We start from the raw sequence: 56,451 nt of genomic DNA, 5'->3' as shown, positions 1-56,451 counted from the left end.
AGCATGTGGCGGCGCCCACTACTGGGCGCGTCGCTTCATGGCTATGGGACACCAGGTCCAGATGATTGCTCCGAAGTTCGTGAAGCCGTTTGTCAAATCTCTGAAGAACGACTGCAATGACGCCGAGGCAATCGTCGAAGCGGCCTCTCGTCCGACGATGCGTTACGTGGCAATCAATGGCATCGAACAGCAAGACGTTCAATGCATGCACCGGATCCGAAGCTTGCCGATGCGAGATCGCATCGCGCAGATCAATCAGATTCGTGGCCTGCTTGCCGAATACGGCATCGTCATTGCTCAAAGTTCGCTGCAAATACAGCGGCACCTCCCCGAGATCGTCGCGGACACGACCACAGAGTTGACGGAACTCACCAAGGGAACGCTGTGCGACATGTACGGGCGACTCAAGCAACTCGATGAACAGATCGCGCGATATGACAACAAGATTCGCCAGATACGGCAAAGAGGGGTGGGGCCATGTATGAGTCTGCAACCAACCCTCTGTCGAGCCTGACCTTGCGTTCACCTGGAAAGACCAGGCGCGTTCATATGAGAACCAAAAAAGGCCGGCAAATACCACGCCGGCCTCTGCATCAGGAACAGCCCCCAACCTTTAAACTTGCCCCCGCGCCCCCCGATCCCGCTCGTCCTGCTCCAACTGCATTTCGCGCCAGAGGATTTTTCCCGTCGACGTCTTTGGCAAGCTATCGACAAACTCCACCGTGCGCGGCACCTTGTACGCAGACATGCACCCTCGGGCCCAGTCGACCAGTGCCTGTGGCTGGACCGTGCCGCGCGAAGCCGGGCGGAGCACCACGAGCGCCTTTACCGTTTCGCCGCGATGCGGGTCGAAGGCGGAGATCACGCACGCTTCCTGCACGGCTGGGTGCCCGTATAGGATCGATTCGATCTCGGCGGGCCACACCTTCAGGCCCGATACATTAATCATGCGCTTGAGCCGATCCGTAATATAGAAGTAGCCGTCCTCATCATGGTAGCCGAGGTCGCCGCTGCGTAGGAACCGCTTGCCGTCGAGCTCGATGAAGGCCGCGGCCGTCGCTTCCGGCTTGTTCCAGTAGCCGCCAAACATGGTCGGCCCATGCATGACGATCTCGCCTGGCTCGTTGGTCGCTAACTCGACGCCCGTTTCGGGATTAATCACGCGGGCATCGCAGTTGATCACGGGAACGCCGGCACACTGTCGCCTTGGGGCCTGCGGCGGATTGCTGTGCGACATGCCGCAAAACTCCGTGAGGCCGTAGCTTTCCAGAAATGGAATGCCGAGCCGCGATTGCATCCTGCGCGCCAGCGCCTCCGGCATGGCTGACGCGCCGCCGTAGATGCGCGTCAGCGAGGAAAGGTCACGCTGGTCGATATCGGGCCGTGCGAATAACTCCGCGAGCATCGTAGGCACGGCCGCCCATGAGCGCAGCCGCAGCCTTGCGATTAATTCCAGCGCGGCGTTGGCATCCCAGCGCGCCAGCATTGCGAGGGTGCGGCCCAGCCGCACCGCCTGGTTCATCGCGCGCATGCCAGCCAGGTGGCTGACTGGCAGCGTCAGCAACTCGTCCTCATCGGCGCGGTCCGATTGCCAGTGCTCACGATGCGCGAGCGTGTAGGCGAAGTTGGCATGGCTGAGCATCGCACCCTTGGGCTTGCCCGTTGTGCCGGACGTGTAGCCGATCACTGCGAGGTCGCGGCCCCGGGCGCGCACGGGCAGCGGCGCGATGCCAGCGGCCAACGCCCGCGAGAAATCATGCATGCGCGGATGCATCGCACCTTGCCGCGGTTCGGTGACGAAGCCGGGGATGGCGAGATAGGGCACGTCCTCGGGCCTGCCGGCGAACTCACCCGCCAGGCCCACTACACAGCCGTCGAGCACATCCTGTTCGAGCAGGCCGGTAACGGGGTCTATCAGGTCCTGGGTCGCGATCACTACGCGCGCGCCGCTGTCGCGCGCGTAGTACTCCATTTCCTCCCGCGTACTCATGGGATTCATGGCAACGACCACGGCATCGCAGCGCATGACGGCATAGAAGGCAATCATGTACTGAGGGCAGTTCTGCATCAATAGCAGTACGCGGTCCCCTTGCCGAACCGACAGTCGATGCTGAAGATAGCCGGCCAAGGCCATCGCGGCGGCATGCAGATCGTGGAACGTCATTCGACGGCCGTAGAACACGACGGCCGGCTTGTCAGGGACGCGCGTTGCAGACTCCTCGAGGTGGCAGAACAGGTTGCAGTCCGCCACCTCCAGCGAGCGGGGTACGCCGGCGGGCCAGTGCGCGAAATGTCGTGTTAGTTGCGGCATGGGGACGATTGCTGAATGAATGCTTGGATCGGAAGTCAGACCACGGCGACGACGGCCTCGCCCACGATCTTCTGCTCGCCCTTCTGGTTCACGCACTGCATCTCCACGCGCAGCCTTGCTTCGCCAGCGTGTTCGAAGCACTCCGTGACGCGGCCGGTGCAGCGTGGCTCGTCATAGAGGTGCGTGATGCCCGTGAAGCGCATCTTCAGGCCGCGCAGCCGCGCGGGGCCGGCCCAGTCGGTAACCAGACGGCCCAGGTAGGCGGCAGAAAGCATCCCGTGTGCGAACACGTCGCCAAGGCCATTTTTCTTAGCGTAGTCCGAATCGATATGGAGCGGATGATGGTCGCCCGAGGCGCCGGCGTAGACCGCCAGTGTGCGGCGGCTGACCGCCGGCAGTTGCAGGTCCGGAATACTGTCACCGACCTTCAGGCCGGCGAGGTTGCGTTGCGTCATGATGGAATCTCCTTCAGACTCTGCGTTGTACGAGCACGGTACGCGAGTCCGCCACGTGGGCGCCGTGCTGGTTGGTAATGCGCGTTTCCTTGACCAGGAATTCGAGCGCGCCATCCTTCTTGTCATAGACATCGACGATCTTTGGCTCGTAGGTCAGCGTGTCCCCGACATGCACCGGGGCGTGGTAGTCGTACTGCTGCTCCGCATGGAGCACGCGCGATGGCTCGATCTTCGCCATCGCGAGCAGGTCGAAGGTCTTGAACAGCCAGCCTTCGAGGCACGACAGGAAGGTGGGCGGCACGCGCAGCGAAGGCAAGCCGGCGGCCTGAGCGGCGGTCACGTTGCTGTACTCCGGATTGGTTTCGCCGATCGCGTTCGCGTACCAGCGCACCGGCCACTCTTCCACGTTGACTTGGCGCTGGCCAAAGCTGTGGCCGATCAGGTTTTTGTCGAGCATTTTGTTCTCCGTGGGTCTGGTTGCGCCATCAGGCGCGGCCGGGGATGACACCGTCGAGGTTGGCGCTCGGCGCGGCGCGCGAGACCAGTTCGTGCATGCGCTCGCCCAGTTCGGCCACTTCCCAGCGCCCGGCCTTCTCGATGCGGGGGCCGGCATGCCAGCCTTCGGCCACTGTGATGCGTCCGCCACGGCTGCCGAACACGCGGCCCGTGACGCCTTCGGACTGCTCGCTGCCAAGCCAGACGATCAGCGGGGCCACATTGGCCGGGTCGAAAGCGTCGAAGCCTTCCACGGCGTCGATCGACACGCTGAGCCGCCCGCTCTTGAGCAGGTGCTCGGTATGGCGCGTGGCGCCACTCGGGTAAATTGTGTTGACCGTCACGCCGTAACGGCTCAGTTCTTCGGCGGCGATATTCGACATGGCGGCGATGCCAGCCTTGGCCGCGCCGTAGCAGGTCTGGCCGATGTTGCCGAACAGGCCCGCCGACGACGACGTATTGATCACGCGCGCCTGGCGCTGGCGGCCGGCCTTGGATTCGTCGCGCCAGTAGGTGCTGGCATGGCGCATCGGCACGAACGTGCCGCGCAGGTGGACGCGCATCACGGCGTCCCAGTCTTCCACCGGCATGTTCACGAGCATGCGGTCGCGCAGGATGGCGGCGTTGTTGACCACCACGTCGAGGCCCCCGAACGTGTCGATCGCGCTCTGGATCATGCTGCCGGCGCCGTCCCAGTCAGCCACGTCGGCATTGTTGGCGATGGCCTCTCCGCCCATGGCGCGGATCTCGTCCACCACATCCTGTGCCGGACCGGCAACCACGCTGGAACCGTCGGCAGAGGCGCCGAGATCGTTCACGACAACCTTCGCGCCGTGGCGGGCGAATTCCAGCGCATATTCGCGGCCCAGGCCGCGACCGGCGCCGGTGATGACAACGACGCGGTCCTTGCAGAGTTGTTGCATAGCTCTTCCTTTCATTGGTTGACACAAGATTGGGTTGTGCGGTTGCGCACGCCGCCGGCACCGGGCCGCGGCATACGCAGTGCCTCATTATTTGCAGCGGCAAGACAGGGCGCACTAGCCGGATGGAGCAGTCGATTGGCGTGCCGGGAGCGGCATCGCCTGGCGCGCTACTCGGCGAGGATGCCCGCCATTGAGATCACGCGCTGCCACTGTGCCTGGTCGCTAACCAGTGCGCTGGCGAATGCCTTCGGGCCCAGCGGATAGGCGCTGGTGCCTCGTTGTGCGAAATGCGCTTTGGCTTCCGGCGTGTTGACGAACGCGAGCGCCGCCTCCGCGAGCTTGTCCACCACGGCGGCGGGCGTACCCGCGGGGGCGGCAAGTCCAACCCAACCAATGACCGTTGCTTCCGGCATGCCCGCCTCGGCCAGCGTAGGCACGTCGGCGATTACCGGGACACGGGCAGTATTGGAGACCGCCAGCGCGCGCAGCTTTCCTGACTGGATCAGCGGCACGGCCGCCGAAATCTCGAGCACGGTGTAGTCCACCACGCCACCGATGAGATCGGGCAGCAACGTGCTCATGGCCTTGTAGGGCACATCGACAGCCTTGGCTTTCCCGGCATCGTTAATGGCCGCCAGCATCGCACGGTAGCCTGAACTGCTGGTGCCGTAGTTCAACTTGCCGGGCTGGGCGCGCGCAGCGGCCATCARCTGCCCAAGCGTGCGGTACGGCGAGGTGGCCGGGACGACTACAGTGACAGGAAGCGAACTCAGGCGCGCAACAGGAACGAAGTCGCGCGTGGGACTGTAAGGGAGTTGCTTGAACAGGAATGGGTTGGCCGACATGGCGCTCGACAGTGCCAGCAGCAGCGTGTAGCCGTTGGGGGCTGCCTTGGCCACAGAGTCGGTGGCGATGATCGAATTGCCGCCTGGGCGGTTCTCCACATAGAATGGCTTGCCGAGCTTCTCGGTCAGGTGCTTCGCCAGCAACCGCGAGAAATCGTCGACGCCCGTGCCGGGGCTCGTGGGCGATACGATCTTTACCGGCCGTTCGGGATAGCCCTGTGCCAGGGCGCTACCGCCCGCAGGAATCAGCGTGATGGYGACGCCGGTCGCCAGCCAGGCGAGGGCGCGTCGGGCTCTGTCGATATTCGTCATGGGCGTTGTCTCCGTGTCGTTGTTATGGTAGCGACGTGCCGCGGAAGCTCCGGGAACGTCGCGTGCTGTCTTGCTGTTTTCGCGCGCTCAGAAGCCGCCGCGTCCGCCGCCACAGATGATGGTCTGGCCATTGACGTAGTTCGATTCGGGGATGCAGAGCATGTATACCGCGCCGGCCGCTTCCTCGGCGGTGCCGAACCGGCCAAGCGGGGTGTCGCGCCCGGCTGCCGCGATGCGGTCCGGATGCACCCCCACCTTGATCTCGCGACCTTCCACCTGCACGGTCTTGTCCTCGGTGGTCGACTGGGTCAGGCGCGTTTCGATGGCGCCGAACGCCACGCAGTTCACATTGACCTTCATGCGGCCCCATTCCTTGGCCAGCGTCTTGGTCATGCCGATCACGCCCGCCTTGGCAGCAGAGTAGTTGACCTGGCCCGCATTGCCCTGCGTGCCCGAGACCGACGAAATGTTGACGACCTTGCGGAACACTTCGCGCCCAGCGTCTGCCTCGGCCTTGCTGGCCTCCCGGAAATAGGGCTGTGCCGCGCGCAGCAACATGAACGGCGCCTTGAGGTGGCAATCGACGATCGCATCCCACTGCTCGTCGCTCATCTTCTGAATCACGTTGTCCCAGGTATAGCCTGCGTTGTTGACGATGATGTCTACCGCGCCGAATGTGTCGAGTGCCAGCTTGACGATGTTCGAACCAAAGTCCGGTGCCACCACGCTGCCCGCGAACGCAACAGCCGTGCCGCCCGTCTTCACGATCTCGGCCACCACCTCGTCGGCCGGTGCCTGGTCGAGATCGTTGACGATCACCCTGGCACCTTCGCTCGCAAACTTCAGCGCTACCGCGCGGCCAATGCCCCGGCCCGATCCCGTGACGATGGCAACCTTGCCTTCCAGCTTCCTGCTCATGAACACTCTCCGTAGTGTGGGGTCCGCGTATCGCGTGGCTTAATGATTGCAAGCGCGACGCGCTGAGGCACTACCCGGATTGGCGAGTGGTGGGCAACGGGAACGGTGTAGGACGGGCCAAAAGGTAAGCGAGGCCCGGCAGGGCAGCGTCGCCAAGACTCTGGGTGCCTAATGCATCTCGCGGAGCCGATTGCGCTGCTGGTGCGGCGCGGTGCCTTTTCAGTGACGATTGGCGCGAATGAGGTTCGAGACCTCGCCATAGCCGAGCGGCTTGCCCGTTTGCGTGATCGACAGGCCGCTCGCCAGTCTCCATGGACGGGCTCGCTGCTGTGCTCTCTCCGACCACCGGCCGGCCCACAGGCATGGGTGGAGGTTCGGCATGGCGGATCGCCGGCCCTCGCTAACGCAGAGGCGCTCGATACGAGCCGTAACTGATTGACAACGGGTGCCGCGAGCGCTGACGCTCGCGGCCAATTTCTCCCCTCGACGCTCAACACCCCGGAGAGGAGGCCACTCATCACTCAGGGTCCACCCCGATCACCGCATCCACAGCGTAGACGCCCTGGCCGTGCGGCATGGCCAGCACCGGGTTCAGGTCGATCGACTGCAGGCGCGGGCCCGCGGCAACGGCGAATGCGGACAACTGCGACAGCGCCTGGGCCAGCGCGGCAATGTCCGCCACGGGCCGTCCGCGCGCACCGAGCAGCAGTGGTGCGCCCTTGATCGAGCGGATCATCTGTTCGGCCACGTCCGGGCCGAACGGGCAGCGGCGGAGCACCACGTCCTTGAGCACCTCGACGAACACACCACCGAGCCCGAACATGGCGATCGGGCCGAACACCGGGTCGCGGTTGATACCCATGATGCACTCCACTCCGCCGTTCATCTGCTTGGCCACGAGCACACCCTCGATGCGTGCGTCGGGCATGGCCTTGGCGGCTCGGTCCAGCAGCAGCGCAAAGCCTTCACGCACCGCGCCTTCGTTGGCCACGTTCAGCAGCACGCCGCCAATCTCGGACTTATGAATAATGTCGGGCGACAGGATCTTTAGCACGACCGGGAATCCGATCTCGCGCGCGGCCGCCACAGCAACCTCCATGTCGGCACAAGCGCGTTCAGGCGCGCTCGGGATGCCGGCTTTCGCCAGCAGCGCCTTGGCCTCCGCTTCGGTCGGCGCCTGCCGCGGCAGCGTGACATTGGTCACCCGGGGCACCGGTGCCAACGTGTTTCCTGCGAATGCCTCACCGAAGCGGCCCATCGCGGCGATGGCGGTCACGGCCCGACTCGGATCGCCGAACACCGTGAAGCCGGCTTCCTCGAAGCGAGCGAGGATGGTCGGATCGCCACGGGCCACCAGCACGTAGAGCCGATCCGGATAGCGCTTGCGCACGTCGCCCAGTTGCTGCAGCAGTGAATCGGCCACGCCCGGTACGGCCGCCGCGTAGCTGAAGAACGCCAGCAGCGTGGCGTAGCCCCCTTCAGCCATCATCGACTCCGTGAACGGCGTGACCAGCGTGGTGTCGTTGATGAACTGGGCAGTCACGTCCACCGGATTGCGTGCGGCGCAGATCGGCAGCAGTTTGCGCATGCGGGCTTGTGCGGCGGCTGGCATCTCGGGCATCGGGATGCCGAGTTCCTCGGCGGCATCCGAGACGATCACGCCGGCGCCGCCGCTGACGGTCACCACGCCCAGCGAGTTGTTGGCCGGGAAGATGCGGCGCCCCGCCAGGCGCAGGATGTCGAGCATTTCCTCGGTGGTACGCACCCGCACCACGCCCAGCTCGTCGAGGACGGCGCTAATCACGGCGTCATCACCGGCAATCGATGCGGTATGCGAACGTGCAGCGGCCCCGCCCACTTCGCTGCGGCCCACTTTCATCATCACCACGGGCTTGCGCGCGGCATGCGCTGCGCGGAATGCCTCTATCAGGCCCGGGCCGTCGCTGATGCCCTCGGCGTAGACGGCAATCACGTCGGTGTTGGGGTCCGCGGCGAACAGGCGCACGATATCGGCCACGTTCAGGTCCGCCTCGTTGCCGGTCATGACCACGCTGGACGGGAATACACCCGCTTCCATGGCCGACGTGACCAAATGGCTACCATAGGCGCCGGACTGGCTGACGATGCCCACGCGGCCGGGCCGTGACCCGGTCGCCGATGCAAAGCCCGAGAAGCTGCCAACGAATCCGTTGTGCATGTTGACCATGCCCAGCGTGTTGGGCCCGAGCAGCCGCATGCCGGCCCGGCGCGCGATGGCAACCATCTCAGCCTGCGTGGCCGCGCCTTCATCGTTGACCTCGGCAAAGCCTGCCGTAAACATGATGGCCGCCTTCGTGCCGCGGTCGGCCAGTGCCTGGACCGCTGTGACCGCATGCTCGCCGGGCACGGCGATGATCGCCACGTCCGGGACTTCGGGAAGCGCGGCCACCGACGGATAGGCCGGCAGGCCCTGCACCGTAGCGCGGTTCGGGTTGACCGGCAGGATGCGGCCAGCGAAGCCCTTGGCAAGCATCGAGGCTATTGGCCTGCCGCCAATGCGGATCGGATCGTCGGAAGCGCCGATCACGGCGACCGAATTCGGGTGAAGCAGGCAATCTGGAATGGACAGGGTGGTCATGGCTGCGTTGTGTGCGTGTATCTGCGAGGGCGGTTGGAGGCGGACATCAGAGCGGCTTGAACGTCGGCATGGGGGGGCCGTTGTCGGTGGGCGTGAAGGTCACCTGCACCTTCTGGCCAATGCGCACGGTATCGAGGTCGCAATCGACGATGCGCGTCATCATCGTCACGCCTTCCTCGAGCGTGACATAAGCCATGCAGAACGGGGTGGGGCCCGCACGGCGCGTGACGCTGTACGAATAGATCGTACCCCGGCCGGACGCCGCCTTCCAATAGGTTTCGCCCATGCAGAACGGGCACAGCGTGCGCGGATACCAATGCGGTTTTTCGCAGCGCTCGCAGTGGCGCACTAGCAGGCGGCCTTCGCCGGCAGCCGCCCAGAATTCGGCGTTCTCCGGCGATTGTTCGGGCGACGTCAGAACTTGGGGAGTGTATGGAGTGCTCATATGGATTGCGCGGATGCATTGTGTGAGGTGGACTACTCGCGTTCGAGGATCAGCGTGGCGCTGCCGTGGCGGGAGCCAAGCAGGCCGCCGGTTCCTTGGGCCAGGGCTAGGTCGCAGTTCTTGACCTGCACGGCCGGGTGCGCTTCACCGCGTAACTGGCGCACGGCCTCGATTACCTTGGTAATGCCGCCCCGATTGGCCGGGTGGTTGTTGCACAGACCGCCCCCGTCAGTGTTGAACGGCAGCTTGCCAACGCCGGAGATCAGGTTGCCGTCCATGACGAATCTGCCGCCTTCGCCTTTTTTGCAGAAGCCGAGGTCTTCGAGCTGCATCAGTACGGTGATCGTGAAGCTGTCATAGATCGATGCGTACTTGATGTCCCCGGGTGCCACGCCCGCTTCGGCGAATGCCGCGGCGCCCGAAACCTTGGCCGCCGACCACGTCAGGTCCACATGGCCGCCTAGCTGGCCCTTCACATGCTCGCCCGCGCCCAGCACCTTGATCCTCGGCCGGTTCAGCTTGGCCGCGATCTCCGGGCGGGCGACGATGAGTGCGCCGCCGCCGTCGGACACCACGCAGCAGTCGAGCTTGCGCAGCGGGTCTGAGATCATCGGCGAGTTCAGCACGTCTTCCACGGTCACCACGTCGCGCAGCATGGCGTGGGGGTTGTGTTGCGCATGGTGCGACGCGGCCACCTTGATCCAGGCCAGTTGCTCGGGCGTGGTGCCATATTCATGCATATGGCGCATGGCGACCATGCCATACGAATTGACGGTGGCCGGGCTGTATGGCAACTCGAAGGGCGAGTCGGGAATGTTGGCGCCCCAGGCGCGCGGTTTGGTGCCGCTCGAACCCTCGGAGCGTGGGCGGCCGGCCAGCGTGATCAGCGCCACGTTGCACTTGCCCATGGCGATAGCCTGCGTGGCGTGCGACACATGCACCAGGTACGACGAGCCGCCGGTCTCTGTGGCGTCGACGTGGCGCAGCTTCAGGCCGAGGTAGTCGACCATGTTCAGCACGCCGAGTCCGGGTGCATCGCCGGCGCAGAAGTAGCCATCAACGTCGGCCAGCGTCAGTCCGGCGTCTTCGAGCGCGCCGCGCGCGCTTTCGGCGTGAAGCTGGGCCACTGACTTGTCCGGTGCCTTGCGGGTCGGATGTTCATAGGCACCGACGATATATGCCTTGCCTTTGATGCTCATGTTTGATTCCTTCAATCGAAACGTTGGCGGGGGATGAAACGTTTTGCGGACGAGAGCGGGCCCGGCCCGCACGGCCATGCTCGCGCTGTCACGGGGCAGGCGAAGCGCTTTTCAGGCGGGCGCGCAGTCCTGGGTTGGGGTGTCGGCGTCGCGCACGCGGCGGTGCGGCGGCCAGATGACCTTCACGGCGGCGCTTTCCGCGCGATAGGTGTGGCACGACTCGATCAGCGCCGGCTTAGGCATGAAGCCGACTTCATCGCCAGGCATGCGACCATTGCGCCGGGCACGGTCGAGCGCGAAGCGGCTCTGCACGGCCGTGGTGGCCATCGGGCCAAGCAGGTCGGTCATGTGCGTGCAGCCTTTCACGCCGCCCACGCGCTCCTTGACCATGCGCCGGAAGCCCGCGCGCAGCGCCAGGCCGCGCAGCGCATCGTAGGCCGGTTCCACTTCGGGGCAGCTGCCGGCCGGACCGCTCAGCATGCGGGCGGTGATGTCTTGGATCACGAGGTCCATGTCCACCGTCACCGAGACGTGCATATGGTGGATGGCGCCGCCGGGCGGCACCTGCTTGAACAGCAGGTGCGTGCCGTCGGGCGAGACGTCTTTCAACTCTGCTTCGATGTCGATCACGCCGTCGTCGCGCAGGTAGGCGGTGCAGGTGATCTGCCGCCTATGCAGGGGCTTGCGGGTGGGAAGGGTCATGTGGCTGTATCTCCTGTGCCGGTGTAGTCAATGAGGCGCCCACCGGTGAATGTCTTCGCTTGTCGCTTCTGGCTCTCAGTCAGGCCGGGGCCAGGCGCCCGGCCGCCGTTGCCGCCCCGACTGCATACGTCGGTAGGCGGCCCAGAACAGCACGCGCATCGGAAACCCGAGCCCCCCGTCATCGCCTGCCGGGCGTGTTCGGCAGCCAGTTCAACGTGGACGCCAAGGTCCGCCGCCGACGCGTAGCAGATGATTCGCGCGCGCCGATCGGCACCCTGCATGCGGTCGTCGATCAGATCCCGCAGCGCGTCGGCATAGGTGATTCCGCGCGTGCAGCGCCGGGCGGCTACCTGTAGTTGGCGGCTGACTTGCCGCACCTCGTGGAGCAGGTCCATCAGTGCTTGGGCGGGGGGAGGACGTGGGGCATGGATGGGTGCGGTTCAGCAGCGGATACGAGAAAACGGCACGACCTTTACCGAGTTGACCCCGTGTTTTGTTCCATAGACATCACTATGCGAGCCGGCGCTCGCCATTCTGGCTAGGTTGGCTCCCCATGAATCCTTGGTAGTCTGCCCCGGCAGCAAGAGTACCTGCGCCAAAGGCTTCGACGAATATTAGGCTCGTACGGCCCGCCGTAGCAACGGGACATACGGGGGGCGGGGCCAGATGGTACTTCTGACGGGCCGCCAGCAATAAGGAGGAACACCACGTATGCGTTTCGCTTGCCACATCGTGCTGACCGACACCGAGCGTGCAGAACTCGAGGCGCTCGCTGCGGTAGGTTCGGGAAACGCGCGGCTCGCCCAGCGCGCGCGCATGATTCTGCTGGCTGCCGCAGGATGGCAGAACAAGGACATCGCGGCCGAGGTCGGCGTAGGGCGCATACAAGTGGCGCGCTGGCGCGACCGCTATGCCGTGTCGCGGCTGGCCGGGATCGAACGGGATCTGCCTCGCGGTGCGCCGCCGGTGCGGATGGACGTCGCTCGTCTCGTGGCGCTGGCACGCGATGCCGAGCCCGGAACACTGAGCGCGCGCCAGTTTGCCGCCGAACTGGGCGTTAGCTCGGCCTGCGTGTCGCGCCACTGGCGTGCCAGCGGCCTGCCGGCCCGCCCGGATCGAACCGCCGCTGCCGCGTTACCGTCCGGCACGGCCGATAAACTGCACGCCGCCGAGATCGTCGGCCTCTACCTCGCGGCGCCCGAGCATGCGGTGGCCGTGGCGATGGAGGCGGGCGCTCCCGCCGGAAAACCGACATTTGCCGTAGCCAACCAGCGCAACAGCGCAGCTTTCCGCCGCACGATGGGGGTGTCGTTCCTGACCACGCTGAAGATGCTCGACGCCGCTACCGCGCCTGATTCCGATGCCGGACGCGTCGGCGGCTGGCTGGCCTTCCTGCGCCGGCTGGCGCCGCACGCGCCGCCTGGCCGCCAGTTGCTGATTCTGGCTGACAACCCTCTCTCGCACGAGCATCCCAAGGTACAGGAGGTGCTGGCCGGCCATCGCTGGACCGTGCGCTTCGTGGCGGGCCACGCCGCTTGGCTGCGTGGCGTCCAGGCGTTGCTGCGAGAATCGTCCGGCGGATTGCCGGGAAGCGTCGCGCAGGTGCTTGCGGCGGTAGGACAGCATGAAGCGCGGCGGCCGTTCGACTGGGTGCGCGGGGCTGACGCGGCCCTCCATTGCGAAGTGGATGTGGTCGGCCTGGTAGAGCCGGTCGATGCCGCCGACCTGGCGCCGGCAGGGCACGCATGGCCTATGATCGACCGCGGGCGTGCCCAAGCGCCGATACAGCCATCGCCGCCGCCGCGCGCCACCGCACAGCCAGTCCTTTCGCTGGTATTGCATCCAGCAGTGCCGCGGGTCCGCCCGCGCACGGTGGAAGCCGTGGCCAGCGCAAAGCTGCTGCCGCCGCGTCATGTGCGCAAGCTGCTGCCGCGCGAGCGATTGATGAGCCGGCTGCTGGACGCGCGCCGGCAGCGCTGCGTGGTGATCCAAGGCCAGGCCGGCGCGGGCAAGACAAGCGCGTTGATGGTTTGGCGCAAGGGGCTGATCTCACTGGGCTTCGACGTGAGCTGGCTGGCGCTGGGCGTGGAAGACAACGCGCCCGCACGATTCTTCGAATGCCTGCTGGCCAGCCTGGCCGAGGCGGATCCCGCCATCGCGCGCAACGCGGAAGCTCTGACCGGCACCGGCCAGGACGACAACGCGATCGAACACTGGGTCATTACGCTGGTGCAGACGCTAGACCAGCGCGAGCGCGAGTTGGTTTTGATGATCGATGATCTGCACCACCTCACTGACACACGCATCTTTCGTGCGCTCCAGCGTCTGCTCGACTACGCGCCGCCAAAGCTCCATCTTGCGTTCAGCTCGCGCAGCGCGCTGCCCCTAGCGCTCGAGGCATTGCGCGCTCAACGGCTGCTGACCGAGATCGACATGCACGACCTGCGCTTTACGCCGGAGGAGTCGGCACGCTTTCTGCATGACCAGGTCGGTGCGGTGTCGACGCGCGACGCCGCGGCTCTTCACGCGCTGACCGATGGCTGGGTGGCGGGGCTGCAGCTCTTCGCCGTGGAATTGCGGAAACGGCACGGCGGTGACTATCCGTTCGCACGTGCAAGAGACCCGCACATGTTCGCCGCGTATTTCGAGCGTGAGGTGCTGGGCCTGATGGCATCGGATGACCTCGCCATGCTCACGCGCATGGCCGTCTGCCCTCATTTCCGCGCCAACCTGTGCGCGGAAATGCCGGGCGAGACCGATACCCCGTCGCGCATCGCCGCGCGGCTGGCCCGGCTCGAATCCGACAACCAATTCATCACCCAGGTGGGCAGCGGCGACAGCGAGGCGTGGTATCGGATCCATCCGCTGCTGCGAGAAACGCTGCTGGCGAGGCTGGAGCCCGCGGATAACGGCAGGATTGGCGATCCGGACATTGCCTGCGTCACCACGGAGGCGCGCGCGCTGCATGCCGCCGCCTGGCGCTGGTTCGACCGACGCGGCCAGCTCGGCGACGCCGTCTACCACGCCGTGCGCGCGGGCGAGGCGGCTGCCGCCGCGGCAATGGTGGAATCAAGCGGGCACGACCTGCTCAAGCGCGGCGACCTGACGCAGCTGCTGGCGCTGATGCGCCGGCTGCCCGATGACCAGGTGCAGAGCCGCTTTGGCCTGCTGGCGCTGGTGGCGTTCCTGCGGCTCTACATGCGCGACGTGGACGGGCTGGAACAGAGCCTGGAGCGGCTCGCAGTGCTGTGCGACCGCACCGACACCGTTCACCCCTACGTCGTCTGCCTGCTTCGCGCCGGCCGCGCGGTGCAGCTGGATGATATCGACACGATCATCGGCATACTGCCCGAACTCTGGGCGATCCCGCCCCAGGCAGACGATCTCTGGTGGACCTGCCGCAGCAACGTGCTGTCGTGGTACTTCCTGCTGCGCGGAGAATACAAAGAGGCGCGCCGCCTACAAAGCGATACCGAGCGACGCAGCAATGTGCCGCGCAGCAGCATGTTTGGCCGCTATATCACCGCGATGAGCCTGGCGWTGGAGGGCGAGATCCAGCACGCGGCCAAGAGTGCCCGCGTGGTGCTGCGCGAGGCCGAGCGCCGCGGCCCCGCTTTCCTCGGACTGACATGCATGGCCGCCGGTTTGCTGGCCGACATCCTTTATGAACTCAACGACTATGACAGCGCATGCGAGTTGCTAGAGCCGCGCATCGCAATGCTCGAGCGCGTGTCGCTGCCCGATGTGGTACTGCGAGCGTTCACAGTTCTGTCCAGGGCGTACTGGCTCGCCGGGCGGCGGGCGCAGGCCACCGCGTGCCTGGATCGGCTCGAAGCCTACGCCGTGCGCTATCGGATCGACCGCCTGCTGGCGGAGGCGTTGCTGCTGCGTTTGAGCCGGCATCTTCAGCTCGGTGAGACCGAACGTGCCAATGCGGTGCTCCAGCGCGTGCAGCAGCTTGCGCAGCGTTACGCCGGCCAGCCCGGCACGGTAGCCGCCCATGTCGCCCGTATCGCTGCACAGGCCGGGATCGAGATGTTGCTTCATACGCACGACTATGCGAACGCGGCGGCACGCCTCGAAGCTCGGCTCATACTGGAAAGCGAAGCACGGCCCGCCCGGTCCGCCACACTGTGGCTGCAGACGGCGCTGGCACGCCATGCAGCAGGCAATAGCGCAGGTGCGCGCGCTGCATTTGTGCGGGCGCTTCGGACGGGGCACGGTTCGGGGCTGATCCGCACGCTGCTCGACGCGACGGCCGGTGCTGCACCATCGTTCGCGGCACTCATCGGTGAGGGGCTCGACGACCCCGTGCTTGCTTTCTACGCGCGCCGTTTGCCGACGGCTGCCATAACGGCCGCGCCTGCGCCGCCAGGTACCTCGGCGCAGGCGGGGGCCATCGCCATGCTGAGCGAGCGCGAGCGCGAGGTTCTCGGGCTGCTGGCGCAGGCCATGTCGAACAAGAAGATCGCGAGTGTGCTCAACGTGTCGCCCGAAACGGTGAAATGGCATCTCAAAAACATCTACGTGAAGCTCGGTGTCAACGGCCGGGGTAAGGCTGCAGCGCGGCTGCGCGACCTGGCGCCGTCGCAACCGGGCAGCGCGCTGGCGGTTTGACGTGCGCAACTGCGGCCAGGCCACGTCATGCACGGGAGTGGGGATGGCGCACGTCCCCAGCACTGGATAGTCCCGCTGCAGTTCCCCTTAAGTCCGTTCAAATTTCGCCCTAGCAAATTTCATCATAAGTTCCGCCACCGCCTTCCACCCACGTCGGGGAGTACTCCCCGGCCGGCGGCGCCGCGATGATGGTCGCGCCGATATGCTCCTCCCGCTGCGCGGGGGTGCCGAAATGGTTGATTAAGGGGCCCACGAGCTTCTGCGCGAAATTGTCCTGCGAGGGAGTGCCAGCCAGCGCGCATTCCTCGTCGAACACCAGGCGCTGCTGCACGGTCCAGCCCGGCCCCCCGTGCTCGGACGCCCAGGACGGCGCACCCCAGCCTTGTCTATTGAGGGTGCTCTGCCACGCGACTAGCGTGTCGCGCGGAGAACGTATGCCGTGGTTGCGGCTTGGCGTGTCGGCGGGCAGGTGATCGCGCAGGAACGTGCGTACCTGCTGGCGGAACTGCGTGAGGTTGGGGTCGGCTCGAAAGTCCATTTGCGTTGCTCTCCATCAACCGGCGGCACCGCGAACGCGGCTTGCCGACATGCTGCACCTTAAAGCAAGGCGGCATGAGGTTGCGCCCCCCGCCTTTGGTGGCGATAAGTGTCGCCAGGTGCGCGCCGCTGTGGCGATACATTCGTCGCGCTCCATAAGTCCCTTCGGGTTGCATTGCATCCCCTCACGTCGGGTGGGACCGTTGGGCTGCGCGTGCGTGGAGACTGTCTGCCCAGCACGTGCAGGACGTTTCCCATCCACCGAAGGATCCTCAATGCCAACCTTGCAATATCCGCTGCGCCATTCCGTACTGACCGTCCTCGACGGGATCGCGGAGTTCACGCACCAGCGCCCCGGGGCGCGCAACGCGCTGTCGCTGGAGATGCGGCAGGACTATGCCGACATGCTCGATATCGTTGAAAACGAGTGCAGCATTCGTGCGCTGATCCTTACCGGTTCGGGCGGCAGCTTTTGCGCTGGCGGCGACCTGAAGTCCGTCGCGGCGCTGATTGACGACCCCGACCCTGCGGCACGCGCCCCCGAGGTGACGCGCCACCGCGTGGCCGCTACCCATGCTTGGTTACGGCGGCTGCACCAGCTTGGCGTGCCGGTCATTGCCGCCGTCGATGGCCCTGCGGCAGGCGCTGGCTGCTCGCTGGTGCTGGCAGCCGATTTCGTGCTCGCCTCGGAGCGGGCGTCGTTCTCGATGGCGTTCGTGAAAGTCGGACTGATACCGGACATGGGTGCGCTCTACGCGCTGCCACGCATCGTCGGGATGAGCAAGGCAAAGGAACTGATGCTGACCGGTCGCCGCGTGGACGCCCAGGAGGCCCGGCAACTTGGCATCGTGCACGACATCTACACCGCCGATGCGCTGCCCGAAGCCGCGCGCCGGTTTGCGGCGCGCTTCCTCAACGGCCCTCGTGAAGCCATGGCGCTGACCAAGCGCGCTGCAAACGCGACGTTCGAGACGCCTTACGACACGATGTTCGAGATCGAGGCACAGGCCCAGGCGCTAGCCGCCGCGGCGCCGCACTACGGGGAAGCGGTGCGCGGCTTCCTGCGCGGTGAAGCGCCGAAGTATGACTGGGATCGTGAAGTCCGGCGTAACCCGGCGTGACTGGATTTTTTCAATCCGCGCATGCGTGGAGGACGCTAGCGCGGCGCATCAGGTCGCCCCAACCACTGGGGCGACGCCACCAAGCAAAGGGAGAAGGGGAGAAAATGAAGAAATCACAACTCGCGCGCGCGTCGTTGGCGGCGCTGGGCACCATGGCTGCTGGTGTCGTCCATGCGCAGACCAACGTCACGCTGTATGGCGTGATCGACGGCAGTATCGAATACGTCAACCGCGTGGGCACCGCACCCGCGAACCTGGCCACGACGGGCACGGCCACCGCGCCGGTGGGCAAGCGTTTCGACATGCCGCGCGCGGGCGGCCTGTCAGCGTCGCGCTGGGGCCTGCGTGGGACGGAAGACCTGGGGCAGGGGTGGTCGGCGCTGTTCAACCTGGAGTCGGGGTTCGACTGGGACTCAGGCAACCTGACCACCGCGCCGTTGTTCAACCGGACGGCCATCGTGGGGCTAGGCAACAAGGATCATGGCCGGCTTACGTTCGGCCGTCAGTACACGTCGATGACCGACGCGCTGATTGTCTTCGCGCCATTGCGCTTTGCGGCCAGCTATGAACCGGGGGTATGGTGGCTGGGCCTGAACTACCGCCAGTCGAACATGGCCAAGTACAGCGGCAAGTTCGGCGGCGTGCAAGTGGGAGCGCACTATTCGTTCGGCACGGCATCATCGTTGCAGGCAGCCGGAACGGGGCAGCCCCTGGGCCCGGGAGAAGCGCCCGGCAATATCAAGGACAACAGCGCATGGGGCGCGGCGGTCTCGTACGAGGGCGGTGGCTTTGCCGTGGGCGTGGGGTACGACCAGTGGAATCCCGCGCCGGCCGCGACGCCTGGCAACACGGGCCGCGAGCGCAAGACCGGCGTGGCCGCGAGCTACACGACGGGCCGGCTCAAGATCAGCGGCGGCTACCGCTATCGCGATAGCCAGTTCAGCAACGACGCCACGCTGATCCGCGACGACTTCTGGTTCGCCGGCGTCAACTATAACGTGACTGCGGCATTGGGCGCGCAGCTCGGCTACTACTACTCGAACATCAAGCAGTACCGTCCGACGCCAGCGGGGGTGGCGACCAATCCTGCCAATCCGCAGCAGGTTTCGCTCGTGCTCGACTACTCGCTCAGCAAGCGGACCGACGTGTACCTCGCCAGCAGCTACGTCCATAACGGCAGCCTGATCAACGACGGCCCCTTCACCGGCTACCTGTTCAACTATCCGCAAGCACCGGGACAGAAGAACATGGTCGGTGTGACCGCGGGCGTGCGGCATATCTTCTGATTGCAGGTCCGGTAGGACGATAGGAGCGCCGCCGACCCGAAACGGGTGGGCGGCGCTGTTGCCTCGTCACTCCGGCTGGATGCCAGTCAGCGCGATCATACGCTTCCACATCTGCTGGTCCGCGACGATGGTCTTGCGCAGCGCCGCGCCGTCGGCGGGATAGGCTGCGCTGCCGCGTGCGTGGTAGTGCGCCACCGCCTCAGGCGTACCGATGAACTCCAGCGCCAGCCTGGCCAGCTTGTCGACGATCGGCTGCGGCGTGCCGGCTGGCGCGAAGAGGCCGGTCCAGGTATTCAACGGTTGCCGCTCAAGGCCCAGTTCGGCCAGCGTCGGTACGTCCTTTAGCGGCGATAGGCGGGATGGGCCGGTGACGGCCAGCGCACGGAGCTTGCCGCTCTGCACGTGCGGAATGATGGCGGACGCCTCGACCGCCGCGTAGTCCACCACGCCGGCCATCACGTCCGTCATCAACGCGTTCGAGGCCTTGTAAGGCACGCTTGCCGCGTCGATCTTCGCGGCTTCATTGAAGGCATAGGCGATGACGCGATAGCCGTTGCTCGAGGTGGCGCAGTTTAGCTTGCCGGGATTCGCCTGCGCGCTCGCCACGAGTTCCTTCACCGAGCGATAGGGCGAGTTGCCCGGAACGATGATGGCGATCGGCAGCACCGACAGCCGCGCCACGGGCACAAAGTCCTTCATCGGGTCATAGGGCAGCTTGCGGAACAGGTATGGGTTGGCCGCCATGGCGCCGGAGCCCGCGAGCAGTACGGTGTAGCCATCCGGGGCAGCCTTCGCCACCAAGTCGGTTGCCACGACCATGTTGCCGCCAGGCCGGTTCTCGACTACGAAGCTCCGCCCGAGCTTGTCCGTGAGGTACTTAGCCAGCAGGCGCGTGTAGTCGTCGACGCCGGTGCCTGCGCTGCTGACCGAGACGATCCTGACGGGCCGCTCGGGATACTCGCCGGCATGGACCGGTGTTGCGATGGCGAATCCCGCCAGCCAGGGGCACAGCAGCCTCATCATGCGGGGCTTGAAACTGGGCATAAGTGGTCTCCTTTTATTGAATCGGTGCCGCCGTACAACGCGGGCCGCGTGCATCGGCATGGCGCACGTCCGGCATGATTGCCCCGCACGCGGGCAGGCGATACACCCCGACAAGGGTGGGTTGGACGGCGCATATCCAGCAGATGAAACGGTGCGTGGCAGGTAGTACCGCTTCACACCACCGACAGACCGATACCCCGATACAGCCCGTGTATGGCGCGACATATCAAAAGTATTTTTTCGCCTTCCCGCTGTTCTGTACGATGGCCGCATACGAACGGAGGAGACATCATGAAGGACGTGACGCCATCGCACCTGCGGAGCCGGCCATGAGCGGCCCATTGCAGGGCATCCGGATCGTCGACATGACGACGGTTCTGATGGGACCTTACGCCACGCAGATCCTTGGCGACCTGGGCGCGGATGTGATCAAGGTAGAACCGCCCGCGGGCGATACCGTGCGCGACGTCGGGCCCCGGCGAAACGACGGTATGGCGGGGATTTTCCTGCACGCGAACCGCAGCAAGCGCAGCATCGTGCTGGACCTGAAGCAGCCAGCCGGGCGCGAGGCGCTATTGCGGCTCGCGGCCGATGCCGACGTGCTGATCTACAACGTGCGCCCCCAGGCCATGGCACGGCTGAACCTCGGCTATGAAGACATCGCGAAGATCAATCCGCGCATCCTCTACGTGGGCGTCTACGGCTACGGACAGGGCGGCCCCTACGCGGCCAAATCGGCCTACGACGACCTGATCCAGGGCGCAGTCGCCATCCCGTCGCTGGCCAAGGCCGCTGGCGCCGATTTGCCGCGCTACGCGCCCAGTGCGATGGCAGATCGCATCGTCGGCCTGGCCGCTGCCAACGCGGTCAGTGCCGGCCTGCTGTATCGCGAGCGCACCGGCGAGGGCCAGCGCGTAGACGTGCCGATGTTCGAGACCATGGCGCAGTTCGTACTAGGTGACCACATGGGTGGCATGACGTTCGAGCCGCCGATCGGCCCGAGCGGCTATGCCCGCATCCTGGACCACAATCGGCGCCCGCTCAGCACCAAGGACGGCTACCTGTGCGTGCTGTTTTACAACGACAAGCAATGGCGCCAGTTCTTCGCGCTGGTCGGACAGCCGGACCTGATGGACAGCGACCCGCGCTTCGCCACGATCGGCGAGCGCACCAAGCATATCGATGCGCTGTACCGCATGGTGGCGGAGGTGATGCCTACCCGCACGACCGCGGAATGGATCGCAGTACTCGAAGCCGCCGACATGCCAGTGATGCAACTGCACACGATCGACTCGCTGCTGGCCGACCCGCATCTCGATGCGGTAGGCTTCTTCGAAGTGGTTGAACACCCGACCGAAGGTGCCATCCACTCGATGGCTGTGCCAAGCACGTGGTCGAAGTCATCGCCCGAGATCACGCGCCAGGCGCCGCGCCTCGGCGAGCACAGCGCCGAGGTGCTGGCCGAAGCAGGCTACAGCACCAAAGACATCAGCAAGCTGGCTGCGTCCGGCGCTACCGTGCTGGCGCCATCGCGCCAGTAACGACAATCCGCTACCAGGAGCATTCCCTTGACCACGAGCCTCGAGTCATTGCCACTCGTCGCCCTCCCTCCCGAGGATGAGGCGCTGCGCGGCCCGATCCGCGCTTTCCTGCAACAGGCGCTGGCCGATACGCCCACGCACGTGCGTGCCCGCACATGGATGGGCTATGACGCGGAATTCAGCCGCGCGCTTGCCGAGCGGCGCTGGCTTGGCCTGTCGCTGCCGAAGGAGTATGGCGGCGCGGGTCGCAGCGCCTTTGCGCGCTTCGTGCTGGTGGAGGAACTGATCGCCGCCGGTGCGCCCGTGTCGGCCCACTGGTTCGCGGAACGCCAGACCGCGCCGCTGATCCTGAAGTTCGGGACGCCGGCGCAGCGCGAGTATTTCGTGCCCCGCATGGTGCGCGGCGAGATGTTCATGTGCATCGGCATGAGCGAGCCGGACACGGGATCGGATCTGTCGAGCGTGCGAACGCGCGCGGTGCGCACCGAGACCGGCTGGCGGCTCAACGGCCGCAAGATCTGGACGACCAACGCACACCGCACCCACTACATGTGCGCACTGGTGCGTACGTCAGGCCAGCATGGCGACCGCCACAAGGGTCTGTCGCAGGTGCTGATCGACCTGAGCCTGCCCGGTATCAGCTATCGCCCGATCGAGGACATGGCCGGCGACGCGCACTTCTGCGAAGTGGTATTCGAGGATGTGGACCTGCCCGCCGATGCGGTGGTCGGCGAGGAAGGATCGGGCTGGAAGCAGGTGACCGCCGAACTAGCCTTCGAACGCAGCGGCCCGGAGCGCATCCTGACCAGCCAGCTCGTGGCCGAAACGTGGCTGGCGGAGGTGCGGGCCTGCGGGCTGCCGGTGCCCGATGCCGTCAAGGCGATCGCCGGACGCATTGCCGGGCGGCTTGCCGTGCTGCGCGCCATGTCGCTCGCCGTGGCCGACCTGCTCGACAAGGGCGGGAACCCCGAGACTGACGCGGCTTACGTGAAGGATCTCGGCACCGAGTTCGAGCAGACCGTGCCGGCCTGGATCGCCGAGGCCATGGAAGGGATGCCCGAATTCGACCCGTCGGAGCCGCTGCAGCGCGCGCTGGCCTACGTCACGCAGCTGTCCCCAAGCTTCTCCCTGCGGGGCGGCACGCGGCAGATCATGCGCGGCATCATTGCCCGCGCGCTCGGACTTCGTTGACGCAATATAGACACACGCCATGACTGATTCCCTTCTGGAAGGCTTCGAGCGCGCGCTCGCCAACCTGTGCGCCGACGACGCGGTGCGCCGCAGCGAGTCCAGCGCAGACGGTGCCGCTGCGCGTCAGTGGTCCGCCATTGACGCCCTCGGTTACACCGACGCACTGGTTCCCGCCGAACTCGATGGCGCGGGCTTGTCGCTGGCCGACGCGTTCCCGCTGTTCCTCGCCGCCGGCCGTTCTGGCCTGAGCCATCCGTTCGCCGAGACCGCCATCGCGCGTGCCATGCTCGCAAAGGCGGGCCGCAGGAGCGAGGGCGAGTGCATCGCCATCGCACCGTGCTCGGGCGCGACGCAGATCACGTGCCGCAATGTGCCGGGCGCGGCGTTGGCTGAACTCGTGCTGACAGTGTGGCGCGGAGAATGGTTGCTGCTGCCAGTGGTGGCCGCCACCCATGTGCCCGGCATTTATCGGCCGCATGCGTCGGCTTCGCTGCAATGGCAGTCGGCCGATGCCGCGATATTCCGCTTCAGCGATGGCGAGCCCGACATCCTGGCGCTTTGCAACGCGGCCCACGCCGCAGGCATGGCCGGTGCGATGCAGCGCGTGCTGGCGATGAGCGTCACGTATGTTAACGACCGCCAGCAGTTCGGCCGGGCCATCGGCCAGTTCCAGGCCGTGCAGCAGGAACTGAGCGTGATGGCCGAACAGGCCAGCTCGGCCGTGTTCGCGGCGCGCATTGGCTGTGCCGCGGACGGCTACGTGCCTGACCCGCTGCGCGCAGCCGCCGCCAAACTGYGCGCCTGCGAGGCCGGCCAGCGTGTGGCGGCGATCGCGCATGCGGTACACGGCGCCATCGGCATTACCGAGGAATTGGCGCTCGGGCTGTTCACGCGCCGCCTGCACGAGTGGCGCAGCGTGGCAGGTAGCGAGACGTACTGCGCCACGTTGCTTGGCGAGGCGGTGTTCGCGCAGGACGCGGCATCGGGCCACGCCATCCTTGACTTCGCCCGCACACAGCTGGCCGTCCCCGCCTGACCTTCGGCGTCGGTCCAGCCCCATTCTCCAGCTTGTAGGCACAGAGACTTTCATGCAGAACAACAACGAATCCATTGTCATCGTGGGCGCCAGGCGCACCCCGATTGGCGCATTCAACGGCGCGCTGTCATCGTGCAGCGCGCCCGAACTGGGCGCGGTCGCCATTGGCGCGGCCGCCATTGGCGCGGCCGTGGGACAGGCCGGCGTCGCCCCTGCTTCGGTCGATGAAGCGATCATGGGCCTGTGCCTGTTCGCCGGCGTGGGCCAGGCACCGGCGCGGCAGGCCGTGCTGCGCGCCGGGTTGCCTACCACCACACCCGCCACCACCATCAGCAAGATGTGCGGCTCAGGCATGAAAGCGGTCATGCTTGCGCATGATCTGCTACTGGCCGGCACCTGCAACGTGGCGGTGGCAGGGGGTATGGAGTCGATGACCAATGCGCCCCATATCGTGCCGCGCGGCCGCCAGGGCTACCGGCTCGGCCATGGCCAGTTGCTCGACCACATGTACCGCGACGGCCTGGAAGACGCCTATGAAGGGCACCTGATGGGCTACTACGCCGACCTGGCCGCCGAGGCGCACAACATTGGCCGCGAGGCACAGGACGCGTACGCGCGCGAAAGCCTGCTGCGCGCCCAGGCGTCGGTGGCGGAAGGCCGCTTCCGTGATGAGATCGCCCCTGTGCCGCTGAAACGCGGTGCCGAATTCGCTGAGGACGAAACGCCGGGCCAATGCGACGCCGACAAGCTGCCGAAGCTCAGGGCCGTGTTCCGCGACGGCGGCACGGTCACGCCGGGCAATGCTTCTTCGATCTCCGACGGCGCGGCGGCGCTGGTGCTGATGCGCGAGAGCGATGCGGTACGGCAGCGCCTGAAGCCGCTGGCGCGCATCGTTGCCCATGCCACGCGTGCCAACCCGCCGCAACAGTTTGCCGAAGCACCGGTGCATGCGTCGCGCCGCGTGCTCGACAAGGCCGGCTGGACCACGCAGGACGTGGACCTGTACGAAATCAACGAAGCATTCGCCGTGGTATCGATGATCGCGATGGCGCAGCTCGGCATCAGCCCCGAGCGGCTCAACGTCAATGGCGGCGCCTGCGCGCTGGGCCATCCGGTGGGAGCCTCCGGGGCGCGGCTGCTGGTGACGCTCATCCATGCGCTGCAGCAGCGCGGCATGAAGCGGGGCCTTGCCAGCCTCTGCCTGGGCGGCGGCGAAGCCGTGGCCATGGGACTCGAACTTTGCTGACGGAGACCGCGATGTGCCTGCAAACCCGCATCGATGGTCCCGTCGGCTGGCTGACGATGGACCGCCCAGCCGCCATGAACAGCCTGAACCGCGCGACGGCTGGAGCGATGGCCGCGCAGCTTGACGCCTGGCGCGACGACCCCGCTATCCGCGTGGTGGTCCTGACAGGCAATGGCAGGGCGTTCTGCGCCGGCGCGGATCTCAAGGAAGTGGCCGAGCCCGGCACCACGGGCGAGCCCGATTTCCTGGACGTTGTTGTACGCTTCATCGATACGCTGCGCGCGTTTCCCAAACCTGTCATCGCCGCCGTGAACGGCCTGGCGCTGGCAGGCGGACTCGAAACCGTGATGGCGTGCGATCTCGTGCTTGCTGCCGAAAGCGCGAAGCTCGGGGACGCCCATGCCAACTTCGGCGTATTTCCAGGCGCCGGTGGGGCCGCGGTGTTGTCGCGCAAGCTGCCGCCTAACGTGGCGCGATGGTTGCTGTACACCGGCGAGAGCTTTACCGCCGCGCAGATGGAGCGTTTCGGGCTGGTCAATGAGGTGGTGCCCGACGCCGTACTTCAGACGCGCGCCCAGGCATTGGCACAAGCGCTGGCCGCGAAAAGCCCACTGGTGCTGGCGCGCATGAAGCGGGTGGTGGCTGAGGCCGCCGACAAGACGCTGGGCGACGCACTGCGGCACGAGCTGCTCGAACTGCGCAACCACCAGCGTTCCCACGATATGCGCGAGGGCCTGCAGGCCTTCACAGAGAAGCGCCAACCGGTTTTTCAGGGGCGTTAGAGCGCAGCGGCGCGCGTTTCGGGACGATCATGCGGCCGACTGCGCCACGGCCTCCGCCAACGCCACAAAATTGCGCGCTGTGGGGACGCTGGTATCGCGCATCGTTGCCAGCGCAAGCCCGAAGCTGAGCTTTTCGGGTATGCCGGTCAGCGCAATCAACCGCGTGCCGCCTCCGGCGTAGCCGGCCGCAGTGGCCGGCACCAGCGCCACGCCCAGCCCGCTCTCCACCAGCGCCAGCAGCGTCTGTACCTGGACCGCCTGCTGCACGATGGGTGGACGGATGCCGGCCTGGTGAAACGCCGACATCGTCATCGCGTGCATCGCCGGCACGCGCGATTCCGAGTACACGATGAACGGCGTGTTGCCGAGTTCAGACAGGTCCACGGTCGTACGGTCGGCAAGGGCTGAGTCGGTGCTGACAGCCAGCACGAGCGGATCGGCGCGCAGGAACGTGATCTGCGCCCGCGTCTGCGCCAGCACCGGATAACGCACGAGCGCCACATCGAGCGAATGGTCCTCGATGGCGCGCAGCAGGTCGGCCGTGGTCGATTCCTCGATGGTCAGCTCCACGTGCGGATAGCGCAGCCGGAACGCGCGGATCAACTGCGGCATGACCGAATACACCGACGAGCCTACGAAGCCCACCCTGAGCGTGCCTTGCTCGCCACGCTCGCCCTCGCGCGCAGCCCGGCGGATTTCGTCGGCGAAGAACAGCGTGCTGCGCATCAGGGGCAGCACGAGTTCGCCCACCGAGGTCAGCGAGAGGCCCGACGGTTGCCGGTCGAACAGCGTCACGCCGAGCTCATCCTCGAGCTTGCGGATGGCAGTGGAGAGCGGGGGCTGCGCCATGTGCAGCCGTTCGGCGGCGCGGTGGAAGTTCAGCGTCTCGCTTAGCACCAGGGCCTGTTTCATTTGACGAAGATCCATGTTCATTCCCTTTGAGTATCGGCGAAGTGTGGTGGAAATCTACATTGGTGCACCGCGCATGACAATCGGGACAATCATTGGCGTGGCGCGCCCCGGAACGCAACGGAGCCGGCATACTGCCGGCTCCTGGCCCTGCCCTGGAGAGGATCGATGTGGCCTACTTCGGCTGCATCCGGATCGCGCCGTCGAGCCGGATCACTTCGCCGTTCAGCATCGTGTTGCCGATGATCGCTTCGACCAGACGGGCATACTCGGCCGGCCTGCCCAGGCGCGACGGGAACGGCACCATCCGGCCCAGCGCGTCGCGCACGAGTTCGGGCAAGCCAAGCAGCATGGGCGTCTCGAACAGGCCCGGCGCGATGGTCATGCACCGCACGCCGTCGCGCGCCAGGTCACGCGCCACGGCCAGCGTCATGGCGGCGACACCACCCTTGGACGCCGCATATGCCGCTTGGCCAACTTGCCCCTCGAACGCGGCCACCGATGCGGTGTTGATGATCAGGCCGCGTTCGCCATTGGCGTCGGGTTCGTTCTGCACCATGCTGGCCGCCGCCACGCGCGTCATGTTGAACGTGCCGATCAGGTTGATCCGCACGGTCCGCTCGAACAGGTCGAGCGGATGCGGGCCATCCTTGCCCACGGTCTTGCAGGCCGGTGCCACGCCGGCGCAGTTCACGAGTCCGGCAAGCCGGCCGATGGCGGTGGCCGCGCGTACAGCCGCATCGGCATCGGCTCCGCTGGACACGTCGCAACGCACGAAGCGCCCGTCCAGTTCAGCGGCCAGTGCTTCGCCGGCCTCGTTAATGTCGGCAATGACCACTCTTGCGCCGGCCGCAGCCAGCATGCGCGCGGTTGCTTCGCCCAGGCCGGATGCGCCGCCGGAGATCAGGAATACATTATCGAGAATGTCCATGTTGTCCCTTTGTCCCTCTCTCCCCTTATCCGCGGATCCGTGCCAGCACGCCGTCGAGCGCCGCGTTGTGCTCGGCGGTGTGATGGGCTAGCGCCTGGAAGCCGGCTGACATTTCGAGGATCGTGTCGAGACGCGCGTGCTGCGCCTCCTTGAGCAACCGCTTGCACATGCGCAGCGCGTGGCCCGGATTGGCCGCGATTCGGTGCGCCAGCTCCAGGGCCGTGGGCAGCAACGCGTCGTGCGGCACCACGCGGGACACCAGCCCGTACTCCAGCGCCTGCTTCGCGTCGATCGTGTCGCCGGTGAAGCAAAGTTCCGCCGCACGCGACGCACCCACGACGCGGGGCAACAGCCATGCGCCTCCATCGCCCGGTATCAGTCCCAGTTTCACGAACGTGGCCGCGAAGCTAGCCTGCTCCGATGCGATGCGGATATCGCAGGTGCAGGCCAGGTCGTTGCCGGCACCGAGCGCCGGACCGTTGATGGCGGCTATGACCGGGATTTCGAGATTGGCTAGCGCCAGCGGCAGGCGCTGGATGCCTTCGCGGTAGGCGTAGCGCGCCATCACGGGCTCGCCGCTCTCGTTGCCGAACTTTGCGCGCAGCGTCTTGAGGTTGCCGCCCGAGGAAAACGCCGCGCCGGCGCCGGTCAGGACCACCACACGCACGCTGTGATCGCGGTTGAAGGCATCGCACATGGCGACCAGAGCGTCTACGGCGTCGTCGTCGGACACTGCGTTGCGCGTCTCGGGACGGTTCATCGTGACGATGGCCACGGGACCGTCACGGCGGATATCGAGGAAATTGCTCATGGATAGTGAAGATAGTGAAAAATGATGAGATGCTGTCCGGTCAGCGCGCAGCTTGCTCGGTCAGCGCGCGGATGCCTGCGATGCGCTCCGGAGGCAGCCAGCCCGCCAGCGTTTGCGCGTAGTCGCGTACGTCGGCGGCGCGCGGCTGTGTCGGGCGGGCGGATGGCGTGCGGCTGAACCGTGGCGCCGGCGCGGGCTGCGTGACGCCGTCGATGTCGACGAACGTCTGCCGGGCCCGCAGGTGAGGGTGGTGCGGCGCCTCGGTGAAATCGAGTACCGGGGCCACGCAGGCGTCGGTGCCTTCGAGCAGTGCGGTCCATTCGTCGCGCGTGCGCGTGAGGAAGATCGCGGCCAACCGGTCGGTTGCATCCGGCCAATTGCGCGGGTCCAGTTGCTCGCCGAGGCTGTCGGGATCGATGCCAATGCGGGCCAGCAGATCCCGATAGAAGCGCGTCTCGATCGGCCCTACCGAGATCCAGCCGCCGCCCTTGCACGCGTAGACGTTGTAGTAGTGCGCGCCGGAGTCGAGCACGTTGGTACCGCGCTCTGCGTTCCATATGCCGGCGGCCGACAGCCCGAAGAAGACGCTGCTCAACGCCGCCGTGCCATCGACAATCGCCGCATCGACGACCTGGCCCTTACCCGATTTGCTCGCCTCGAACAGTGCAGCGAGCACGCCAGCGACGAGGAACATGCCGCCACCCGCGAAATCGCCGAGGTAGGCCGGCGGAATCGAAGGCGGCTGCCCGCGTCGGCCGATGGCGTTCAAGGCGCCGGTGAGCGCGATGTAGTTGATATCGTGCCCCGCGCTGGACGCAAGCGGGCCCGTCTGGCCCCAGCCCGTGACCCGGCCATAGACGAGCCGCGGGTTGCGCGCGTGGCAAGCCTCGGGTCCGAGGCCGAGCCGCTCCATGACGCCGGGCCGGAAGCCCTCGATCAGCATGTCGGCCGATGCCACGAGGTCCAGCACGGCCTGCACAGCAAGTGGTTCCTTCAGGTCGAGCGCAATCGCCTTGCGCCCACGCAGCATCAGGTCGTAGCGGCGCTCACGCTTGACGCCAAGATCGGTTTCGCCTGGCCGCTCGATGCGCAGCACCTCGGCACCCATGTCGGCCAGCATCATGCCGGCCAGCGGGGCGGGACCGATGCCGGCCATTTCGATAACCCTGACACCTGCCAGCGGGCCACGTTGCGGCGCTTGTTGTTCCGTGTGCATAGAATCTCAATTGGTCCGATGGGTTATTCAATCTGGATGGCGGCATGCTTGACGATGTCGCGCGTTCGCTCAATTTCGGCCAGCTGGAACTGGCGGAAGTGTTGGGGCCCGCCGAGATAAACCTCCCCGCCCAGGCCCGTGATGAACTTCACGCTGTCGGGCTGCTGCATGGCTTCACGTACGGCGGCGGACAGCACGTTAACGATCTGCGCGGGCACCTTGGACGGCGCAAAGATGCCGGTCCATGCCGCCACATCGAAGCCCGGCGCACCGCTTTCGGCAACGGTAGGAACCTGCGGAAGATCCTTGAGCCGTTGCGGGGCGGTCACGGCGAGCGGGCGGACACGGCCCGCGCGAATCAGCGGTAACACCGCGCTGATCTCGCCGATCGCGTAGTCGACGTTGCCAGCGGCGACGTCGGTCATGGCCGGCGCCGTGCCCTTGTAAGCGATGGGATTCGCGCGCACATGGAAGCGCTCGTTCAGCAGTTCGGTATAGATCTGGTAGGTGGGACTACCCGCCGCGTAGTTGAGTTTGCCCGGCGCGGTGCGCAGGGCGCCGATGAGCCCCCCAAGCGCCTTGTACGGCGAATTCGCCGGCACGACGACGACCATGGCAAAGCGCGCGAGGCGCTCCACGGGCGCAAAGCCGTTGACGGGATCGTAGGGCGGGTTAGTGAACAGCACGGCGTTGGTTACCATCGTCGAGTTGCTGCCGACGAAGAGCGTGTAGCCATCAGGCGCGGCGTCGGCGACGGCGCGGGCGCCGATGAAGCCGTTCCCGCCGGGGCGGTTCTCCACCACGAACGGCTGGCCCAGCTTTGCAGCGAGCTTCTGGGCAATGAAGCGCGCCGTGGAATCCGCGCCGCTGCCGGGCGGCAACGACACCACGAGCTTGACTGGCCTTGCCGGGTAATCGGGCTGCGCACCGGCCGGCAGGGCGAATAGCCCGAGCGCGGCCAGCATGAGGCGTCGCCTCACGGCGTCAGTTGCCATGTTGTCTCCTTGTTTTCGTGCCGGTGGCCCAAAAGGTTTGGCATCCGGATGGACTCGGATGTTACTGATTGCGATGCCTCTGGAAAAATACTTTCGATATGTCAGCCGATACGTCCGCTGTATCGGCGACGGCCCCATTCGGTAGCCGTCTCACTCGATAGGAGGCGGGCCTCGGCGTAGTGCAATATTGTTGCGCCAGCGGTAGCACAGGCGGCAATGGAAACTGGCGTCGCGACACGGCCCGTAGTCAATAGCGAACACGATCCGCGCTACAAAGACTTCTGAAAGTCGTATTACCGGCTCATGGCTCGCAGAGGCATCAGCGAGAAAATGGCGAAGTTGGAGGTGCGGCGTCGCACACCATTGAAGGAGACCGCGCCAAAACGGGTGCAGACGACCGGACCTCTACTGAGAGGCCAATGAGACACCTACAATGCGCACATGGCTTCCGATCCCGGGCCGGCGACCTCCGTCCTTCAACTTCGAATTGCTCTGCGCGGCCTGAGCCCGCCGGTTTGGCGACGCGTCCTCGTTCCCGAGCACTTGACGCTCGGGCAATTGCACCCTGTCATCCAGGTAGTCATGGGCTGGGCCGACCAACATCTGCACCCGTTCAGCATTCGTGGCAGGCGTTACGGCGAAGCTCATGAGGGCGTCTTGCAGTTCTCCACCGTGGCAAACGAGCTACCGCTGACCGCGTTTCATCTCCGCGAACACGAAGGCTTCGCCTATGTGTATGACTTCAACGCGTGGTGGCGTCACGAGATACGGATGGAGCGGCGTATGTTGCGGCAACATCCTGGCCGACTTCCCCGTTGCGTGGCGGGTTATGGGCCATGCCCGCCAGAGGACATTGGCGGGATCGAGAGGTATCTGGAGGCCAGCGACGAACGCGGTGAGTATGAGTTCCTCGATTGGATTGAGTCGCTGCGCGAGGATCCAATCGTGCTGGAAGACTTACGCGATGAGGTCGGCCAGTGGCTGACTTGACTGGACCGCCGCTTCGACCGCCAAATTTTCCATGATCGGTTGCGACGGCTCCAGGCGTAGACTGGTCGCCGCAGCTTCCACGGGAGGAGGGCGGCCATGCGTATCAGCTTGCAACTCGTAGTGCACGATGAGGGAGGCGAGCCAGCCACCATCACCGAAATAGTCCAGTTCGAGAGAGGCGGCCTTGATGTGGGCTCGCTGGGCCTCCATCTGGACGAGGCGAAATTTTTGCTGGGTCGGCTGCAGCGCACGATGGTCGCGGCACAGGTTGCCGAGGCAGTTGCCCGGACCAGCGTTTGTCCCACGTGCGGGGCGCAGCTGCCTTGCAAGGGCCACCATCACTTGGTCTTCTGTAGTGCGTTCGGGCGATTGTCGATTGACAGTCCCAGGCTGTACCCCTGTCGGCGGTGCAAGGGCGACGCAGCTAGCTTTTCTGCTATGAGAAGGTGTGCAACCCGGTCAACCGGTTACCTTCCTGTCGGACGGCGGAGAGACGGTACGGTTTGCACAGCTCGGCTTTGGTGACCGCGGCGAGTACGTTCTCGACTGGTTCCACATCGCTATGCGGATCCAGAACCTCGAACAGATGATCAAGGGCCGGCCGGCACACTGCGATGGCCCCAGCAATACCGCATTGATCAAGACGCTGCATGGCGCCAAGTGGCACCTGTGGCACGGCTGCCCCTATCCGGCGTTGCGCCGACTCGAAATCCTGGGCTCGGTTCTGGACGCCGAGGCTAGCCCTGAGGAGGCCAAACTCCTTGGCAAGCTCGAGGAGTTCATTGTCTACCTCGACAACAACCGGCACTTCATCGTGAACTACGGTGACTGTTATCGGCATGGGGAGCCCATTGCATCGGGTTTTGTCGAGTCAGCCGTCAACCAGGTGGTCAGCAAGCGGTTCGTCAAACGACAGCAGATGGCCTGGCGGCCGAGGCACGCGCACAACCTACTGCAAATCCGGACGGCCGTGCTCAATAACCAGCTCCGGTCTCACGTTGAACGATGGTATCCCTCCATCGCCAAGGAAGAAGACCACCGCCTTGCCGCTTAGTCAGCCCCCGTTTTGGCGCGGTCTCCGTTACACCAGCGATCCGCCGGAACAATGTTGAGGCCCCACGGTCTTTGAGACGACAACGCAGGATCCTGTTCTGCAGCTTCCTCAAATCTGTGCACCTAAAATGAAGTCGATCGAAATCGAGCGCGCCGAAGCGATTACCTGGATCCGCATCCAGATGGCCCAGCACGGCCTGACCCTGGCTCACCCGCAGGCCGGCGGCTGTTTTGCCGAGCCGCCACCGGCGACGTTGCCTGGGACGGTGCGCTATCGCAACGCGCACGGGCAGGGCTGGGACGGCTGCGGCGCCATGCCGGACTGGCTGCAGCGGGCGATCCACGCCGGGCAGACGGTGGAACATTTTCGGATAGTTGCGACAAGGGAATAGTTGAGCGCGCCATGGTGGGACCCGCCTCCGCCCCCTGATTACATGGATGACCCGCTCATGTCGTGTACCACCTATATCCAGAGGAATGACACATAGTCTGGAAAAAGTGGGTTAAGCACGACTTCGCGTCAGGGTTAGGCGCCCAGCAGGGTTCTTGGCTGGTTTGGTAATGCGCTCCGGCTAGGACGTCTTTGTCGTCTTGGCCGGGCTTGGCGTGATCGCGAGCGGAGCGAGGTCAGTCTGGCGAAACTTGAGAAATTCCTTGACCATCTATCTACAGGTAGATAAGATTCAAGTCATGGAATCTGCTGCACCGCAGGCAACAAACAAAGGCCGCGCAATGTGGAGATCTCACAAGCAGTAAATGTGACATCACCGGCATGCGCTGTTTTTTTACCCTGCACGCCTATCTATTAGTAGATAACCACCAAAGAGACTTACGTCTTAACAAGCAGTTCCGGTCTTCGCGGCCTGTGCAGACCTCGGACCTCAGCTAAACGAATTGGAGAACTTCATGAACACCAAGCTCATCGCCAAGTCGCTGATCACCGTCGCCGCTCTTGCCGCTGCCTTCGTCGCAGGTGGTGCCCAGGCATCCGGCCCCAAGGACAGTGCCTTCAGCGGCGACCGCTACGGCTACAACTTCCGCGTCAACGACAGCCGGAGCGCGTTCACCGACGGCGCCCGCGCCGGTAAGTTCGACCCGTTCACCGAAGGCGCCCGCGTCGGCAAGGCCGATCCGTACAGCGACGGTGCGCGCATCGTAGCCGGCCTGGATCGCACCGGCGTGTCGTCTTCGCCCGCCCGCAGCCGCGACATCTACAGCGACGGCGCTCGCACCGGCAAGTTCGACCCGTTCACCGAAGGTGCCCGCGTCGGCGAGGCCGACCCGTACACTGACGGCGCCCTGGCCTGAGCAGGCGGAAGAGGCGGCTGGCCACAGCGCGGGTCGCGCCGTTTCGGGCCAGCAGTACCAAGCGCAGGCCCTCGTGGCGGCAACTCGACAGATCGGGAGCACATTATGAATATTCGGCAAGGTTTCCTCGCAACCGCTGGCTGGTTTCTGCTGTGCGCCGCCAGCGGTTCGATGGCCGCTGCGGTGGCACAGGTGCTGCCGGCTTGATCCGGCAACCACACCGCGGCCCTGCCAGACGCATCGGAGTTTCGCAATGACCACGCTTTCCGTACGCGACCAGCTGGTGGAACACGCCCTGTCGCTGATACGCCGCCGAGGATTCAATGGCTTCAGCTATCGGGACCTAGCGGAGCTGGTCAGCGTCAAGACATCGAGCATCCACTACTACTTCCCGTCCAAGGACGACCTGCTGCAGGAAGCGATGTCGCGCTACATCGCCCGGCGCGCCGAGCGCCTGCGCAGCATCGACACCAGCCTGCCGCTGGCCGAGCAGGCCGAGCAATACCTAGGCTCGGTGCGCGATAGCGCGGGCAGCGACCAGATCTGCCTGTGCGGCATGCTGTCGGCCGAGCTGGCGCTGCTACCCAAGTCGGCGCACACGGCCCTGCAGGGCTACTACAAGCTCAATGAGGCCTGGCTGGCCCGGCTGGTGCAGCGCGCTGCCGAAGCCCGCGGTGACACGCTGCCGGCTTCGCCGGGCGCCATCGCGCAGGTGCTGTACGGCGCGCTGCAGAACAGCGTCGTGACGACACGTCTTTTCGGCGCGCCGGAGCGGCTCGATGCAGCCTGCAACGCGGTGCGCACGGCCTTGGCCGAGCCGGAACAGCAGCCGGCCTAGTCTATGCGTTGGGGCGCTGGCCAAGGCTCGTGACGGGTCTGGTGCACACGCGGTTCTTGCGTCGGATCTTACGTCGCCGATGCGCCAGCTTCGCACTCTCTGTCTCATCTGTTTCAACGCATCGCTTCTCACCGCGGGAAGAAAGCCAGTAAATCGCCGGTGGTGTCTGTTCGATGCTGCTCTCGGCCCGAACGTAAAGCCGAGGAACGCAAACTGCACGTTCGGACAAGTGCCGGTGCGCTTAAGCGTGAGGTCATGCCCGGACCAGTAAGGGGGGCCGCGCTCGATAGTTTCATTCGCAATGGCGCTGTGTCCTACTTTCATGAAACCTGCATGGCGAAGATGGGCCGTGACCGGATGTCGGTCGTAGATGCGAAGCTGCGCGTCTACGGCGTCGATATCGATTGCACTGGCCATTGGCACAAGTTCTTCGTCGTAGACAACGAGGCGGCGTGCCGCACATGGGCCAAATGCGATCTGTCCAACAGCTAGCGAGAGCCATTGCTGCACAAGTGCATTGCCTTCCGGATCTTCAGGGAGCCAAGAGGGCTCGCCATACTTCTTAGCCGAGTACACCAGAATCGCGTTTGAATCGTAGAGCGTCGTATCGCCGTCAATGATGACGGGGACCTCCCCGAAAGGGCTCCGCGCAAGGAATTCTGGCGTTTGCAGGTTGCCGCTTTGCGGCTCAATATCGATCTTCTCGTAAGGCAGGCAGAGTAGCGACAATAGCAATTGAACGCGATGGCCGTGGCCCGAATACGTCATCGAGTACAGTCGAATCGGAACCAAGTTTGTAGGTCTTTTGGTTGTCATGGTGTTCGTCCTCATCCGATCGCGGCGACGATCTTTCCCCATGCGTGGGCAAAACGGAGCAAGCCGGTGCCGGCGTGACAGTTCACGTACTCAAAAGACGGCGTCGTGCCGAGAACGAAGACTTCATGCCAGGTGACAACGCTGCGTGCGGCCCGATACTTCCGGCGCATCGCGAGCGCGTGCTTGAAGATGTCAAGATGACTCTTGTGTCCAGCAGCCCATCGTTCAAGTTGTCCAAGCGAAAGGAAGTATCCGTGCTTTGACGTTTCCTTCAACTCGTTGCCCTCTTGATCCAGCGTAACCAGCGCACGCAGTGACAAACAGCCTGTCGTTGCGGCATGGTCCTTAAGGTAGGCCATCCCCGTCTCAAGCTTGGGCTGAAGGTTGGTGTAGTAGTCGTCAAGTTGGTCGCCTTCTGCCTTCTCCCAGTACTGGCCAGAGCGAATGTTCACGACGTTGGGCGGAACATCAATCCGGATGCGGGCCCGCGAAGCGCCCAAGAACTCGCCTTGGGGGACTGATTCGCCGTAAGGGGACGCGAGAGGATCGACTGCAGAAATCGGCAGCCGGTCGCGCATCGCACCGAAATAGCCAGCGATATACATGGGCTCCAGTTCGCTTCCCTTTGTGCGAGCGATCCCCGCCCGATAGTACGGCTCTGAAAAGATGGTTTCGATCCTGTCATAAGGCACCGTAAGCGTTTCACGCCAGTAGCCTACATTCTCCTCTTCTCGCTCTTGAGAGGCGAACCAGGTGTTAAAGGCATCCTGGTGCTTCCAGATCGCGTACCGCGTAATGTCGGTCCAGTACGCAATGACAATCGAATTGGTAGACCCGGCCTCGTCGGTATGTCGCACCTCATCGAAGCAATCCGGGCCCCAGGCGCTTGCAAAGGCGTCGCGAGTCCTTTTGAAGAATGCGCGTTCCGTACCGAAGTCCGCCGGAGTACGTTGCACTGCGATGTAGTCCGACACAACGGTCGTAAGGGGGGCGTTCCACCGGACGTGGAACTTCGGGGCGGCCGGTGCAAACTCTCCCGGCCGTTGGGCTGGGATCGTGCGGGGATACTCGATATGAAAGCTCATTTTGATTCGCTGGCAGGAAAGAGGGAGTAGCCACTGTCGATCAACGGCTGGCTGTTTTCGTTTACCAGAACACGGAAGACGTCTGGCCGTGAATAGTGGCCGACTGCGTCAAGGTCGTACTTTGCTGGAGGGATATCGTCTAGATCAATCTCGGCTACCAGGATCGATATCGCCGGTGAATGTCACCATTGCAAACGCGACAGCGGGGAAGAAGCCACCGAAGATTCCGTTTCCGACGTGATACGGGAACGACAAGCCGGTGTATCGAACCCGCGCGGGGAACATTTCAACCAGTGCGGCAGCGAGAGGATGGAGCCGCCTGCGCCTGTCATCTGGATCCAGCTCGTGTTGCGGCCCTTTCTGCCGGGGCTCGCGTGCTCGGCTACGTAAATGGCAGCGCCGCCATATTCACCACCCAGTCCAATGCCTTGAACCACGCGAAGCAGCAGAAGGATTGGAGCGAGAAATCCGACCTGTTCGTACGTCGGAAGCAGGCCAACGCAGAATGTGGCTCCCCCCATCAGGACGATCGTGATGAGGAAGGTGTACTTACGGCCGATCAGATCGCCCAAGCGGCCGAATAGCAGTGCGCCCAGCGGACGTACGGCGAAGCCCACACCAAAAGCGATGAGGGCGAAGAGATAGGCGCTGGACGGGGAACGTGGGGCAAGGAAGAGTCTGGAGAATACCGACGCAACAGCGCCGAACAGGAAAAAGTCGTACCACTCGAAGAGCGTCCCGAGGGTAGATCCGACGATCACAAGGCGCTCGTGCTTCTGCGAGTGCTGAATAGTTGACGATTGTGTTGACATGGCCTTCCTCTGCACAGTCCCAATGGATATGGTGACTGAAGTCTAGAAGGCAGGCATTTTCACGTCAAAATTATGCGACCAAAATTTTCAAAAAACGTACTAAATATATGATTTATAAGAATAAATATTGTACTATCTAAGCGAACGAAATTGGTTTAAGTAATTCATGAGGCGCTTGATAAAAAGCAACTTTCAGGTCGCTTTGGATTTAAGCGCATCTGCGTCCTCCGCAGAGTGCTCGTGTCGTCTTGGATAGCGGGCTGTGTCTGATTTGACGATGAATCGTCCGAGCCCTTAGTGACTATGGGCCAGGAGCGGCAGTGGGCTCCCGCCAGGTGCGTCGCTTGCGGCCGAGATTGCGCGGATCCACCGCCCTGTCAGGGCGACGGTCAGGGCGGCGGTCGCTGCGGCAGGCGCAATGCACGCATCCCACGATGCGTGTTGCCAGAAGAGCGAGCACTGGTTCGAGTCAAACCTTGGGCTTAGCTCGCACTAACTGGAGCGCTAACGCTCCAGAGTATTTCGAAGAGGCTCATCTGAAAAGCAAAGAACTCCGGGCTTTGGATCGACAGTGCATAGTGCTCGGCACGTGAGGAAATGATGGACACTTTGTCGTCGAATAGATAAGTTGTCACACCCATTTCAAAGTCCTCCGGTGCGCACCGAAGTTCTCGCCGGTCCTTTTTTGACGATCGCCATAAATCCCGAGAATCGCCCGGCCCAGTACGAATGACGCGCATATTGATCCCTGCCTTCGCGCGACGGGCTATAAGATCATTGATGAAGTCAAAGCCTGGGGTACGGAACARCTCGCTGTTAGACATGATCGCGCTGACTTCTTTCGATTGACATTCCAGCGTTTCACTCATGACAGTCTTGATGCCCTCCAATCCCGAGAAAAATCGGACTTTCGGTTTTCCTCCAGAGGAATTGTGAATGGAGCGGAGTTGAGGGAGAACTTCCTGAATGATTTGACGCTGAGATTCGATCTTGCGTAACAGCATGATCGGATCCTGTGGAATTACATAAGAGCGTGCGCCTTTCTGGATCGTCGATACGAAGCCCGACGCTACGAGCCTGTCCAGCACTTCGTAGGCATTAGTTCGCCCGATACCTGCTTTTTGTGCGATTGCAGCAACAGTTGCTTCGCCCAGTTCCAGTGAGGCGAGGTAAAAGTCGGCCTTGTGGCCATCAATGCCCGCCGCTTGCAGCATTTCAACCATGTTCATGGATCGGGTCCTCTTCTAGTCGATGCTCCAGATTTGAGGCGAATGGCACACCTGGCCCGCACGGGGTGCGGCGCCGACCCCAAGAGGGACTACTGCCATTACCGGATCGCAAGCTAGACAAAATGTTCACGTACCGTGGAAAGGGGCCCTCTACCAGCCGTATTTTAGCTCCACCCCAACGTAGTCTGAATTGCGTCCGCCGATATTACGAATCGAGTCGCCCACCTGGAAATGCACGGCTTCGACCGCACCTGTCAGGTGCGCGGTAATGGCCCAGTCAGCACGCAGTTGCAGATAGGCGCCTGTCCATTTGCTGCCTCTTCCGGCCGTACCGGGCACAGGAACATTGGGCTGTTGGTACACGGCGTCCGCTGTCGTCTGACGCCACTGGAATCCGACTGCCCCCAGGATTGTCAGGTTACTCTTCGGTTTGACCTTGATCGATGGCTTGACGTGAAGGATGTTTGCATAGCCCGTATAGCCGGCAAGCGTGAAGTAGTAGCCATTGGGGAACAGGGGATTGAACGTGCCCAGACTTCCGTCTCCTGGATGCTTGTCACCCGACGCCCCATCGACCTGCAGCGCCAGGCGCGGTGACCATGGCATGTCAAGCGTGTAGCCGACGATGGAGCCCACGGCCCACGCATTGATGGATTTGTTTCCGACATGACCGGACTGGTACATCGTCTCGACATCCCAATCGATGCGGCTGGCCTTTCCAGAGTAGCGGAGATCGAAAACATTGCGGTGCTCACCGCCCGCCGCATCCAGATAATTGGCGCTGGAGCGGTTATAGGCGGAGTAGTAGCCGGACAGGTCGCCGGGTCCGACATCCTTGCGTTCGAAACGCGCGCCACTAAAGGTCAGGCGACGGTTGGAGACATCGTCGAATACCTCCGCATCGCGATACTGAACGGGCTGCGTCAGGTAGCCGATAAATCGCCACTTTCCGTATTCGTAGTCTGCCCAGACCGCATCGTAAGCCTGCCGTACATTCGGACCATCGCGCACGGAAATGAACCGCTGCAGATCGAACGCCATTTCCTGGCGCCCGACGCGAAACTTGAATGTGCCGGGACCCAACGGGCTGACCCATGCCACGAAGGCCTGCTCCAGGTCCACCGGATTCTTGTCTACGGGCGTGACCGCATCTTTGCCAAACGGCCTCGCATCCTCGATCTGGGCAAAAACCTGCAAATACGGGCCAATACGCGCATCGGCGCTGATCTGCGCGCGTTGGATGACATAGGTGTCGTTGCGTGCCGTACCGAGTCCGAAGAGCGGCGCATTGTTGACCTCCATGCGCTCCCGCAAGTTCGCGCCCAGCGACAGATAGGATTTGGGATCCCCGCCAAGCGGGATGTACTTCAAGCCGTCGAGCGGCTCTCGTGGCACGCATGGATCCGCAAGCGCCGACCAATCTTCCTGCCAGCGATTGAAAAGTACCTCAGGGCGCCTGGCGGAACAAGCAGGCACACTCTCTATGCTCGCTTCTTCGGCTTGCTCCGCATACGCATTTCCAGCGAATGCTAGCGTCAGAACAACACAACTCATGACCAGGCACGAGAGAGTATTCATTTCGTAGAGGGGGCGGAACAATGCGCGAGTCATGGCGCTCACTCCTGTGACACTTTTGGATGCGCGCCAAGTGTTGGTCGCCGCAGGTAGTACTCGTTGCGAAGCTAGCGGCCGGCTGGGCTTGCCGTCCGACTTTGCTGGCTGCCACCATCCATGCGGGTCAGAGGAGCGGTCACGCCTTGTTGCCGTCTTGACGCATTGAACGTCAGCCACAAGAGCGCGAGGAAGGGCAATAGTAGTGCCCAGAAGCCCACATTGGCGTAACCTATTGCGCCGCCCACAGCTCCGCATGCGAACGACGAGACCGCGGGGGCAGTTCTTTCCAGGCGTTCGCGCGAGGTGGCTTTCGTGTCGGATGAACTCGCTGGCGACAGCAGTTCGAACAGGTCCAGCACTATCTGCGTCATGTGTTCCGCCTTGACGGTGTTGGGCACATGCCCCTGCCGCGAGATCAAACGGTCGCGTGCGTTTTGTACTCCCATCGCCGCCGCACCGAGCATCCCGCAAAGGATGACCAGTATGTCGTCGGGGTGAACGATGGGAGCAGCGGCAATGCCGGCGGCGCAAAAGGCAAGCATCAGCGCAGCCTGCATTGCGTAGACACGCCATGCCGCGTTTTGCGATGCCACGGCTTCGGTACTCGCAACCAGACTCGTGATAACCACGCCGGCCAGGAAGGCGGGAATGGCCATCAGCTTCATCAGCACGAAGTCCTTGCCCATGGCGTGGGCGGTGAGCAGCCCGAAAAGTGCCACGACACTAAGGGTGTCGACGTAGCCAGCTATGCACGCGAGCAGGGTGTCATCACGTCTCATCATTCACCTTCCGTAATACGTCGTCCGTCACCGGACCGTTGCATGGATTTCTGCGATGTATCCGCCTGGGAACTGAACCAGCGCAGACTCGCGCTGGTCCGACGTAAACGGCTGCACCAGCACCGTTGCTCCCGCGCCTTTCGCCTTCGCCAGTGTGGCGGCGAGATCCTTGACTTCATAGCCGGTCATTTCATGGCCGAAGGGGTACGGCAAATGCCCGTTGGTCACCAGTATCGTCATCTTGCCGAAGCCGGAGTCGAGTCTCACACGCCTATACGTGCCTGTCGGATTGCCGATCTCAACGCCGGCCGCATGCGGATCATCAGACACGACTTTGCCGCGGGAGAAGGCAACAAAGTCACGAATCAACGCATCGGCGCGCTCGGGTGACACATAGACGCGATTCTCCGGGACGGTTTCGAGGGCGTCATACTTGGGTGCCTGGGTGTGCCAGTAGAGTTGCATGTTGACGCCGCCAGGCCACGTAATGATGGCATCGCGGCCGATAGGATCCGGGAACGTCGCAACCTTGACGTCCGCACCGTGCTCCCGGGCGGACCTGACGGCTGCGTCCATGTCTTCTACAAGATAGCCGGTTCGCTCGCTTCCGAAGGGATACGGGACGGGCGTCTTGAAGCCGAACACGGACACCGTGCCAACCGGGGTAAAGACGAGCTGCGACATCGTCTGACTGGGCGTCGGCGTAACCTGGAATACGCCCTGTTGTGACTTGTGGCCCCCAAAGGTTGCCACGAAGCTGTCCGTAAACTTGTCGAAATCTTCCGGCGCCACGTAGACGTGGGTCGTGTCGTACTGGGGGCCAACAGCGAGCGGTGGCGCGCTGGCGGACGCTGCGGACGCAACAGACGGCACAAGAGCAGACACAGCCAGGCCCGCGACGAGTGCCGCCGTGACAACGGCAGAACGAAGATTCAGGTTCATTGATGAAATTCCTTCCAGTTTTGATTGCGGGCGGAATTGCCGGTGAGGGGCGCCGCTCCAGCGAGGATGGTCGCCATGAGCAGCGCCGCGATGAGGCCGAGGTGCTCGAAGAATCCATTCAACGCCATAAGCCTCGCGTTTCCTGCCAGATTCCAGAAGTCATTGGCCACGAGCATGGCGACCAACGTCAGCACGCCCAGCCCACCGGCGCCCAACCACAGCCATCGATTGAAGATTACGCAGACTGAGCCGCCAAGTTCGACAATGATGGTTGCCACCGCCCACAACCCCCCCGGGTGCAATCCGAAGTGTTCCATCTCGAGCACGGCGGCGTGGAAGCCGAACAGCTTGGTCAGACCGCCTATGACGTAGGCGGAGACAAGCATGGCACGGGCCGCAGGCGGCAGCCATGGCTGCGTGAGCAGGGTGGCAACCCAAGGCGGATTGACTTGCGCGCGATATTCCATGTCACACCGCCCAGCAGGCACAGCCCAGCGCACCCCAGAACGAGCGCAGGTCGGATGTCGGCGCATTGCTCGCCCAGGCGCGGGCATGGTCGTGCCCATGGACCGCACAGGTTTTTGCACAAGCGCAGGACGCCGCGGCCACCTGCTGCAATGCGCGTTCGCGCTTGCCGTCCGAGTCCTTCCAGGCGCCGAAGCCACCGAATTTGCGGACGGGCGACCAGTCAGGCATCGCCGGCGGTGGCGCATTGCGGTCAAGATGCTGGAAATCGCCTGCCCCGTAGACAACGCGGCCGCCAACGATCGTCAGGTCCGACGTCGTGTTCACAATCTCGTCTTCAGAACAGGTGAAGAAGTCGCGGTCCGGAACGATCAGGTCGGCCAATTGACCGGCCATGACCTGACCCTTGGCGCCTTCCTCGTTCGAGAACCACGCCACCTTCTCTGTCCACATGCGCAGCGCGGTATCACGGTCAAGGAGATTCCGATGCGGATACAGGCGCAGGCCTCCGACGGTCTTGCCTGTCACCAGCCAGGCTAGAGACACCCAGGGGTTGTATGACGCCACGCGCGTCGCGTCGGTCCCGGCCGACGTTCGCACGCCTTTCTCCAGCATTCGCGCAACCGGCGGCGTCGCCTCGGCAGCCTTGGCGCCATATCGTTCGACGAAGTATTCACCTTGGTACGCCATGCGATGCTGCACCGCGATACCGCCGCCGAGGGCGGCGATACGGTCCATTGATCGCTCCGAGATGGTCTCGGCATGATCGAAGAACCAGTTCAGTCCGCTCAGGGGAATGTCGCGATTCACTTTTTCAAACACATCCAGCGCTCTGCTGATGGTTTCATCGTAGGTGGCATGCATGCGCCATGGCCAGCGATTCTCGGCGAGCACGCGTACGACGTCTTCCAGATCCGCTTCCATCTGCGGCGGCATGTCCGGCCGCGGTACGCGAAAGTCTTCGAAATCGGCCGCTGAGTACACCAGCATTTCGCCGGCACCGTTATGACGGAAATACTCGTCGCCTTGCTTGTACTTCGACGATCTGGTCCAGTTCAGGAAGTCATCTTTTTCCGCTTTCGGCTTCTGCGTGAACAGGTTGTAGGCCAGACGAATCGTCATTTGCCCCTCGTCTGCAAGCTTGCGGATGACTTCGTAGTCTTCGGGGTAGTTCTGCGATCCGCCGCCCGCATCGATGACGCTCGTCACGCCCAGCCTGTTCAGCTCGCGCATGAAATGACGGGTGGAATTGAGCTGGTAGTCGAATGGCAGTTTTGGGCCCTTGGCCAGCGTGGCGTAGAGGACCGTCGCGTTTGGCTTGGCAAGAAGAAGGCCAGTTGGGTTGCCGTCGCCGTCTCGCATGATCTGCCCGCCCGGCGTCTCGGGCGTGTCCTTCGTGTAGCCCACGGCCCGCAGGGCGGCGCCATTCAGCAACGCGCGGTCGTAAAGATGAAGGATGAATACAGGCGTATCGGGCGCGACGGCATTGAGTTCGTCGATGGTGGGAAGTCTCCTTTCGACGAACTGATTCTCCGTGAAGCCACCTACCACCCGAACCCATTGGGGTGGCGGCGTAATGGCAACCTGGCGCTTCAGCATGTTCATCGCATCGGCAAGCGAGCGCACGCCGTCCCACCGCAGTTCCATGTTGAAGTTCAGGCCACCGCGCACGACGTGCGTATGGTTGTCGATCAGTCCTGGCAAGGCGGACCGTCCCTTAAGGTCGATCACGTTCGTTGCCGGTCCTGCCAGAGACAGGATCTCGGCGTCGCCGCCAATCGCTGAAAATCGTCCCTCGTGGATGGCAACGGCAGTTGCGACTGGCTTCGCCTTGTCAAGCGTGGTAATCCGGCCGTTGTGCAGGATCAGGTCGGGGGCTTTGGCGGAGGCAATCATGAGCGGGTCTCCTCGTTCTTTGCAGACTTGCGCACAGCCGTAGTGCCGGAGACGCCGTACTGCAATGTGCCGGACGCTGCGGTTGCGTCATTTGATGCGCGCTTCACTGTCGAGTGGACGGCGCCACGGAAATATTGCTGACTGATCGGTATGAACTGCTCTCCGGCAAGAATGCCGAGCAGCCCGACCAGTGCAACGAGCGGTGGCGCGGGCGACCGCACGCCGATCAGGTAGTAGCTGACGCCGACCAGAACGCCGGCACCTAATGAGAACAGATAGATCTTCATCGGCACATCTCTCCTGCTGCTGCTGGGCACGTCCGGCCACACTATTACGCTGCATCGGGCCGGACGCGGGCCACCAAATGAGACGGAGGGCCGCCGATTACTTTGCCGGAACCGGAGGCACGATCTCATGAGAGCCGACCGCTCGCTGTGGCGCTTTGTGCACCATGGTGTAAGCGTAGTCGACACCCATCCCGTATGCGCCGGAGTGTTCCCTGACCACACTCATGAGGGCGTCATACGTATCGCGACGCGCCCAGTCGCGCTGCCATTCGAGCACCACCTGTTGCCACGTCACGGGTACGACGCCGGCCTGGATCATGCGCTGCATGCCGAAGTCATGTCCTTCCTTCGTAATGCCGCCTGAGGCGTCGGCCACCATATAGATTTCGTACCCGGCATCGGCCATGGCGCTGAGTGCGAAGGTGTTGTTGCAAACCTCCGTCCACAAGCCCGAGACCACGATCTTCTTGCGACCGTTCGCCGCCAGCGCGTCACGAACCTTCTGGTCGTCCCACGAATTCATTGAAGTGCGCTCGAGCAGGGGCTGGCCGGGGAAAACGTCGAGCAGCTCCGGGTAGGTGAATCCCGAGAAGCTTTGCGTTTCCACGGTCGTGATGGTGGTCGGGATGTTGAAGATCTTCGCTGCCTTGGCGAGGCCGACGACGTTGTTCTTCAGCACCTGCCGGTCCATGGACTGGACACCGAATGCCATCTGCGGCTGGTGGTCAATGAAAATCAACTGGCTGTTTTGAGGGGTCAGTACTTCAAGCTTGGGATTGGTCATGATGGGATCCTGTCAGGGTGTAACGGTTAGGCTTGCTTCAGCGCGTCGATGGCGTCCAGCACGTGCGTGCTGTACGTAATGGCGGCGCCGGCGTTCAGGTTGATGGCGACGCCGAGCGCTTCTGCGATCTCTTCGTCGGACACGCCGAGCTTGACGGCCTCGGCTGCATGGAAGGCGATGCAACCATCGCAGCGCGTGGTGACTGCGACGGCCAGCGCGATGAGTTCACGCGTCTTCGCGCCGAGTTGCTCGGTTTTGGCACCCGCACCAGCGATAAGCCCAAAACCGCGAATGGTGTCCGGCGTGCGCGTGGACAGTTCTTTGAGGCGAGAACTGATGTCCTGAATTTCCTGTTTCCACTCAAGCATGAGATAGCTCCGTGAGATGACTTCGAAAGGGATGTATGTGGCCTGGTCCAGCAGTTCGCATCGGCGAGTGCAAAGCGCGCGAGGGTTGCGTCGAGCTACTGGTTACGTTCAACGCTGGATGCAAAACGAGATCACGAGGTCAATCCTAGGAGTCGGACGATTGACTGTCAAAGCAGCACGCATTAACTACCTTAAAAATATCTTAACTGCATGATTTATAACGATAAAATATGTACTATGGTGGCGAACGAAACGGCCGGAAGTGCGTTCAGAGGCTTCAGGGGAAGAGCGATGCACGCAAGCAGATCCCGCGACGACTGATACGGCCACGAAGGCGTAAGAATTGTTGAGCCTGGAGGGTTACAATTTGCACCGAACCGGCCCCTATTTCGACCACGATGCGCGCGCTCGAAATGCCTGGCCGGTTGTCGCGCGCGAACAACCGCGCGGTGGAGTTCCAGCGAACGCGCGATCACCGAACTCTGGGGAAGCGGGCAGCAGGCATCGAGCGAATCCATGAGTCTCGACACCTAGCCCCACCGGTTTTATGCACGCGTCGATCCCCGGTGGCGCGCCGCACGTGCTGGACCAGCATCGCATCGTGTACAACCAGCCGATCGTGCTCAACGAGCGGCTGGCAGGCGTCGCAATCGAAGGAGTCATTCGTCACAATGACGCGCGCGACGATGGTGGCTTCCTCCGGCTTTCCGTCGAACGCATGGGTACACGAGCGCCAGCATGGCGGTCTCGAAGTTGCGGCGCGATGCCAAGCAAGGGACCGTGTTAGAGCCACCCCTTTCAAGGTGACGAAAATTAGGGCAACCTCCGTGTTCTCGAACAGAAACCGGAGTCAATGGCGTGGTACTGGACGCAGTGGTGGAACGCTTTCTCGAACACAGCCCTGTTAGCGTGATGGCGCGCCTGGGGTTGCAACGCGCCCTGGATCCGGCCTGGATCGACGAGTTGTTCGAGCAAGAGCGTGAAACGCAGTACACGCGCGAGTTATTGTTCTCGACGACGGTGGAAATCATGTCGCTGGTCGCCGTGGGGCTGCGCCCGTCGGTGCATGCGGCAGCCAAGGCCAGTCCGGCGCTGCCGGTTTCCATCACCGCGCTGTACGACAAGCTAAGCCGGACCGAGCCGGGGCTGGTTCGTGGCCTGGTGCAAGGCAGTGCGCAGCGGCTGGGGCCGGTCGAGCAACCGATGTTGCGCAAGCAGCCGCCATCGGTGAATGGCTATCGCCTGCGCATCGTGGATGGCAGCCATTTGCCGGCGAGCGAAAAGCGCCTGAAACCATTGCGGGGGTTTCGGGGTGCGGCCTTGCCAGGGCAGTCATTGGTAGTCTATGACCCGGACACGGCGATGATCGTCGATCTGGTGCCCTGTGAAGATGCGCATGCCCAGGAGCGGGCCATCATGGAAACCCTGCTCGCATCGGCCCAGCCGGCCGAACTGTGGATCGCCGATCGCAACTTCAGCACCCGGGCGATTCTTGCCGGGTGGCAGCGTCGCGGCAGCGCCTTCATCGTGCGGGAGCACGGCCGCAATCCGAGCCCCAGCGAGCTGGAGCCGTTACGCGAAATGGGCCGGGTCGAAGCCGGCACTGTGTACGAGCAAGCGGTCAGCATCCCAGATGAATCAAACGCGCCGCAGGTGCTGCGGCGCATCGAACTGCATCTGGATGGCACCACCGAGGATGGTGATACCGTCGTCCGCCTGCTGACCAATGTCCCGGCCGCCTATCTGACGGCCGAGGCAGTCGCCCGGCTATACCGGCGACGCTGGAGCATAGAGAATCTGTTTCAGCGGCTGGAATCGGTGCTCAATAGTGAGATTCGCTCGTTGAGCCAGCCGCGCGCGGCGCTGCTGGCCTTCGGCGTGGCGGCGCTCGCGTATAACGTACTGAGCGTGATTGCGACTGCGGTGAGAATCCGGCATGAGCTGGATACCAGCGACATCGAGATCTCACCGTATTACCTCGCCAGCGAAATCCGGGCAACTTATGCCGGCATGATGATCGCGGTGCCGCCCGAGGTGTGGCAGGCCTATGACCTCCTCACCCCAGCTCAGCTCGGTCGCGAGTTGATCAGGATGGCGACGCACGTTGATCCCCGCGCGATGCGCAAACATACGCGGGGACCGAAAGCGCCGAAGAAGAAAGGCTATGTGGCTGGATGCGTAGCACGGCGGCATGTTTCTACCGCCCGTGTCATCAAGGCTGGACGTGTCGTTTAATCACCTTGAAAGGGATGGCTCTTAGACCTGCAACCCAAGTCTCGACTAGGCCTGGCGCCCGGCATAAGCAGGTGATGTTTAATGGGGGCCGCTTCCGCGAGCACGGATGTGTGATGGATCGCTCGCGGCACGCCGATTTTCTTGGGGCCGTAATTCGAGGGTGGCGCAGAAGGATAGGGTTGTCTAACCGAACAAATAATGCCACGCCGATTGGGGTAGTTGCTATCATGCCGCGCATCGCACGCGGGTGTAACTCAATRGTAGAGCAGAAGCCTTCCAAGCTTATGACGAGGGTTCGATTCCCTTCACCCGCTCCATCGGGCCTCTAGTTCATGCCTGGTTAGAGCAGCGGACTCATAATCCGTTGGTGCCGTAGGCCCACCAATCAGAGCTAGGTTGCCGGGCGACGGCAGCATGACGACGGCTCATGCGTTGACACAGCGAGTCGAGGCCATGGCTTATATGACGCCCGGCAACTTCGACTGTGCGACCGGAGTCCCGACTTGCGGCTGCTGGCTGACACCGGCGGGCTGGTGAGTCCGCTGCCACTTGCCTACAGCGGGGTGTTGGTGCAGCGCAACCCGAGCTCGCAACATTTTCGGGTAGATCTGCGGCGGCTCGCGCGTTGTCCGCGTCTACAGCACTATCGCGCCGCCCACAGGCAACCAGGGGTTGGGTCAATGGCTCGAAGGAGACAAGCGTCCGTCATTCCGGTCCTCGTGGAGGAGTGGGATCTTCCCGCTCGGCTACTTCGATCATCCCGACGGGAAGCTTGCCTCGGACTTCTCCGTGCGGCAGTGCGAAAGCCGCCCGACTAAATCACTCCTTACCCGCTGTAATCAACGCCAGGTGCTTATAGACAGCGCACGCTGCCTCCAATTGATCCACGGCAATGGACTCGTCTATCGTGTGGGCGTCTTCTTCAGCGCCCGGGCCCAGGCCGATGGTAGGGATGCGACGGCGCCCGGCGGACTCGGAGCCATTGGTGCAGAAAGCCCAACTGCCCACGCGCGGTTTGATGCCGGAGCGCGTGACTGCTTCCACGGCGGCGCGTACCAGCGGGTGATCGTCGGCCTGTTGCCACGCGGGCAGCCAACGCGAAGGGCTAGCTCGTTCGCCGGTGAACGTCTCCACCTGATCGTCGCTTACCGCCAGCGTAAAGTCCTCCAAGCCCGCGGCTTTCAGGCAGGCGCTGATGCTGCCAAGGACATCCTCCCTGCATTCGCCGCTCAGGGTCCGGCGGTCGAAGCGAACGGTAGTGGAAAGCGGAATCATCGAGATCGAAGGGTACGGCGACGAAACGATATCGGTCGGTACCAGCAAGGCTTGTCCCAGGCGCGGATCGCCGGGCAACGCCAGTGTTTCCAGCGCAAGCAGTGCGCGGGCCGCCGCATGCAGCGGATTKACGCCAAGGTGCGGGGTGGCTGCATGCGCCGGCTTGCCGTGGAAGGTCAGCTGGATTTCCAGTCGACCCTTTTGCGCGGCCTTGATCTGGAGCTTTGAAGGCTCGCAGATGACAACCGCGGCGGGTACGCACGCATCGAGAACCGAGGACAGGGCATAGCCTTCGATCACTTCTTCGAGCACGCTGGCGGATACCGCCACACGGCGCGTGAGGCATCCCTCGCGTGCAGCAGCGGCAACACCGCAGATTGCCGCTGCAATCCCCCCCTTCATATCGGTACTTCCGCGGCCGTAGATCCGGCCTTCATGAAGGGTCCCGCCGAAGGGATCGAAGCGCCAGGTACCGGTCACGGGCACGACGTCCATGTGACCGTCGAATAGCAGTGCGACTTCGGCGTCCTCCGGGCCGATCAGGCCCAGGACCGAACCGTTCCGGTCCGTGGTCACGGAACTAAAGCCGAACTCGCGCATGCGCCGCGCCATCAGTGCTGCCATCTCCCCCTCCTTTCCGGAAAGGCTGGGAATGCGGACCATCTCCTGCGTCAGGGTAACGACATCGGTTGTCATGCTGAACTCCAATTTTGGGGGAAGGGACGCCGGGCGTCCCCACAAGGCCGGTTAGCGGTTCACCAGTGTTTTCGGCACGCGATAGACGAGGATGGCGCCGATCACCGTGAAGGAGGCGAGGAAGTACATGCCCCAGTTGGTCGAGCCGGTGAGATCCTTGATCCAGCCAATCGCGTATGGGCTGGCGAAGGCAGCCAGACCGGCGAACGCATTGATCGCGGCAATGCCGGCGGCGGCGCTCTTGCCTTCCAGGAAGGCGGTGGGCAGGCTCCAGAACAGCGGCGAGCAAACCATGCAGCCGGCCGCCGCAATCGATAGCATGGCAACGGCGAGTGTCGGGTTGTGGCTGAACAGCGTGCTCAGGGCGAGGCCGCTGCCGCCGATGAGAAAGGGAATGATCATGTGCCAGCGGCGCTCGCGGGTCGCATCCGAGTGACGGCACACCAGCACCATGGATACCACGGCACAGGCGTTGGGAATCGCGGTCAGGAACCCGATCTCCAGAAGGGACACCACACCGGTGGATTTGATGACTGACGGAATCCAGAAGGCAAGCCCGGACAAGCTGGAAACCGTGCAGTAGCAGATCAATGCCATATGCACAACCCGCCGGTCCTTCAGCAGTTTCCACAGCGAGATATGTTCGACCTTTACCGCCTTCTCCGCCGCCAGGTTCTGGACAAGGCGTGCCTTTTCGCTGGCATTGAGCCAGGCCGCATCGCCGATGCGATCATCCAAGTACCAGAGCACGGCCAGGCCGAGGAGGATCGACGGAACGGCCTCGATCAGGAACATCCATTGCCAGCCGGCAAAGCCGCCATGACTGTGTAGGCCTTGCATGATCCCGCCAGACAGTGGCCCGCCCAGGATGCCGGCAAAAGGCACTGCCGTCATGAACACGGCAATGATCTGCCCGCGCCGGTGCGATGGGAACCAGTAGGTCAAATACAGAATGATCCCTGGATAAAAACCAGCCTCAGCCGCACCGAGCAGGAAGCGCAACTCGTAGAACTGAGTGGCTGTCTGCGTCACTGCCATCGCTGCGGAGATGCAACCCCACAGGATCATGATGCGAGCCAGCGTTTTTCGGGCCCCAATGCGGTGCATCAGGACATTGCTCGGTACTTCAAACAAGAAGTATCCGATAAAGAAGACACCAGCCCCGAGGCCATAAACCGTTTCGCTGAACTTCAGGTCGTCCAGCATTTGCAGTTTGGCAAAGCCGACATTGACGCGATCCAGGAATGCAGCGATATAGCACACCATCAGGAATGGCAGCAGGCGCCACGCCACCTTGCTGTACAGGGCATTGTCGTGTGCGGACACCGCACTTGCCCCAACGCGCGAAGCGGGCTTGACGGCGCCGGCCGTTTGCAGGGAATCACTCACTTTGTTCCTCCGTTGGTTTTTTAAGACAAAACGCTCCCCTGCGGGCGCCGCAAGGCGCTCGCTGAAATTATTGTTTTGGGAAGCTGGGTAAGACTGCCGGTCAGGCCACCAGATGCTCTGGTTCGATGGCGCCCCGACGCGAGGTGATCAGCCCATACGCATCCGGGCGGCGGTGGCGATCGAAATTAAACGTCGTAGTCTTATAGGAGCGGCAAAGATCGAGGTCGCAGCGAGCGATTGCCAGCTCGTCCCCTTTGGTCGAGCATGCCGCCACGATCTCGCCCGACGGGGCAATGATGCAAGTGCCGCCGATCATCTCGCAGCCTTCTTCCTTGCCGGCTTTGGCAACGCCAACCACCCAGGTGCCGTTCTGGTAGGCGCCGGCCTGCATGACGAGGTGGTTGTGAAACATCGACAGATCGTCATGCTCTGGCGCGGGCGGGTTATGTACCGGGGTGTTGTATCCCAACAAGATCATTTCCGCGCCCTGCAGGCCCATCACCCGGTAGGTTTCCGACCAGCGCCTGTCATTGCACAGAGCCATGCCGATCACACCGCCGTAGGCACGCCAGACGTCAAAACCGAGACCCGGTTCAAAGTAGCGCTTTTCGAGATGCYGGAAGTCGCGCCAAGGTTCATGCTCTGCATGCCCGGGAAGATGAACTTTGCGGTATTTCCCGACGATGGCGCCGTCCTGCCCGACCAGGATGGAGGTGTTGTAACGCCTTGCGACACCTTGTTCCAGCGCAAGCTCGGCGTAGCCGAGATAGAAACCGATTCCAAGCCTGGCTGCGGTCTCGAACAGCACGCGGGTTTCCGCACCAGGCATCTCGCGCTCGTAGAAAGCATCGAGTTCGGCCGGATCTTCCAGATACCAGCGCGGAAAGAAGGTGGTCAGCGCAAGCTCCGGAAATACAACCAACTGGCAGCCCATGGCATGCGCCTGGTGAAGATGCGCGAGCAGGCGCTCGACGACGTCCCGGCGGGAGTCGGCGCGTTGAATTGGCCCAAGCTGGGCGGCGGCGACATTGATATAGCGTGGCATGAATTGGACTCCTATTCCTTTTGTTCAGCTAGTTCGAGCAGCAAATCGAGCAGGACACTGGCGCCCGCCTCGATATCGCTGTCGTCGGTAAACTCGGCAACGTTGTGGGACAGACCGCCGACACTGGGCACGAAGATCATGCCGGCAGGACACATACGTGCCAGGATCTGTGCGTCGTGGCCGGCGCCGCTCGCAATGCGCTGTACAGTGTGGCCATGCCGACGGGCGATCGCTTCCACCCGGCCGATGATCTGGTTGTCGAACGCAACGGGGGCAAAGTCGGCAAGCGAGCGATGGGACAGCTTTACCCCCTCGTCTCGCGCCAGCTCGTGCGCAAAATCGAAGGTGCGGCGCACCGCTTCGGCCAGGATCGCCTGATCGGCATTGCGCAGGTCCAGCGTGAACACGGCCAGGTTCGGGATCACATTGACCAGGTTCGGCGAGAGCTTGACCTGCCCCACCGTTGCCAACTGGCCACTGCCCAACTCGCGCGCCAGGTCCCGCGCGAAGCAGGCGATGCGTGCCGCAACCAGGCCAGCGTCATGCCGCAGGCGCATCGGCGTGGTGCCGGCGTGATTCGACGTGCCTTCAACCGTGAATTCCGTCCAGTGAATCCCCTGCACGCCGGTGACAGCGCCAATTGTGACGCCCTCATGCTCCAGCACCGGTCCCTGTTCCACATGTAGCTCGACAAAGGCGTGCAGCTGATTCGTGCCGACCGGATGCGTGCCGTTATAGCCGATGCGCCGCAGATTCTCGCCGACCGTGCTGCCGTCTATGCCCTTGGTATCGAGCGCTTGCTGCAACGGGAGGTCGCCCTGGAATACCAGGCTGCCCATCATGTCCGGCGCGAAACGCGCACCCTCCTCGTTAGTGAAGAAGGCAACCGCCAGGGGCCGCCGCGTGGCGATGCCGGCATCGTTTAAGGCGGCCACCACTTCAAGGCCAGCGAGCACGCCGAGGTTGCCGTCATAGCGCCCACCGGTACGGACGGTATCGATGTGCGAGCCAGTCATGACCGGCGCAAGATCCTCACGTCCTCCCCGCACGCCGACCACATTTCCTATCGTGTCGATGCTCACCGCCAGCCCAAGCTCGCGCATCCAACTCACCACCAGATCGCGCCCGAGACGGTCCTCGTCGGTCAGCGCGAGCCGGCTGACACCGCCGCCGTCGATCGCGCCGACCTGCGCCAGCGCTGCGATCCGGCCCAACAGGCGGGGCAAATCGATGTGCGGCGCGGCAGTCCGATTCGTTGTCGTGCGCATCTTCAAGCCGCCATCCTGACTTGCTCGGGCGACTTCCCGACGATGCGCTGGTAAAGCTCCGCATCGGTGGCGCCCTCGCTGCCGAATACCAGGATGCGGCTGCCGGCGTCGAGGCCAAGCTGCGCGCGCACTTGTGCATCGCCAAGCGCGCCGAGGCAACCGGCCAGGCCGGCGACTGCGGATTCGCCCGCCACCAGCGGCGCGTCGCCGTAACGGCCGGCGGCCAGCAGCCGTACCGTCTCCAGCGCCGATTCGTCGTCGATGGTCAGGAAAGCGTGCGCGCCAGGATGCAGGATCTCCCATGCCAGCAACGACACCTCGCCACAAGCCAGGCCGGCCATGACGGTGTCGAGATCGCCATGCACGGCGACTGGCTTGCCGGCACGGGCACTCTCGTACAGGCAGGCCGCCTTGTCGGGTTCCACCACGACAAAACGCGGGCGGGATGCACCGAGCTGCTCCCAGAAATGCGCGCAGACCGCCGCCGCCAGACCACCCACGCCGCCCTGCAGGAATACGTGCGTCGGAACTTGCCCAGCCGGAAGTTGTTGCAGCGCCTCATCGGCCATCAGGGCGTAGCCTTGCATTACATCCTTCGGCACATCCATATAGCCTTCATAGGACGTGTCGGATACGACGAAGCGGCCCAGCCGCGCGGCATCGTCGGCGGCTTGCCGTACGGAGTCGTCATAGTTCCCGCTTGTGCGCACCACCTGCGCGCCATAGTGTTCGATGGCCTGCTTGCGTCCTTCGCTCACGGTCGCGTGGATGTAAATCACACACTGGCAGCCGAAGCGCTGGGCCCCCCACGCTACCGAGCGGCCGTGATTGCCGTCCGTTGCGCAGGTCACGGTGATATCGCGCGCGATATCACGATAACGGCCGGACAGCAGGTCCTCGACCGAAACATCGGCACGGCCGGTGCGCGCTTCGATTTCGCGGATCAACAGGCGGCTGACGGCGTAGGCGCCGCCCAGCGCCTTGAAGCTGCCGAGACCGAAGCGGTCGGCCTCGTCCTTGTACAGGACCTGCGCGACGCCGGCAGCCTTGGCCAGGCCCTTGAGCTCGCACAGCGGCGTGGGCGCATACCCCGGCCAGCGCTTGATCTGCTGTTCCGCACGCAGATAGGCTTGCCCGCCGAGTATCGCTTGCTGTCGCTCGCTATATTTTGCATCCGGTTGCACCGACGGATTCGCAGCGCATTGCAGGCGAAGGTTGGGAAGCAGTGAATTCAAGACAGTCTCCTCAAAAAAGAGTGGGAGCCCGTTCACATGGGACGAGGAACGGACGTTTACATGCGATTGGTGCCTTAGCGGTGGAGGTCGCCGTAGTGGTCATGCAGGGCTTCGATCTCCTCCAGCCTGTGACGCGCGGCGTCTCCCAATGCCAGCGCAAGGCTGGTGCCGAGATGGTTGATCAGGCTGATCGCCGCGACATAGGAGTCGAATCCGGCGGCGCCATGGTTGACGCAGCGCAGGACGACGTCGGAGCGGGCGGGCAGTTCCGTAGCGCTGGGATCGGTCAGGATGACGACCTTCGCGCCGACGCGATTTGCGTGCTCCACCATTGGCCGCAGCAGCGTTACGCGGCGACGGAAGTCCATGACCAGAAGCACATCGCTGTCGCCAAGGTCGGCGAGATCTTCGGCTAGATTCAGCCCGGCACCGGGCACCAAAGTGATGCCGCCGCGCAGTTGCGTCAGCAGCGCCCACGCATACTGCGCCAGCACGCGGCCATTGCGAAAACCCGCGACGCAAATGCGGCTGGCGCCAACTAGGAGGGAGATCGCGCGCTCGACATCGGCCGGATCCAGGCGATCGAAGGTCTGCGCCAGGTTTTGCAGATCATTGGCCAGGTGGGCCGCAAAGGGTGCGTCCGAGGACGCGGGCGGCTGGACGCCCGCAAGCTCGTACAGGGGCGAGCCACGATCGCTTTCGTCGCGTACCAGCGCACGCACCTCATTGAAATTCTCATATCCCAACCGGCGGAAGAAACGCCCCGCGGTCGCCTTGGAAACGCCCGCCTTCTGCGCTAGCTCGGTGGCCGAGTAAGCGGCGAGGTTGCCGATGCATTCAAGGGTTACCTCCGCGAGCCGTCGCTCGCTCTCCGTCAACTGGTCGTGCAATTCGAGGATCTTGTCTTGCAAGGGGGAGGCCATCAGGTCGCATCCTCTGAAACAGTAGTTTCATAAATGTATACGAATGAAACTGAAGTGTCAAAAGCAAATTTGCAGTGGGTAATTTGTGCTTATTTGATATCTTTTTTGGGAATTCACCCTTTGTCAGCCCGGCAGGGAGAGCCGCGCCAAAGCGGGGCTACGGTCCGGTCTTCTCTCAAGAAAATAATGAGCCACCTGCCACGTGCTCATGTGGTTTTGTCGCAGTAAGGGGAGACCGCGCCAAAACGGGGGCAAACAACCGGACCACCGCCGAGAGGCCAATGAGGCACCAAAAATGCGCATGGCTTCCGTTCCTGGCCCGGCGATCTCCGTCCTTCAACTTCGAATTGCTCTGAGCGCCCTGAGCCCGCCGGTTTGGCGACGCGTCCCCGTTCCTGAGCACTTGACGCTCGGACAATTGCACAATGTCATCCAGGTAGTCATGGGCTGGGCCGACGAGCATCTGCACACGTTCAGCATTCGTGGCAGGCGTTACGGCAAAGCTCATGAGGGCGTCTTGCAGTTCTCCACCGCGGCAAACGAACTGCCACTGACTGCGTTTCGTCTCCGCGAACACGAAGGCTTCGTCTATGTGTATGACTTCAACGCGTGGTGGCGCCACGAGATACGGGTG

General features: G+C 63.6%; 50 protein-coding genes, 1 tRNA gene and 4 pseudogenes (1 of these 55 only partly in view). 19 read left to right on the top strand and 36 right to left on the bottom strand.

What is annotated here, in order from left to right; translation table 11 throughout:
* On the top strand, positions 1-514 hold the 3' portion of the coding sequence (locus tag AC1DT6_RS09775; RefSeq protein ID WP_477111392.1) for an IS110 family RNA-guided transposase. It extends 11 nt beyond the left edge of the window; the window shows 514 of its 525 coding nt (coding positions 12-525); the start codon falls outside the window, past its left edge; the stop codon is at positions 512-514.
* 99 nt (positions 515-613) lie between these two features.
* Here the strand turns inward: AC1DT6_RS09775 and AC1DT6_RS09770 are convergent, their stop codons facing one another.
* The 11 genes from AC1DT6_RS09770 to AC1DT6_RS09720 form a co-directional block, all read right to left on the bottom strand.
* Entirely contained in the window at positions 614-2,311 is a 1,698-nt protein-coding gene (locus AC1DT6_RS09770; RefSeq protein ID WP_441629687.1) for a long-chain-fatty-acid--CoA ligase, read from the bottom strand.
* Between the two features lie 35 nt (positions 2,312-2,346).
* Positions 2,347-2,766 carry a MaoC/PaaZ C-terminal domain-containing protein gene (locus AC1DT6_RS09765; protein WP_045238235.1) on the bottom strand — a complete coding sequence of 140 codons (420 nt, stop codon included), beginning with the start codon at positions 2,764-2,766 and terminating at the stop codon, positions 2,347-2,349.
* A gap of 13 nt (positions 2,767-2,779) precedes the next feature.
* A complete protein-coding gene (locus tag AC1DT6_RS09760; RefSeq protein WP_045238236.1) occupies positions 2,780-3,223 on the bottom strand; it encodes a MaoC family dehydratase N-terminal domain-containing protein in 444 nt (147 codons plus the stop codon).
* A 28-nt stretch (positions 3,224-3,251) separates the two neighbouring features.
* Positions 3,252-4,184, bottom strand: coding sequence for an SDR family oxidoreductase (locus AC1DT6_RS09755; protein WP_441629688.1), 933 nt, complete (start codon positions 4,182-4,184; stop codon positions 3,252-3,254).
* Positions 4,185-4,351: 167 nt separating this feature from the next.
* A complete protein-coding gene (locus AC1DT6_RS09750) occupies positions 4,352-5,341 on the bottom strand; it encodes a Bug family tripartite tricarboxylate transporter substrate binding protein (protein ID WP_477114647.1) in 990 nt (329 codons plus the stop codon).
* 87 nt (positions 5,342-5,428) lie between these two features.
* The gene (locus tag AC1DT6_RS09745) at positions 5,429-6,259 is read right to left on the bottom strand and encodes an SDR family NAD(P)-dependent oxidoreductase (RefSeq protein WP_042885517.1); all 831 of its coding nucleotides are present in this window, start codon (positions 6,257-6,259) and stop codon (positions 5,429-5,431) included.
* Between the two features lie 517 nt (positions 6,260-6,776).
* Entirely contained in the window at positions 6,777-8,876 is a 2,100-nt protein-coding gene (locus tag AC1DT6_RS09740; protein ID WP_441629689.1) for an acetate--CoA ligase family protein, read from the bottom strand.
* A gap of 46 nt (positions 8,877-8,922) precedes the next feature.
* Positions 8,923-9,321: a Zn-ribbon domain-containing OB-fold protein gene (locus tag AC1DT6_RS09735; RefSeq protein WP_441629690.1), complete on the bottom strand. Its 399-nt coding sequence runs from the start codon at positions 9,319-9,321 to the stop codon at positions 8,923-8,925.
* 32 nt (positions 9,322-9,353) lie between these two features.
* Positions 9,354-10,520: a thiolase domain-containing protein gene (locus AC1DT6_RS09730; protein ID WP_441629691.1), complete on the bottom strand. Its 1,167-nt coding sequence runs from the start codon at positions 10,518-10,520 to the stop codon at positions 9,354-9,356.
* A gap of 111 nt (positions 10,521-10,631) precedes the next feature.
* A complete protein-coding gene (locus AC1DT6_RS09725; RefSeq protein WP_441629692.1) occupies positions 10,632-11,222 on the bottom strand; it encodes a DUF2889 domain-containing protein in 591 nt (196 codons plus the stop codon).
* Positions 11,219-11,617: a hypothetical protein gene (locus AC1DT6_RS09720; protein WP_441629693.1), complete on the bottom strand. Its 399-nt coding sequence runs from the start codon at positions 11,615-11,617 to the stop codon at positions 11,219-11,221. The genes AC1DT6_RS09725 and AC1DT6_RS09720 overlap by 4 nt, the downstream gene beginning before the upstream one ends.
* A 316-nt stretch (positions 11,618-11,933) precedes the next feature.
* On the opposite strand from AC1DT6_RS09720, the gene AC1DT6_RS09715 reads away from it, so the two are divergent.
* Complete coding sequence (locus AC1DT6_RS09715; RefSeq protein WP_477114646.1) at positions 11,934-15,839, top strand: LuxR C-terminal-related transcriptional regulator; 3,906 nt, start codon at positions 11,934-11,936, stop codon at positions 15,837-15,839.
* Between the two features lie 109 nt (positions 15,840-15,948).
* Here the strand turns inward: AC1DT6_RS09715 and AC1DT6_RS09710 are convergent, their stop codons facing one another.
* Positions 15,949-16,377: an acyl-CoA dehydrogenase family protein gene (locus AC1DT6_RS09710; RefSeq protein ID WP_441629695.1), complete on the bottom strand. Its 429-nt coding sequence runs from the start codon at positions 16,375-16,377 to the stop codon at positions 15,949-15,951.
* A 274-nt stretch (positions 16,378-16,651) separates the two neighbouring features.
* Between AC1DT6_RS09710 and AC1DT6_RS09705 the strand changes: the two genes are divergently transcribed.
* Together AC1DT6_RS09705 and AC1DT6_RS09700 are read left to right on the top strand one after the other, a co-directional pair.
* Positions 16,652-17,497 (top strand): enoyl-CoA hydratase/isomerase family protein, encoded by an 846-nt coding sequence (locus AC1DT6_RS09705; RefSeq protein ID WP_441629696.1) that lies wholly within the window; start codon positions 16,652-16,654, stop codon positions 17,495-17,497.
* Between the two features lie 104 nt (positions 17,498-17,601).
* The gene (locus AC1DT6_RS09700; RefSeq protein WP_441629697.1) at positions 17,602-18,783 is read left to right on the top strand and encodes a porin; all 1,182 of its coding nucleotides are present in this window, start codon (positions 17,602-17,604) and stop codon (positions 18,781-18,783) included.
* 66 nt (positions 18,784-18,849) lie between these two features.
* On the opposite strand, the gene AC1DT6_RS09695 is transcribed toward AC1DT6_RS09700, so the two are convergent.
* The gene (locus AC1DT6_RS09695; protein WP_441629698.1) at positions 18,850-19,827 is read right to left on the bottom strand and encodes a Bug family tripartite tricarboxylate transporter substrate binding protein; all 978 of its coding nucleotides are present in this window, start codon (positions 19,825-19,827) and stop codon (positions 18,850-18,852) included.
* 329 nt (positions 19,828-20,156) lie between these two features.
* Here AC1DT6_RS09695 and AC1DT6_RS09690 point away from each other — a divergent pair, with 329 nt between their 5' ends.
* Genes AC1DT6_RS09690 through AC1DT6_RS09670 form a run of 5 tightly spaced genes read left to right on the top strand, consistent with a single transcriptional unit; the run spans position 20,157 to position 25,623 of the window.
* The gene (locus tag AC1DT6_RS09690) at positions 20,157-21,368 is read left to right on the top strand and encodes a CaiB/BaiF CoA transferase family protein (RefSeq protein ID WP_045238248.1); all 1,212 of its coding nucleotides are present in this window, start codon (positions 20,157-20,159) and stop codon (positions 21,366-21,368) included.
* Positions 21,369-21,395: 27 nt separating this feature from the next.
* Positions 21,396-22,559, top strand: a complete 1,164-nt coding sequence (locus AC1DT6_RS09685) for an acyl-CoA dehydrogenase family protein (protein WP_441629699.1) — start codon at positions 21,396-21,398, stop codon at positions 22,557-22,559.
* Between the two features lie 19 nt (positions 22,560-22,578).
* Positions 22,579-23,595: an acyl-CoA dehydrogenase family protein gene (locus AC1DT6_RS09680; protein WP_477114645.1), complete on the top strand. Its 1,017-nt coding sequence runs from the start codon at positions 22,579-22,581 to the stop codon at positions 23,593-23,595.
* Between the two features lie 52 nt (positions 23,596-23,647).
* Positions 23,648-24,841 (top strand): thiolase family protein, encoded by a 1,194-nt coding sequence (locus tag AC1DT6_RS09675; protein WP_441629701.1) that lies wholly within the window; start codon positions 23,648-23,650, stop codon positions 24,839-24,841.
* A gap of 11 nt (positions 24,842-24,852) precedes the next feature.
* On the top strand, positions 24,853-25,623 hold the full coding sequence (locus tag AC1DT6_RS09670; RefSeq protein WP_042885533.1) for an enoyl-CoA hydratase/isomerase family protein: 771 nt from the start codon (positions 24,853-24,855) through the stop codon (positions 25,621-25,623).
* A gap of 27 nt (positions 25,624-25,650) precedes the next feature.
* On the opposite strand, the gene AC1DT6_RS09665 is transcribed toward AC1DT6_RS09670, so the two are convergent.
* From AC1DT6_RS09665 to AC1DT6_RS09645, 5 genes are all read right to left on the bottom strand, one after another.
* Positions 25,651-26,550: a LysR family transcriptional regulator gene (locus tag AC1DT6_RS09665; protein WP_045238277.1), complete on the bottom strand. Its 900-nt coding sequence runs from the start codon at positions 26,548-26,550 to the stop codon at positions 25,651-25,653.
* Positions 26,551-26,707: 157 nt separating this feature from the next.
* Positions 26,708-27,463, bottom strand: a complete 756-nt coding sequence (locus AC1DT6_RS09660) for an SDR family NAD(P)-dependent oxidoreductase (protein ID WP_441629702.1) — start codon at positions 27,461-27,463, stop codon at positions 26,708-26,710.
* 25 nt (positions 27,464-27,488) lie between these two features.
* Positions 27,489-28,274 (bottom strand): crotonase/enoyl-CoA hydratase family protein, encoded by a 786-nt coding sequence (locus AC1DT6_RS09655; protein WP_042885535.1) that lies wholly within the window; start codon positions 28,272-28,274, stop codon positions 27,489-27,491.
* Between the two features lie 40 nt (positions 28,275-28,314).
* Positions 28,315-29,490, bottom strand: coding sequence for a CaiB/BaiF CoA transferase family protein (locus tag AC1DT6_RS09650; protein WP_477111330.1), 1,176 nt, complete (start codon positions 29,488-29,490; stop codon positions 28,315-28,317).
* A 23-nt stretch (positions 29,491-29,513) separates the two neighbouring features.
* Positions 29,514-30,455 carry a Bug family tripartite tricarboxylate transporter substrate binding protein gene (locus tag AC1DT6_RS09645; RefSeq protein WP_441629704.1) on the bottom strand — a complete coding sequence of 314 codons (942 nt, stop codon included), beginning with the start codon at positions 30,453-30,455 and terminating at the stop codon, positions 29,514-29,516.
* Between the two features lie 471 nt (positions 30,456-30,926).
* On the opposite strand from AC1DT6_RS09645, the gene AC1DT6_RS09640 reads away from it, so the two are divergent.
* The 6 genes and pseudogenes from AC1DT6_RS09640 (at position 30,927) to AC1DT6_RS09615 (ending at position 35,166) form a co-directional block, all read left to right on the top strand.
* Complete coding sequence (locus AC1DT6_RS09640; RefSeq protein WP_441629705.1) at positions 30,927-31,475, top strand: plasmid pRiA4b ORF-3 family protein; 549 nt, start codon at positions 30,927-30,929, stop codon at positions 31,473-31,475.
* Between the two features lie 96 nt (positions 31,476-31,571).
* A pseudogene (locus tag AC1DT6_RS09635) lies at positions 31,572-32,529 on the top strand (hypothetical protein).
* A gap of 127 nt (positions 32,530-32,656) precedes the next feature.
* A complete protein-coding gene (locus AC1DT6_RS09630; protein WP_441629706.1) occupies positions 32,657-32,920 on the top strand; it encodes an H-NS family nucleoid-associated regulatory protein in 264 nt (87 codons plus the stop codon).
* 514 nt (positions 32,921-33,434) lie between these two features.
* Positions 33,435-33,836 carry a copper resistance protein CopQ gene (locus tag AC1DT6_RS09625; protein ID WP_441629707.1) on the top strand — a complete coding sequence of 134 codons (402 nt, stop codon included), beginning with the start codon at positions 33,435-33,437 and terminating at the stop codon, positions 33,834-33,836.
* Between the two features lie 253 nt (positions 33,837-34,089).
* On the top strand, positions 34,090-34,674 hold the full coding sequence (locus AC1DT6_RS09620; protein ID WP_477111329.1) for a TetR/AcrR family transcriptional regulator: 585 nt from the start codon (positions 34,090-34,092) through the stop codon (positions 34,672-34,674).
* A 255-nt stretch (positions 34,675-34,929) separates the two neighbouring features.
* A complete protein-coding gene (locus tag AC1DT6_RS09615) occupies positions 34,930-35,166 on the top strand; it encodes a GMC oxidoreductase (RefSeq protein WP_441629709.1) in 237 nt (78 codons plus the stop codon).
* 66 nt (positions 35,167-35,232) lie between these two features.
* Here AC1DT6_RS09615 and AC1DT6_RS09610 read toward each other — a convergent pair.
* The 12 genes and pseudogenes from AC1DT6_RS09610 to AC1DT6_RS09555 form a co-directional block, all read right to left on the bottom strand.
* Positions 35,233-35,490 (bottom strand): annotated as a pseudogene (locus AC1DT6_RS09610) (glutathione S-transferase N-terminal domain-containing protein); the annotation flags it as partial.
* A gap of 11 nt (positions 35,491-35,501) precedes the next feature.
* Entirely contained in the window at positions 35,502-36,575 is a 1,074-nt protein-coding gene (locus tag AC1DT6_RS09605) for a phenylacetaldoxime dehydratase family protein (protein WP_441629710.1), read from the bottom strand.
* A gap of 299 nt (positions 36,576-36,874) precedes the next feature.
* A pseudogene (locus tag AC1DT6_RS09600) lies at positions 36,875-37,387 on the bottom strand (MFS transporter); the annotation flags it as partial.
* A gap of 482 nt (positions 37,388-37,869) precedes the next feature.
* Positions 37,870-38,616 (bottom strand): TrmB family transcriptional regulator, encoded by a 747-nt coding sequence (locus AC1DT6_RS09595; protein ID WP_441629711.1) that lies wholly within the window; start codon positions 38,614-38,616, stop codon positions 37,870-37,872.
* Positions 38,617-38,766: 150 nt separating this feature from the next.
* Positions 38,767-40,227, bottom strand: a complete 1,461-nt coding sequence (locus tag AC1DT6_RS09590; RefSeq protein ID WP_441629712.1) for an alginate export family protein — start codon at positions 40,225-40,227, stop codon at positions 38,767-38,769.
* 71 nt (positions 40,228-40,298) lie between these two features.
* On the bottom strand, positions 40,299-41,012 hold the full coding sequence (locus tag AC1DT6_RS09585; protein ID WP_441629713.1) for a YoaK family protein: 714 nt from the start codon (positions 41,010-41,012) through the stop codon (positions 40,299-40,301).
* A 24-nt stretch (positions 41,013-41,036) separates the two neighbouring features.
* The gene (locus AC1DT6_RS09580; protein WP_441629714.1) at positions 41,037-41,951 is read right to left on the bottom strand and encodes a glyoxalase; all 915 of its coding nucleotides are present in this window, start codon (positions 41,949-41,951) and stop codon (positions 41,037-41,039) included.
* Positions 41,948-42,418 (bottom strand): DoxX family protein, encoded by a 471-nt coding sequence (locus AC1DT6_RS09575; protein WP_441629715.1) that lies wholly within the window; start codon positions 42,416-42,418, stop codon positions 41,948-41,950. Before AC1DT6_RS09575 ends, AC1DT6_RS09580 begins: the two co-directional genes overlap by 4 nt.
* Before the next feature lies 1 nt (position 42,419).
* Positions 42,420-44,312 (bottom strand): amidohydrolase, encoded by a 1,893-nt coding sequence (locus AC1DT6_RS09570; RefSeq protein WP_441629716.1) that lies wholly within the window; start codon positions 44,310-44,312, stop codon positions 42,420-42,422.
* Entirely contained in the window at positions 44,309-44,599 is a 291-nt protein-coding gene (locus AC1DT6_RS09565) for a DUF1427 family protein (RefSeq protein WP_441629717.1), read from the bottom strand. The genes AC1DT6_RS09570 and AC1DT6_RS09565 overlap by 4 nt, the downstream gene beginning before the upstream one ends.
* A gap of 97 nt (positions 44,600-44,696) precedes the next feature.
* The gene (locus AC1DT6_RS09560) at positions 44,697-45,383 is read right to left on the bottom strand and encodes a hydrolase (protein WP_441629718.1); all 687 of its coding nucleotides are present in this window, start codon (positions 45,381-45,383) and stop codon (positions 44,697-44,699) included.
* A 26-nt stretch (positions 45,384-45,409) separates the two neighbouring features.
* Positions 45,410-45,751, bottom strand: coding sequence for a carboxymuconolactone decarboxylase family protein (locus tag AC1DT6_RS09555; protein WP_006159602.1), 342 nt, complete (start codon positions 45,749-45,751; stop codon positions 45,410-45,412).
* Between the two features lie 374 nt (positions 45,752-46,125).
* Here AC1DT6_RS09555 and AC1DT6_RS09550 point away from each other — a divergent pair.
* From AC1DT6_RS09550 to AC1DT6_RS09540, 3 genes and pseudogenes are all read left to right on the top strand, one after another.
* Positions 46,126-46,507, top strand: a pseudogene (locus AC1DT6_RS09550) (Tn3 family transposase); the annotation flags it as partial.
* A 156-nt stretch (positions 46,508-46,663) separates the two neighbouring features.
* Entirely contained in the window at positions 46,664-47,986 is a 1,323-nt protein-coding gene (locus tag AC1DT6_RS09545) for an IS4 family transposase (protein WP_441629725.1), read from the top strand.
* A gap of 243 nt (positions 47,987-48,229) precedes the next feature.
* Positions 48,230-48,303 (top strand) — tRNA-Gly (locus AC1DT6_RS09540).
* A gap of 502 nt (positions 48,304-48,805) precedes the next feature.
* Here the strand turns inward: AC1DT6_RS09540 and AC1DT6_RS09535 are convergent.
* From AC1DT6_RS09535 to AC1DT6_RS09510, 6 genes are all read right to left on the bottom strand, one after another.
* Positions 48,806-49,969 (bottom strand): YgeY family selenium metabolism-linked hydrolase, encoded by a 1,164-nt coding sequence (locus AC1DT6_RS09535; protein ID WP_477114644.1) that lies wholly within the window; start codon positions 49,967-49,969, stop codon positions 48,806-48,808.
* A 39-nt stretch (positions 49,970-50,008) separates the two neighbouring features.
* On the bottom strand, positions 50,009-51,334 hold the full coding sequence (locus AC1DT6_RS09530) for an MFS transporter (protein WP_441629727.1): 1,326 nt from the start codon (positions 51,332-51,334) through the stop codon (positions 50,009-50,011).
* 112 nt (positions 51,335-51,446) lie between these two features.
* Positions 51,447-52,391, bottom strand: coding sequence for an N-carbamoyl-D-amino-acid hydrolase (locus tag AC1DT6_RS09525; protein ID WP_477114643.1), 945 nt, complete (start codon positions 52,389-52,391; stop codon positions 51,447-51,449).
* A gap of 11 nt (positions 52,392-52,402) precedes the next feature.
* On the bottom strand, positions 52,403-53,659 hold the full coding sequence (locus tag AC1DT6_RS09520) for a M20 family metallo-hydrolase (RefSeq protein WP_441629720.1): 1,257 nt from the start codon (positions 53,657-53,659) through the stop codon (positions 52,403-52,405).
* 2 nt (positions 53,660-53,661) lie between these two features.
* Complete coding sequence (locus AC1DT6_RS09515; protein WP_441629721.1) at positions 53,662-54,894, bottom strand: diaminopropionate ammonia-lyase; 1,233 nt, start codon at positions 54,892-54,894, stop codon at positions 53,662-53,664.
* Between the two features lie 74 nt (positions 54,895-54,968).
* A complete protein-coding gene (locus AC1DT6_RS09510; protein WP_477104722.1) occupies positions 54,969-55,805 on the bottom strand; it encodes a MurR/RpiR family transcriptional regulator in 837 nt (278 codons plus the stop codon).
* Between the two features lie 313 nt (positions 55,806-56,118).
* Here AC1DT6_RS09510 and AC1DT6_RS09505 point away from each other — a divergent pair.
* Positions 56,119-56,451 (top strand): plasmid pRiA4b ORF-3 family protein (locus AC1DT6_RS09505; RefSeq protein WP_477114642.1); only part of this gene is annotated, 333 nt, incomplete at its 3' end.

The organism is Cupriavidus sp. 01L45 (genome assembly GCF_056399885.1).
This window is presented reverse-complemented; position numbering and strand designations above follow the sequence as displayed.

What these genes read in the sequence shown, in the direction of transcription:
- AC1DT6_RS09765 (WP_045238235.1), bottom strand. Translation starts at nt 2,766, where the DNA reads ATGACGCAACGCAACCTCGCCGGCCTGAAGGTCGGTGACAGTATTCCG.
- AC1DT6_RS09615 (WP_441629709.1), top strand. Translation starts at nt 34,930, where the DNA reads ATGCCCGGACCAGTAAGGGGGGCCGCGCTCGATAGTTTCATTCGCAAT.
- AC1DT6_RS09730 (WP_441629691.1), bottom strand. Translation starts at nt 10,520, where the DNA reads ATGAGCATCAAAGGCAAGGCATATATCGTCGGTGCCTATGAACATCCG.
- AC1DT6_RS09665 (WP_045238277.1), bottom strand. Translation starts at nt 26,550, where the DNA reads ATGGATCTTCGTCAAATGAAACAGGCCCTGGTGCTAAGCGAGACGCTG.
- AC1DT6_RS09755 (WP_441629688.1), bottom strand. Translation starts at nt 4,184, where the DNA reads ATGCAACAACTCTGCAAGGACCGCGTCGTTGTCATCACCGGCGCCGGT.
- AC1DT6_RS09675 (WP_441629701.1), top strand. Translation starts at nt 23,648, where the DNA reads ATGCAGAACAACAACGAATCCATTGTCATCGTGGGCGCCAGGCGCACC.
- AC1DT6_RS09770 (WP_441629687.1), bottom strand. Translation starts at nt 2,311, where the DNA reads ATGCCGCAACTAACACGACATTTCGCGCACTGGCCCGCCGGCGTACCC.
- AC1DT6_RS09735 (WP_441629690.1), bottom strand. Translation starts at nt 9,321, where the DNA reads ATGAGCACTCCATACACTCCCCAAGTTCTGACGTCGCCCGAACAATCG.
- AC1DT6_RS09570 (WP_441629716.1), bottom strand. Translation starts at nt 44,312, where the DNA reads ATGATTGCCTCCGCCAAAGCCCCCGACCTGATCCTGCACAACGGCCGG.
- AC1DT6_RS09520 (WP_441629720.1), bottom strand. Translation starts at nt 53,659, where the DNA reads ATGCGCACGACAACGAATCGGACTGCCGCGCCGCACATCGATTTGCCC.
- AC1DT6_RS09640 (WP_441629705.1), top strand. Translation starts at nt 30,927, where the DNA reads ATGGCTTCCGATCCCGGGCCGGCGACCTCCGTCCTTCAACTTCGAATT.
- AC1DT6_RS09575 (WP_441629715.1), bottom strand. Translation starts at nt 42,418, where the DNA reads ATGGAATATCGCGCGCAAGTCAATCCGCCTTGGGTTGCCACCCTGCTC.
- AC1DT6_RS09700 (WP_441629697.1), top strand. Translation starts at nt 17,602, where the DNA reads ATGAAGAAATCACAACTCGCGCGCGCGTCGTTGGCGGCGCTGGGCACC.
- AC1DT6_RS09565 (WP_441629717.1), bottom strand. Translation starts at nt 44,599, where the DNA reads ATGAAGATCTATCTGTTCTCATTAGGTGCCGGCGTTCTGGTCGGCGTC.
- AC1DT6_RS09725 (WP_441629692.1), bottom strand. Translation starts at nt 11,222, where the DNA reads ATGACCCTTCCCACCCGCAAGCCCCTGCATAGGCGGCAGATCACCTGC.
- AC1DT6_RS09670 (WP_042885533.1), top strand. Translation starts at nt 24,853, where the DNA reads ATGTGCCTGCAAACCCGCATCGATGGTCCCGTCGGCTGGCTGACGATG.
- AC1DT6_RS09660 (WP_441629702.1), bottom strand. Translation starts at nt 27,463, where the DNA reads ATGGACATTCTCGATAATGTATTCCTGATCTCCGGCGGCGCATCCGGC.
- AC1DT6_RS09560 (WP_441629718.1), bottom strand. Translation starts at nt 45,383, where the DNA reads ATGACCAATCCCAAGCTTGAAGTACTGACCCCTCAAAACAGCCAGTTG.
- AC1DT6_RS09745 (WP_042885517.1), bottom strand. Translation starts at nt 6,259, where the DNA reads ATGAGCAGGAAGCTGGAAGGCAAGGTTGCCATCGTCACGGGATCGGGC.
- AC1DT6_RS09695 (WP_441629698.1), bottom strand. Translation starts at nt 19,827, where the DNA reads ATGCCCAGTTTCAAGCCCCGCATGATGAGGCTGCTGTGCCCCTGGCTG.
- AC1DT6_RS09760 (WP_045238236.1), bottom strand. Translation starts at nt 3,223, where the DNA reads ATGCTCGACAAAAACCTGATCGGCCACAGCTTTGGCCAGCGCCAAGTC.
- AC1DT6_RS09705 (WP_441629696.1), top strand. Translation starts at nt 16,652, where the DNA reads ATGCCAACCTTGCAATATCCGCTGCGCCATTCCGTACTGACCGTCCTC.
- AC1DT6_RS09655 (WP_042885535.1), bottom strand. Translation starts at nt 28,274, where the DNA reads ATGAGCAATTTCCTCGATATCCGCCGTGACGGTCCCGTGGCCATCGTC.
- AC1DT6_RS09645 (WP_441629704.1), bottom strand. Translation starts at nt 30,455, where the DNA reads ATGCTGGCCGCGCTCGGGCTATTCGCCCTGCCGGCCGGTGCGCAGCCC.
- AC1DT6_RS09720 (WP_441629693.1), bottom strand. Translation starts at nt 11,617, where the DNA reads ATGGACCTGCTCCACGAGGTGCGGCAAGTCAGCCGCCAACTACAGGTA.
- AC1DT6_RS09620 (WP_477111329.1), top strand. Translation starts at nt 34,090, where the DNA reads ATGACCACGCTTTCCGTACGCGACCAGCTGGTGGAACACGCCCTGTCG.
- AC1DT6_RS09740 (WP_441629689.1), bottom strand. Translation starts at nt 8,876, where the DNA reads ATGACCACCCTGTCCATTCCAGATTGCCTGCTTCACCCGAATTCGGTC.
- AC1DT6_RS09650 (WP_477111330.1), bottom strand. Translation starts at nt 29,490, where the DNA reads ATGCACACGGAACAACAAGCGCCGCAACGTGGCCCGCTGGCAGGTGTC.
- AC1DT6_RS09590 (WP_441629712.1), bottom strand. Translation starts at nt 40,227, where the DNA reads ATGACTCGCGCATTGTTCCGCCCCCTCTACGAAATGAATACTCTCTCG.
- AC1DT6_RS09555 (WP_006159602.1), bottom strand. Translation starts at nt 45,751, where the DNA reads ATGCTTGAGTGGAAACAGGAAATTCAGGACATCAGTTCTCGCCTCAAA.
- AC1DT6_RS09625 (WP_441629707.1), top strand. Translation starts at nt 33,435, where the DNA reads ATGAACACCAAGCTCATCGCCAAGTCGCTGATCACCGTCGCCGCTCTT.
- AC1DT6_RS09690 (WP_045238248.1), top strand. Translation starts at nt 20,157, where the DNA reads ATGAGCGGCCCATTGCAGGGCATCCGGATCGTCGACATGACGACGGTT.
- AC1DT6_RS09580 (WP_441629714.1), bottom strand. Translation starts at nt 41,951, where the DNA reads ATGAACCTGAATCTTCGTTCTGCCGTTGTCACGGCGGCACTCGTCGCG.
- AC1DT6_RS09630 (WP_441629706.1), top strand. Translation starts at nt 32,657, where the DNA reads ATGAAGTCGATCGAAATCGAGCGCGCCGAAGCGATTACCTGGATCCGC.
- AC1DT6_RS09605 (WP_441629710.1), bottom strand. Translation starts at nt 36,575, where the DNA reads ATGAGCTTTCATATCGAGTATCCCCGCACGATCCCAGCCCAACGGCCG.
- AC1DT6_RS09585 (WP_441629713.1), bottom strand. Translation starts at nt 41,012, where the DNA reads ATGATGAGACGTGATGACACCCTGCTCGCGTGCATAGCTGGCTACGTC.
- AC1DT6_RS09710 (WP_441629695.1), bottom strand. Translation starts at nt 16,377, where the DNA reads ATGGACTTTCGAGCCGACCCCAACCTCACGCAGTTCCGCCAGCAGGTA.
- AC1DT6_RS09545 (WP_441629725.1), top strand. Translation starts at nt 46,664, where the DNA reads ATGGCGCGCCTGGGGTTGCAACGCGCCCTGGATCCGGCCTGGATCGAC.